General features: G+C 49.5%; 48 protein-coding genes (1 of these 48 running past the window's edge). 23 read left to right on the forward strand and 25 right to left on the reverse strand.

Translation table 11 applies throughout. The features are described from left to right. The 5 genes in view from recG to gmk are tightly spaced (at most 54 nt apart) and all read right to left on the reverse strand, a layout consistent with a single transcriptional unit that may run on beyond the window. Positions 1–869: the beginning of an ATP-dependent DNA helicase RecG gene (gene recG / locus FQ015_RS22685; RefSeq protein WP_039021757.1), read on the reverse strand. Its footprint begins 1,213 nt before the window's first position; the window shows 869 of its 2,082 coding nt (coding positions 1–869); the start codon lies at positions 867–869; its stop codon lies beyond the left edge, outside the window. A 5-nt stretch (positions 870–874) separates the two neighbouring features. After that, positions 875–1,564 (reverse strand): tRNA (guanosine(18)-2'-O)-methyltransferase TrmH, encoded by a 690-nt coding sequence (gene trmH, locus FQ015_RS22690; protein WP_001070187.1) that lies wholly within the window; start codon positions 1,562–1,564, stop codon positions 875–877. A gap of 6 nt (positions 1,565–1,570) precedes the next feature. Next, entirely contained in the window at positions 1,571–3,679 is a 2,109-nt protein-coding gene (gene spoT / locus FQ015_RS22695) for a bifunctional GTP diphosphokinase/guanosine-3',5'-bis pyrophosphate 3'-pyrophosphohydrolase (protein WP_032185484.1), read from the reverse strand. Positions 3,680–3,697: 18 nt separating this feature from the next. Then, a complete protein-coding gene (gene rpoZ / locus FQ015_RS22700; RefSeq protein ID WP_000135058.1) occupies positions 3,698–3,973 on the reverse strand; it encodes a DNA-directed RNA polymerase subunit omega in 276 nt (91 codons plus the stop codon). A gap of 54 nt (positions 3,974–4,027) precedes the next feature. Beyond that, positions 4,028–4,651: a guanylate kinase gene (gene gmk, locus FQ015_RS22705; protein ID WP_001295237.1), complete on the reverse strand. Its 624-nt coding sequence runs from the start codon at positions 4,649–4,651 to the stop codon at positions 4,028–4,030. A 257-nt stretch (positions 4,652–4,908) separates the two neighbouring features. Here gmk and ligB point away from each other — a divergent pair, with 257 nt between their 5' ends. After that, positions 4,909–6,591, forward strand: coding sequence for an NAD-dependent DNA ligase LigB (gene ligB, locus FQ015_RS22710; protein WP_160524550.1), 1,683 nt, complete (start codon positions 4,909–4,911; stop codon positions 6,589–6,591). Here ligB and FQ015_RS22715 read toward each other — a convergent pair. The 3 genes from FQ015_RS22715 to FQ015_RS22725 all read right to left on the reverse strand — a co-directional run bounded on the left by FQ015_RS22715 (position 6,588) and on the right by FQ015_RS22725 (position 9,404). Beyond that, positions 6,588–7,205, reverse strand: a complete 618-nt coding sequence (locus FQ015_RS22715; protein WP_000924289.1) for a trimeric intracellular cation channel family protein — start codon at positions 7,203–7,205, stop codon at positions 6,588–6,590. The two genes, ligB and FQ015_RS22715, sit on opposite strands and share 4 nt — an antisense overlap. 290 nt (positions 7,206–7,495) lie before the next feature. After that, positions 7,496–8,320, reverse strand: coding sequence for a DNA damage-inducible protein D (gene dinD, locus FQ015_RS22720; protein WP_001297973.1), 825 nt, complete (start codon positions 8,318–8,320; stop codon positions 7,496–7,498). 220 nt (positions 8,321–8,540) lie between these two features. Further along, on the reverse strand, positions 8,541–9,404 hold the full coding sequence (locus tag FQ015_RS22725) for a YicC/YloC family endoribonuclease (protein WP_032185479.1): 864 nt from the start codon (positions 9,402–9,404) through the stop codon (positions 8,541–8,543). A 126-nt stretch (positions 9,405–9,530) separates the two neighbouring features. Here FQ015_RS22725 and rph point away from each other — a divergent pair, with 126 nt between their 5' ends. Both rph and pyrE read left to right on the forward strand, forming a co-directional pair. Next, entirely contained in the window at positions 9,531–10,247 is a 717-nt protein-coding gene (gene rph / locus FQ015_RS22730; protein WP_001247087.1) for a ribonuclease PH, read from the forward strand. 65 nt (positions 10,248–10,312) lie between these two features. After that, the gene (gene pyrE, locus FQ015_RS22735) at positions 10,313–10,954 is read left to right on the forward strand and encodes an orotate phosphoribosyltransferase (RefSeq protein WP_000806154.1); all 642 of its coding nucleotides are present in this window, start codon (positions 10,313–10,315) and stop codon (positions 10,952–10,954) included. Between the two features lie 36 nt (positions 10,955–10,990). Here the strand turns inward: pyrE and slmA are convergent, their stop codons facing one another. The 3 genes from slmA to coaBC all read right to left on the reverse strand — a co-directional run bounded on the left by slmA (position 10,991) and on the right by coaBC (position 13,350). Next, positions 10,991–11,587, reverse strand: coding sequence for a nucleoid occlusion factor SlmA (gene slmA / locus FQ015_RS22740; protein ID WP_000818601.1), 597 nt, complete (start codon positions 11,585–11,587; stop codon positions 10,991–10,993). A 106-nt stretch (positions 11,588–11,693) separates the two neighbouring features. Beyond that, entirely contained in the window at positions 11,694–12,152 is a 459-nt protein-coding gene (gene dut / locus FQ015_RS22745; RefSeq protein ID WP_000976070.1) for a dUTP diphosphatase, read from the reverse strand. Next, on the reverse strand, positions 12,130–13,350 hold the full coding sequence (gene coaBC / locus FQ015_RS22750; RefSeq protein WP_160524538.1) for a bifunctional phosphopantothenoylcysteine decarboxylase/phosphopantothenate--cysteine ligase CoaBC: 1,221 nt from the start codon (positions 13,348–13,350) through the stop codon (positions 12,130–12,132). Before coaBC ends, dut begins: the two co-directional genes overlap by 23 nt. Before the next feature lie 171 nt (positions 13,351–13,521). Here coaBC and radC point away from each other — a divergent pair, with 171 nt between their 5' ends. The 4 genes from radC to mutM all read left to right on the forward strand — a co-directional run bounded on the left by radC (position 13,522) and on the right by mutM (position 15,738). After that, positions 13,522–14,190 carry a RadC family protein gene (radC, locus tag FQ015_RS22755; RefSeq protein WP_001297375.1) on the forward strand — a complete coding sequence of 223 codons (669 nt, stop codon included), beginning with the start codon at positions 13,522–13,524 and terminating at the stop codon, positions 14,188–14,190. 216 nt (positions 14,191–14,406) lie between these two features. Then, complete coding sequence (gene rpmB, locus FQ015_RS22760) at positions 14,407–14,643, forward strand: 50S ribosomal protein L28 (protein ID WP_000091955.1); 237 nt, start codon at positions 14,407–14,409, stop codon at positions 14,641–14,643. A 20-nt stretch (positions 14,644–14,663) separates the two neighbouring features. After that, the gene (gene rpmG, locus FQ015_RS22765) at positions 14,664–14,831 is read left to right on the forward strand and encodes a 50S ribosomal protein L33 (RefSeq protein WP_001051798.1); all 168 of its coding nucleotides are present in this window, start codon (positions 14,664–14,666) and stop codon (positions 14,829–14,831) included. 97 nt (positions 14,832–14,928) lie between these two features. Then, entirely contained in the window at positions 14,929–15,738 is an 810-nt protein-coding gene (gene mutM / locus FQ015_RS22770; protein ID WP_160524539.1) for a bifunctional DNA-formamidopyrimidine glycosylase/DNA-(apurinic or apyrimidinic site) lyase, read from the forward strand. 38 nt (positions 15,739–15,776) lie between these two features. Here the strand turns inward: mutM and coaD are convergent, their stop codons facing one another. Both coaD and waaA read right to left on the reverse strand, forming a co-directional pair. Then, a complete protein-coding gene (coaD, locus tag FQ015_RS22775) occupies positions 15,777–16,256 on the reverse strand; it encodes a pantetheine-phosphate adenylyltransferase (RefSeq protein WP_160524540.1) in 480 nt (159 codons plus the stop codon). A gap of 7 nt (positions 16,257–16,263) precedes the next feature. Further along, entirely contained in the window at positions 16,264–17,541 is a 1,278-nt protein-coding gene (gene waaA / locus FQ015_RS22780; RefSeq protein ID WP_000891553.1) for a lipid IV(A) 3-deoxy-D-manno-octulosonic acid transferase, read from the reverse strand. A gap of 412 nt (positions 17,542–17,953) precedes the next feature. Here waaA and rfaQ point away from each other — a divergent pair, with 412 nt between their 5' ends. From rfaQ to FQ015_RS22815, 7 genes are read left to right on the forward strand one after another with little or no spacing between them, the layout of a single operon-like run. Continuing rightward, positions 17,954–19,012: a lipopolysaccharide core heptosyltransferase RfaQ gene (gene rfaQ / locus FQ015_RS22785; RefSeq protein WP_000360404.1), complete on the forward strand. Its 1,059-nt coding sequence runs from the start codon at positions 17,954–17,956 to the stop codon at positions 19,010–19,012. Continuing rightward, positions 19,009–20,133, forward strand: coding sequence for a glycosyltransferase family 4 protein (locus FQ015_RS22790; RefSeq protein WP_160524541.1), 1,125 nt, complete (start codon positions 19,009–19,011; stop codon positions 20,131–20,133). Before rfaQ ends, FQ015_RS22790 begins: the two co-directional genes overlap by 4 nt. After that, positions 20,126–20,923 carry a lipopolysaccharide core heptose(I) kinase RfaP gene (rfaP, locus tag FQ015_RS22795; RefSeq protein WP_160524542.1) on the forward strand — a complete coding sequence of 266 codons (798 nt, stop codon included), beginning with the start codon at positions 20,126–20,128 and terminating at the stop codon, positions 20,921–20,923. Before FQ015_RS22790 ends, rfaP begins: the two co-directional genes overlap by 8 nt. A 53-nt stretch (positions 20,924–20,976) precedes the next feature. Next, the gene (gene waaO, locus FQ015_RS22800; protein WP_115739089.1) at positions 20,977–21,984 is read left to right on the forward strand and encodes a lipopolysaccharide 3-alpha-galactosyltransferase; all 1,008 of its coding nucleotides are present in this window, start codon (positions 20,977–20,979) and stop codon (positions 21,982–21,984) included. Between the two features lie 25 nt (positions 21,985–22,009). Then, positions 22,010–22,717: a lipopolysaccharide core heptose(II) kinase RfaY gene (rfaY, locus tag FQ015_RS22805; protein ID WP_000639950.1), complete on the forward strand. Its 708-nt coding sequence runs from the start codon at positions 22,010–22,012 to the stop codon at positions 22,715–22,717. 24 nt (positions 22,718–22,741) lie between these two features. Further along, positions 22,742–23,755: a glycosyltransferase family 8 protein gene (locus FQ015_RS22810; RefSeq protein ID WP_160524543.1), complete on the forward strand. Its 1,014-nt coding sequence runs from the start codon at positions 22,742–22,744 to the stop codon at positions 23,753–23,755. An 8-nt stretch (positions 23,756–23,763) separates the two neighbouring features. Next, on the forward strand, positions 23,764–24,906 hold the full coding sequence (locus tag FQ015_RS22815) for a lipopolysaccharide N-acetylglucosaminyltransferase (protein WP_160524544.1): 1,143 nt from the start codon (positions 23,764–23,766) through the stop codon (positions 24,904–24,906). Between the two features lie 34 nt (positions 24,907–24,940). On the opposite strand, the gene rfaL is transcribed toward FQ015_RS22815, so the two are convergent. Genes rfaL through rfaD form a run of 4 tightly spaced genes read right to left on the reverse strand, consistent with a single transcriptional unit; the run spans position 24,941 to position 29,130 of the window. After that, entirely contained in the window at positions 24,941–26,149 is a 1,209-nt protein-coding gene (gene rfaL / locus FQ015_RS22820; protein WP_160524545.1) for an O-antigen ligase RfaL, read from the reverse strand. After that, positions 26,146–27,138: a lipopolysaccharide heptosyltransferase RfaC gene (gene rfaC / locus FQ015_RS22825; RefSeq protein ID WP_160524546.1), complete on the reverse strand. Its 993-nt coding sequence runs from the start codon at positions 27,136–27,138 to the stop codon at positions 26,146–26,148. Before rfaC ends, rfaL begins: the two co-directional genes overlap by 4 nt. 3 nt (positions 27,139–27,141) lie before the next feature. Further along, entirely contained in the window at positions 27,142–28,188 is a 1,047-nt protein-coding gene (gene rfaF / locus FQ015_RS22830; protein WP_160524547.1) for an ADP-heptose--LPS heptosyltransferase RfaF, read from the reverse strand. 9 nt (positions 28,189–28,197) lie between these two features. Further along, positions 28,198–29,130, reverse strand: coding sequence for an ADP-glyceromanno-heptose 6-epimerase (rfaD, locus tag FQ015_RS22835; protein WP_000587750.1), 933 nt, complete (start codon positions 29,128–29,130; stop codon positions 28,198–28,200). Between the two features lie 303 nt (positions 29,131–29,433). Here rfaD and yibB point away from each other — a divergent pair, with 303 nt between their 5' ends. The 4 genes from yibB (at position 29,434) to waaH (ending at position 34,068) form a co-directional block, all read left to right on the forward strand. Beyond that, positions 29,434–30,291, forward strand: coding sequence for a protein YibB (gene yibB, locus FQ015_RS22840; RefSeq protein ID WP_000842814.1), 858 nt, complete (start codon positions 29,434–29,436; stop codon positions 30,289–30,291). Between the two features lie 273 nt (positions 30,292–30,564). Then, positions 30,565–31,761 carry a glycine C-acetyltransferase gene (gene kbl, locus FQ015_RS22845; RefSeq protein WP_001213834.1) on the forward strand — a complete coding sequence of 399 codons (1,197 nt, stop codon included), beginning with the start codon at positions 30,565–30,567 and terminating at the stop codon, positions 31,759–31,761. Between the two features lie 9 nt (positions 31,762–31,770). Beyond that, the gene (gene tdh / locus FQ015_RS22850) at positions 31,771–32,796 is read left to right on the forward strand and encodes an L-threonine 3-dehydrogenase (protein WP_000646014.1); all 1,026 of its coding nucleotides are present in this window, start codon (positions 31,771–31,773) and stop codon (positions 32,794–32,796) included. A 237-nt stretch (positions 32,797–33,033) separates the two neighbouring features. After that, complete coding sequence (gene waaH / locus FQ015_RS22855; protein WP_160524548.1) at positions 33,034–34,068, forward strand: UDP-glucuronate:LPS(HepIII) glycosyltransferase; 1,035 nt, start codon at positions 33,034–33,036, stop codon at positions 34,066–34,068. Here waaH and FQ015_RS22860 read toward each other — a convergent pair. From FQ015_RS22860 to gpmM, 3 genes are read right to left on the reverse strand one after another with little or no spacing between them, the layout of a single operon-like run. Next, a complete protein-coding gene (locus tag FQ015_RS22860) occupies positions 34,055–35,014 on the reverse strand; it encodes a divergent polysaccharide deacetylase family protein (RefSeq protein WP_115739095.1) in 960 nt (319 codons plus the stop codon). The two genes, waaH and FQ015_RS22860, sit on opposite strands and share 14 nt — an antisense overlap. Before the next feature lie 3 nt (positions 35,015–35,017). Then, a complete protein-coding gene (gene envC, locus FQ015_RS22865; RefSeq protein WP_230146813.1) occupies positions 35,018–36,277 on the reverse strand; it encodes a murein hydrolase activator EnvC in 1,260 nt (419 codons plus the stop codon). Positions 36,278–36,310: 33 nt separating this feature from the next. Beyond that, positions 36,311–37,855 carry a 2,3-bisphosphoglycerate-independent phosphoglycerate mutase gene (gpmM, locus tag FQ015_RS22870; RefSeq protein ID WP_001353573.1) on the reverse strand — a complete coding sequence of 515 codons (1,545 nt, stop codon included), beginning with the start codon at positions 37,853–37,855 and terminating at the stop codon, positions 36,311–36,313. Positions 37,856–38,099: 244 nt separating this feature from the next. Between gpmM and FQ015_RS22875 the strand changes: the two genes are divergently transcribed. From FQ015_RS22875 to cysE, 5 genes are all read left to right on the forward strand, one after another. Next, positions 38,100–38,531 carry a rhodanese-like domain-containing protein gene (locus FQ015_RS22875; protein WP_001156181.1) on the forward strand — a complete coding sequence of 144 codons (432 nt, stop codon included), beginning with the start codon at positions 38,100–38,102 and terminating at the stop codon, positions 38,529–38,531. A gap of 140 nt (positions 38,532–38,671) precedes the next feature. Further along, positions 38,672–38,923, forward strand: a complete 252-nt coding sequence (gene grxC, locus FQ015_RS22880; RefSeq protein ID WP_000024392.1) for a glutaredoxin 3 — start codon at positions 38,672–38,674, stop codon at positions 38,921–38,923. Positions 38,924–38,985: 62 nt separating this feature from the next. Continuing rightward, complete coding sequence (gene secB / locus FQ015_RS22885; RefSeq protein WP_000003377.1) at positions 38,986–39,453, forward strand: protein-export chaperone SecB; 468 nt, start codon at positions 38,986–38,988, stop codon at positions 39,451–39,453. Further along, on the forward strand, positions 39,453–40,472 hold the full coding sequence (gene gpsA / locus FQ015_RS22890) for an NAD(P)H-dependent glycerol-3-phosphate dehydrogenase (RefSeq protein ID WP_001076194.1): 1,020 nt from the start codon (positions 39,453–39,455) through the stop codon (positions 40,470–40,472). The genes secB and gpsA overlap by 1 nt, the downstream gene beginning before the upstream one ends. A 79-nt stretch (positions 40,473–40,551) precedes the next feature. Next, positions 40,552–41,373 carry a serine O-acetyltransferase gene (gene cysE / locus FQ015_RS22895; RefSeq protein ID WP_001277561.1) on the forward strand — a complete coding sequence of 274 codons (822 nt, stop codon included), beginning with the start codon at positions 40,552–40,554 and terminating at the stop codon, positions 41,371–41,373. Between the two features lie 52 nt (positions 41,374–41,425). Here the strand turns inward: cysE and trmL are convergent, their stop codons facing one another. The 5 genes from trmL to FQ015_RS22920 form a co-directional block, all read right to left on the reverse strand. Then, positions 41,426–41,899, reverse strand: a complete 474-nt coding sequence (trmL, locus tag FQ015_RS22900) for a tRNA (uridine(34)/cytosine(34)/5-carboxymethylaminomethyluridine(34)-2'-O)-methyltransferase TrmL (RefSeq protein ID WP_000932361.1) — start codon at positions 41,897–41,899, stop codon at positions 41,426–41,428. A gap of 102 nt (positions 41,900–42,001) precedes the next feature. After that, the gene (gene lldD / locus FQ015_RS22905; protein WP_032304041.1) at positions 42,002–43,192 is read right to left on the reverse strand and encodes a quinone-dependent L-lactate dehydrogenase; all 1,191 of its coding nucleotides are present in this window, start codon (positions 43,190–43,192) and stop codon (positions 42,002–42,004) included. Further along, positions 43,189–43,965, reverse strand: coding sequence for a transcriptional regulator LldR (lldR, locus tag FQ015_RS22910; RefSeq protein WP_001353574.1), 777 nt, complete (start codon positions 43,963–43,965; stop codon positions 43,189–43,191). The genes lldD and lldR overlap by 4 nt, the downstream gene beginning before the upstream one ends. Further along, a complete protein-coding gene (gene lldP, locus FQ015_RS22915; protein ID WP_001297977.1) occupies positions 43,965–45,620 on the reverse strand; it encodes an L-lactate permease in 1,656 nt (551 codons plus the stop codon). Before lldP ends, lldR begins: the two co-directional genes overlap by 1 nt. A 416-nt stretch (positions 45,621–46,036) precedes the next feature. Beyond that, positions 46,037–49,396 (reverse strand): YadA family autotransporter adhesin (locus FQ015_RS22920; protein ID WP_160524549.1); only part of this gene is annotated, 3,360 nt, incomplete at its 5' end.

Consider the following 49,396-nt stretch of genomic DNA (forward strand, 5'->3'; position numbering starts at 1 on the left):
ATCGGCACATCCAGCGCCATATCGCGCTCGATCTCCGCCACCACGCGTGCCTGTGCGCCCGTTGGCTTGAACGGTAAGGCTGCGAGGAGTTTATTTTTCAGCGCGTCATTGGCGCTCAGCGGCTGGGCATGAAAACGCTGTGCTCCGGCACGTAAGGCTAACATGCTGAGGTTGTGCGCCAGCAACTCTTCCAGAATCAGCCGGCGTTGTGCCGGATGCTGCCCGGTTTCGAGATCGCTAAGCTGTAGCGTCGGCGGCGGGCGGTGCAAAGTGCGCAACGCTTCCGGTAGCGTCATCATTCCTTGTGACAGTTCCGGCGGCAGGAGTTCTTCAATGGCGCAGGTGTCGAGCAGATCCAGCGCCTGGTCGGTTAATTTACGCAGCGTGGCCTGCTTTACGCCTTCCGTAGTTGGGTAAACCGGCGTTAGCGTTTCCTGCAACTCTGGCATACTGAGATCGCCCTGCACGCGGTATTCCGGGTGGATCATCTCCGCACCATATTTACCGCGCTTTGCTTCGCCATAGGCCAGCACGCGGCGGCCAGTCGCCAGGCTATTTTTCATTGCCGCGTTGAAGTTGAAAAAGCGCATGGTGAGAATGCCGGAACCGTCGCTGATCTGGCAGGTCATCATCCGCCGACCGCCGAAGGAGATATTGCAATTCAGCACTTCGCCTTCCACCGTGGCATAAACGCCCGGCAATAGTTCACCGATGGGGTAGAGATGGGTGCGATCTTCGTAGCGCAGAGGAAGGTGTAAGAGTAAATCCTGCACGGTATGCAGGTTGATTTTCGCCAGCTTGTTACTAAGCGCTGCACCAATGCCCGTTAGGGAACTGAGCGGGACAGCATCTAACAGGCGACCTTTCATGGCACTTACCCTGCAGCCTGCATAGTAGCCCACCAGTCAGCATCGGCTTCAATTTCGCCTTGCTGATTAACGTGGGGGTAAGGCAGGCCTTTGCGTTTTGCGACTTTCGCCAGCACCGGATAGCCGCCTTCAAACAACAGCCGTTGTTGCTCCGCTTCCGGCAACATGCTGTTTTCACGCAGGTACATGCCTGCATTTTGCCGCTGGCGCTGGGCTTCGTAAAGAATGAGGGCTGAGGCAACGGAAACATTCAGCGACTGCACCATACCGATCATCGGTATAATGATGTCCCGATCCGCCAGGGCTAACGCTTCCTGAGTGATGCCCGTTTTCTCCTGACCCATCAAAATACAGGTCGGGCGGGTGTAATCAATTTCGCGGAAATCGACAGCGTTATCAGAAAGATGTGTAGCCAGAATCTGCATGCCCTGGCCTTTCAGATGGGCGACGGCATCGCCAATGGTACGGTGCGTTTTTACCTGTACCCAACTGTTGCTGCCAGCCGCAGCCGAAGCCATGGTGCGCATCCGGCTGCCAGGCCAGACGGCATGAACTTCATGTACGCCAACAGCATCTGCGGTACGAATAATCGCAGAAACGTTATGTGGTTTGTGGACCTGCTCCATGCAGACGGTCAGATCAGGCTGCCGCCTGGCGAGCATTTCGCAGATGCGTGCATAACGTGTTGGGTTCATAAAACATTAATTTCGGTTTCGGGTGACTTTAATCACGTCTGGCATCACGCGGATTTTGCGCATGATATTCGCCAGATGCACACGGTCACGGGCGGTCAGACGAATAAAGGCGCTGTAGACGCGACCATCTTTTTCTTCTGTATTCAAACTTTGAATATTCGAGGTCGTGGTGTTAATTGCCGCCGTCAGGTTTGCCAGCGCGCCCTGATGATTGAACATCTCCACCTTGATTTCGGTGATGAACTCCTGTGCCGTCTCTTTATCCCATTCCACAGCCATAAATTTCTCTGGCTCTTTCTGGTAGCCACGGATGTTACGGCAGGATTCATGGTGGATCACCAGACCTTTACCGGGGCTGACGTGGGCGATAATCGGGTCGCCAGGAATGGGGCGGCAGCATTTCGCAAAGGTGATCAACACGCCATCAGCACCTTTAATCGGCAGATGCCCGTGGCTTTGAGTCGCCGGCGGAATGGAGGCGTCCCCATGTTGCAGATTTTTCGCGACCACCACGCTCATTGCGTTACCAAGGCCGATTTCAGCCAGCAGATCGTCAAGCGTTGCCAGCTTCATGCGGTCCAGCTCGCGCTGAATATTTTCCGGCGGGATTTCATTGAGCTTACGGCTGCCACCCAACGCATGATTGAGCAGACGACGGCCCAGGCTTACAGAATCATCACGCTTGAGGTTTTTCAGCAACTGACGAATTTTGGCGCGCGCTTTCGAGCTAACGACAAAGTTCAGCCATGCGGCATTCGGGCGAGCGCCCGGTGCGGTAATAATTTCAACGGTTTGGCCACTGGAGAGCGGCTGCGACAGCGGGTAAGGCTGACGGTCGACGCGAGCGCCCACGCAGGCATGACCGATATCGGTATGCACCGCATAAGCGAAGTCGACGGGCGTTGCACCGGCAGGCAGCTCTACAATGCGCCCTTCCGGTGTGAAAACGTAAATCTCATCCGGGAAGAGATCGGATTTAACGCTCTCGATAAATTCAAACGAACTACCGGCACTCTGTTGCAGCTCCAGCAGGCTTTGCATCCAGCGCTGGGCGCGGATTTGTGCAGTCGTGCTGGTTTCGCCGTGCTCTTTATAAGCCCAGTGCGCGGCAACACCCATCTCCGCCATCTGATCCATATCTTCGGTACGGATCTGGACTTCAACCGGCACGCCGTGCGGGCCAATCATCGAGGTGTGCAAAGACTGATAGCCGTTCGCTTTTGGAATGGCGATGTAGTCTTTCACGCGACCTGGACGCGGCTTATACAGGCTGTGCATCTGGCCGAGCACGCGATAACAGGTGTCGGAATCATTGACGATCACGCGGAAGGCGTAGATGTCCATGATCGAGTGAAAACGCTGCTCTTTGAGCACCATTTTGCAGTAGATCGAATAAAGATGCTTCTCGCGACCACTGACGCGGCACGGTATTCCCGCTTCCTGCAAACGCCCTTCGATTTCCGAGAGGATTTTTTGGATCATCTCTTTACGGTTGCCGCGTGCGGCTTTCACCACTTCTTTGATTACGCGGTAACGGTTGGGATACAGCGCCTCAAAACCCAGCTCTTCGAGTTCGGTTTTAATGTGGTGGATACCTAAACGGTGTGCCAGCGGGCTGTAAATTTCGAGGGTTTCACGGGCGATGCGGCGACGTTTGTCCGGGCGAAGTGAGCCCAGCGTGCGCATGTTGTGGGTACGGTCGGCAAGTTTGATGAGAATGACGCGGATATCCTGCACCATCGCCATAATCATCTTGCGAAAGTTTTCGGCCTGCGCCTCTTTCTTATCGCGGAACTTGAGTTTATCAAGTTTCGACACCCCCTCTACCAGCTCGGCGACGCTTTTACCAAAAAGCTGTTCCATGTCCTGGTAGGTGGCGGGTGTATCTTCAATCACGTCATGCAGCAGCGCCGCCATTAGCGTTTCATAGTCGAGTTTCATCTCGGCCAGAATGCAGGCAACCGCTACCGGGTGCGTGATATAGGGTTCACCGCTTGAACGTGTTTGCCCCTCGTGAGCATCACGTGCAACGAGATACGCCTGCCGCAGACGCTTGATTTGGTCTTCCGGCAGGTAGGTTTGAATCAGTTGATTCAGGCTTTCAAACAGATACAAGGGCGACCCGCTTTGTGATTAACGACGACCTTCAGCAATAGCGGTAACGGCTTGTAATTCAGCGGCTTCCTGCTCTTGCTGTTCCTGGCGTTCGCGAACGTCGAGGATCTGGTTGTTGATCAGACCTTCTTCGATTTCGCGCAGCGCGATTACTGTGGTTTTATCGTTTTCTTCCGGTACCAGCGGATCCTTTCCGCCTACCTGCATCTGACGAGCGCGACGCGCGGCGACCAGTACCAGGTCAAAACGGTTACCAATTTTCTCTACAGCGTCCTGAACAGTTACGCGTGCCATACTTAAAAAGCTCCACAGGTGAAGAAATGACTGGGCATGATACTGAAATCAGGTTCAGTCTGCCAACAATTTGCTGATTAAAGCGTCATGACGCTGCTTTTGGCGGCTCATGCGCAGACGTTCGGCGCGAATAATGGTCTTCAAATCGGTCAACGCGGTATCGAAGTCATCATTCACAATCAGGTAATCATATTCGGCGTAATGGCTCATTTCTGCAACAGCTTGCGCCATACGCTTTGCAATGACCTCTTCGCTGTCCTGACCGCGACCGCGTAGACGGCGGTCCAGTTCAATTTTGGACGGCGGTAAAATAAAGATACTCCGCGCGTGCGGCATCTTCTGGCGAATTTGCTGCGCGCCCTGCCAGTCGATATCGAGAAAAACATCGACACCGGTCGCCAGTACTTGCTCAATGGCCTCACGCGAAGTGCCATAGTAATTACCAAAAACTTCTGCGTGTTCGAGGAACGCATCTCTGCTAATCATTTCTTTAAATTCATCATGATTAACAAAGAAATAATGTTCACCGTGAACTTCACCAGGACGCGGTTGGCGCGTGGTGTGTGAAACAGAAACCTGGGTGTCATACAACGGTTGGGTTTTTAATAAAGCCTGAATCAGGCTGGATTTACCCGCGCCACTGGGGGCAGAAACAATATAAAGCGTGCCTTGAGCCATGAGTATCTTTCGTATGTGATTAGCGAAATAAAGCCTACATACGAGCTTATTATACACGGCGCGGCCATGTGACGTAGCCCTTGCTCACACTTTTTGCGCAAAGTTGTTGCGTTTTGCGTAGCTGCTTCCGCATTTGCCTGTGATTCACTGCAATAAAGACGATTCTCAGGAAGCGTCCTCGCAGACTCCGTTTTTGCCACTCGGCTTTGCTTTCATCACGTTGTATATCTGCCTGACTATCTACAGCGGAGGTGATGATGAAAGTATGGATGGCGATATTAATAAGTATCTTGTGCTGGCAATCATCGGCGTGGGCGGTCTGTCCGGCCTGGTCGCCAGCCAGAGCACAGGAAGAAATTTCCCGCCTGCAACAGCAAATAAAACAGTGGGACGATGACTACTGGAAGGAAGGGGAAAGTGAAATTGAAGACGGTGTTTACGATCAGTTAAGCGCCCGTCTCACGCAGTGGCAACGCTGTTTTGGGAACGAGCCCCGCGACGCGATGATGCCACCTTTGGCAGGCACAGTTATGCATCCAGTTGCGCATACGGGCGTGCGTAAATTAGCGGATAAAAATGCACTACGTCTTTGGATGCGTGAACACAACGATCTTTGGGTACAGCCGAAAGTCGATGGCGTTGCGGTAACCCTGGTTTATCGGGACGGGAAACTGAACAAAGCAATCAGTCGCGGCAATGGCCTGAAAGGGGAGGACTGGACGCAGAAAGTTAGCTTAATTCCCTCTGTGCCGCAAACCGTTAGCGGGCCTTTAGTCAATAGTACACTTCAGGGGGAAATATTTCTCAAGCGCGAGGGGCATATCCAACAACAAATGGGGGGAATAAATGCCCGCTCAAAAGTTGCTGGTCTCCTGATGCGCCAGGGGAATAGCGACACGCTGAATTCACTGGGCGTTTTTGTCTGGGCATGGCCGGATGGAACGCAGTTAATGACCGATCGTTTACAGCAGCTGACTACCGCAGGTTTTACTCTAACGCAGACGTATACCCGTGCGGTTAACAATGCTGATGAGGTTGAGCGCATACGCAATGAGTGGTGGAAAGCGAAATTACCTTTCGTCACCGATGGCGTGGTTGTACGAGCGGCTAAGGAACCCGAATCTCGCCATTGGCTGCCGGGCCAGGCAGAGTGGCTGGTGGCCTGGAAATATCAACCTGTAGCTCAGGTTGCCGAAGTGAAGGCGATTCAGTTTGCGGTGGGCAAGAGCGGTAAAATCTCGGTGGTTGCGTCACTTGTGCCTGTCATGTTGGATGATAAAAAAGTTCAGCGGGTGAATGTTGGTTCCGTCAGACGCTGGCAGGAGTGGGATATTGCGCCTGGTGATCAGTTCCTCGTCAGCCTTGCCGGGCAGGGTATTCCTCGCATTGATAATGTGGTCTGGCGCGGTACAGAACGCACAAAACCGACACCACCAGAAAACCGCTTTAACTCGTTGACCTGCTACTTTGCTTCTGATGTTTGTCGGGAACAGTTCATTTCACGCTTAGTCTGGCTGGGGGCAAAACAGGTTCTGGGGCTGGATGGCATTGGTGAGGCTGGCTGGCGCGCGCTGCATCAGACTCATCGCTTTGAGCATATCTTTTCCTGGCTTTTATTAACGCCAGAGCAATTACAGAACACGCCGGGGATCGCGAAAAGTAAAAGCACACAGTTATGGCATCAGTTTAATCTGGCTCGTAAGCAGCCTTTTACTCGCTGGGTGATGGCAATGGGAATACCACTAACCCGGGAGGCGCTTAACGCCAGTGATGAACGGTCCTGGTCGCAACTTTTATTTAGCACAGAACAGTTCTGGCAGCAGTTGCCGGGGACTGGATCGGGGCGCGCCAGACAGGTTATTGAATGGAAGGAAAATGCGCAAATCAAGAAGCTGGGCAGTTGGCTGGCTGCCCAGCAGATCACAGGTTTTGAACCTTAGTGACCTTCGTGGCTGTAGTAAAAGACCGGTAATCCCAGCTTAAGACGTAGCGCCAGTAAACGGGCAAAAAAACCGAATACCAGGGTGGAGATAATCACCACATCATGGTTAGAAACATAGTGTTGCAGCGCGATGTACAGCACGGCGGAGGCAAATGAGACACCGGCATACAACTCTTTCTGGAATACCAGTGGGATGCGTTTACAGAACATATCGCGCAAAACGCCGCCAAATACGCCGGTCGTCACAGCTGCGACAACGGCAATGATCGGGCCGTGTCCCATATCCAGTGCAACCTGTGCGCCAATGATAGAAAAGACTACCAGTCCGAGCGCATCGAGCACCAGAAACACTTTGCGCAGGTAAGGCATTACAGGAGCAACAATAGTGGTGAGTACTGCGGCGGTAGCGACGATAATCACATATTCCGGGTGTTTGACCCAGCCGAGCGGATAGTGGCCCAGCAGAATATCGCGCACTGACCCTCCGCCAATTGCCGTGGCGGTCGCAATAATAATTACGCCAAATGTATCCATGCGCCGTCGTCCGGCCGCCAGCGCCCCCGTCATGGCTTCGGCAGTAATGCCAACCAAATACAAAATGTGTAACAGCATGGTTCTCTCCCTAAAAATCTGTCTGGCAGGGTAGCGATTTGTGCGCATTGTCACGATTGAGATTTTTTAAGGTGAGAGGGAATTGATAATTTGTAGTTATGTGAAATTGTTATTTTCTGTAGCGTAGATGCATTCTTCTGACTTCTTGTCTGAGAAAATGCATAAGAAAAAGTAGGTTAAAACTGAGGGGTGGAAAAGAAAGGTGCAATGTTAGCCATTGTGTTCACTGCACCTGGACCTTGGCTTACGCATCGGGTGTCTCAATCAACAAAAAGAGTTTTTAGTTTCTGCTATTTTTTCTCTGTAATTTTTACACTGTTTTCCAACTGCTTGATGCTAACCTGCGGGGTCGGCAACTCCTCAGGCATGGTTCCGCCAAGTTCCTGAATGGTTTGCCTCACCTTGCGACCCACGTCAAAGTGTGTGGTGTTAGCTTGCTGTTTTGAATTCACGCCATCCCGCTTGAGTTTTTCTTCTGTTTGGGTAGCTCGAAAGAGATTAGCCGCCAGTTCTGTTGAACCCATATGATCCAGGATCTTCTGACTCTTTTTCAGCCCCTTCCGCTGATGGATGGCTTTCTGATCTAATCCACCATACAGTCCCCGGTAACCATGATTCTGAAATATGGCGAAATCGATAGCTGTCGCTACCCCAGCTTGCTGCGCTGCCTCAACTAATTGTTTGTTATGTTCTTTCAACTCATTTCTCAGAAAAAGACGCTTTTCGTCTTCACGAAGTTGCCTGAAAGCTTCATCGTCAGCCAGCTCCTGCCGTCGGGTCTGGATAGCAAAATAAGTTTGCCCTGCCGCAATAACCGGTTTCGCAGGGTCGCCGTTTTGTACTACCAGGTAACAGGCATAGCGGGAGAGATGAACATCTTCAAGTTCTCGTTGAGCCCCTGAACCTAATACAACCATTTTGGTGGTTTCAACGAAATGGTCAGATGCAGCTTGATTGCTGGCTTCGCACGCTTGAGTCGCGCGGGCCAGTACCTTTTGAAAATTGCGCCAGTCCCGATAATCCAGTAACGGTGCCAATTCTCTCGCTGACCAAAATTCTTGCCCTTCAGTGCCATAATGCCGTATTTCTTCAAAAGGTTGATGATGTTCGTTCATTGCCCACTCCATGTGATATCGATTGCAAAGAAAGTAAATCTGTAACTGTATTTATATACAGTTGTGAGTATCTCACGTTCTCAGTGTGCTGGGCAAAAAAACATCGCAAAATCTGGAGCAGGCACGCAAAACAGAATTGAAGTTGCGGGGAAGAAAAATGCCGCTCTGTTTGAGTGGGCGGCATTTGTGAAGGCTGAAAAGTAAGAATTGGCGTTACGAGTTATTCAATGTTCTGAATCTGCTCGCGCATCTGCTCAATCAACACTTTCAGCTCGATGGCAGAGTTTGTCACTTCGGCATTGATAGACTTCGAGGCCAGGGTGTTTGACTCGCGGTTGAACTCCTGCATCATAAAGTCCAGACGACGACCAACGGCTTCTTTTTTCTTCAGAATGTTGTAGGTCTCTTTAACATGCGCTTCGAGGCGGTCCAACTCTTCGGCAACGTCAATTCGTTGTGCCAGCAGAACCAACTCCTGCTCCAGACGGTTGTTCTCCAACTGAACCTGAGCATCTTCCAGCTTAGCGACCAGACGCTCACGCTGCCATTGCAGGATTTCCGGCATATGGGCGCGGACTTTGATCACTTCGGCGGTAACGCCTTCCAGACGCTGCTCGATCAATGCTTTCAGCGCCTGACCTTCGGTTTCGCGCGCGACGATAAAGTCATCCAGCGTACCATCCAGCGCCGCGAGAATTTCAGCAGCAATCGCGTCGAGATCCTGCTCCTGGGCTGCCATCACGCCTGGCCAACGGAGAATATCAACCGGGTTGATTTCCCCTTCGTCACTCTGCATTTTTACCCAGTTCGCGGCAGTTACCAGCTGTTTAGCCAGTTTTTCGTTGAGGATCAGCTCACCTTGTGCGCTGACATCTGGCTCATAGCGCAGGGTACATTCCACTTTACCACGCGTCAGGCGAGAACGAATACGCTCGCGAACGACAGGTTCAAGGCTACGGAACTGCTCCGGCAGACGAAAGTAAGTTTCCAGATAACGCTGGTTTACCGAGCGCATTTCCCAGGTTGCGCTCCCCCATTCACCCTTGATTTCACGCCGGGCGTAGGCGGTCATACTGCGGATCATAGACGTTCCTGTTTATAAAAGGAGAGGTGGAAGGATTATAGCCATCGATGCCTTGTCAGGATAGGAATAACCGCCGGAAGTCCGTATAATGCGCAGCCACATTTGTTTCAAGCCGGAGATTTCAATATGCGTCCAGCAGGCCGTAGCAATAATCAGGTGCGTCCCGTTACCCTGACTCGTAACTATACAAAACATGCAGAAGGCTCGGTGCTGGTCGAATTTGGCGATACCAAAGTGTTGTGTACCGCCTCTATTGAAGAAGGCGTGCCGCGCTTCCTGAAAGGTCAGGGCCAGGGCTGGATCACCGCAGAATACGGTATGCTGCCGCGCTCTACTCATACCCGTAATGCCCGTGAAGCGGCGAAGGGTAAGCAGGGCGGCCGCACGATGGAAATCCAGCGTCTGATCGCTCGTGCATTGCGCGCCGCAGTAGATTTGAAAGCCCTCGGTGAGTTTACTATTACGCTGGACTGCGACGTACTTCAGGCCGATGGCGGCACCCGCACTGCTTCTATCACCGGTGCTTGTGTTGCACTAGCCGATGCCCTGAATAAACTGGTTGAAAATGGCAAGCTGAAAACCAACCCGATGAAAGGGATGGTAGCCGCGGTTTCTGTCGGGATTGTGAACGGCGAAGCGGTTTGCGATCTGGAATACGTTGAAGACTCTGCCGCTGAAACGGACATGAACGTGGTGATGACCGAAGACGGGCGCATCATTGAAGTTCAGGGAACGGCAGAAGGCGAGCCGTTTACCCATGAAGAGCTACTCACCTTGTTGGCGCTGGCCCGAGGGGGAATCGAATCCATTGTAGCGACGCAGAAGGCGGCGCTGGCAAACTGATTTTTAAGGCGACTGATGAGTCGCCTTTTTTTTGTCTGTAGAAAAGTAAGATGAGGAGCGAAGGCATGAAACCATATCAGCGCCAGTTTATTGAATTTGCGCTTGGCAAGCAGGTATTAAAGTTTGGCGAGTTTACGCTGAAGTCCGGGCGCAAAAGCCCCTATTTCTTCAACGCCGGGCTGTTTAATACCGGGCGCGATCTGGCACTGTTAGGCCGTTTTTACGCTGAAGCGTTAGTGGATTCCGGCATTGAGTTCGATCTGCTGTTTGGCCCTGCTTACAAAGGGATCCCAATTGCCACCACTACCGCTGTGGCGCTGGCGGAGCATCATGACCTGGATCTGCCGTACTGCTTTAACCGCAAAGAAGCAAAAGACCACGGTGAAGGCGGCAATCTGGTCGGTAGCGCGTTACAAGGACGCGTAATGCTGGTGGATGATGTGATCACCGCCGGAACGGCGATTCGCGAGTCGATGGAAATTATTCAGGCCAATGGCGCGACGCTTGCTGGCGTATTGATTTCGCTCGATCGTCAGGAGCGTGGTCGCGGCGAGATTTCGGCAATTCAGGAAGTTGAACGTGATTACAACTGCAAAGTGATCTCTATCATCACCCTGAAAGACTTGATTGCTTATCTGGAAGAGAAGCCAGAAATGGCGGAACATCTGGCGGCGGTTAAGGCCTATCGCGAAGAGTTTGGCGTTTAAAGAAACTCGCCGGATGAAAAGTCATCCGGCGTCATATTACTGCAACTGCGCGGCAATTAGCGGCCAGCGGGCGTCAAAGTCATCCGTCGGGCGGTATTTAAACTCGCTGCGGACAAAGCGTGACAGCATACCTTCACAGAAGGCCAGGATCTGGCTTGCCAGCAGTGTTTCATCGGTGGTGTAACCTTCACCCTCACGCATTCTCTTTTCACGCAATACCTGACGCAACTGCGCTTCAATACGCTCGAATAGCTGGTTGATGCGCCCTTGCAGGCGATCCTGTTCAAACATTAGTGCATGACCAGTGAGGATGCGGGTCAGGCCAGGATTACGCTCACCAAAACCGAGAAGCAGCAACACAATCAGACGCAGGCGCGCTGTGGTGTCTTTCTCATCTTTCAGAATCAGATTGATGCGAGTAATCAGGCTATCTTCGATAAACTCAATCAGGCTATCGAACATGCGGGTCTTACTGGGGAAGTGGCGATACAGTGCCGCTTCGGAAACGCCGACAGAGGCGGCCAGTTTTGCCGTCGTGATACGTTGGCTTCCATCGCTGGATTCCAGCATCAGCGCCAGAGACTGAAGTATTTCCTCGCGACGGTTCCTTTTCGCAGTTTGTTTTTCTGCCATGTTACAAAATACCCCTGAAAATAAGCACTTGCCAGGCGGCACCCACGCTATGACCGCAAACGAAATGTTTGCGGCTATGTTATGACGTTATTCGGATGCGTATGTGTTACTGACGACCAGAGTGACCAAAGCCGCCTTCACCGCGGTCGGTGGCGTCGAAATCTTCCACCAGATTAAATTCAGCCTGTACTACCGGAACAAAAATCATCTGGGCGATGCGTTCGCCAGGTTGAATGGTGAAGCTGTCCTGACCACGGTTCCACACGGAAATCATCAACTGGCCCTGATAGTCAGAATCGATCAATCCTACCAGGTTACCAAGCACGATACCGTGCTTATGTCCCAATCCGGAGCGCGGCAGCATCATTGCCGCCAGTGAAGGATCGGCAATATGAATCGCCAGCCCGGTCGGAACCAGCGTAGTGTCACCCGGAGCCAGTTCTACGGCGTCGTCGAGACAGGCACGCAGGTCAAGTCCGGCAGAGCCAGAGGTGGCATAAGTCGGGAGCGGAAATTCCTTCCCAACGCGCGGGTCCAGAATCTTAACGTCGATTTTTTTCATCATAACGGGTCACGATCTCGTCGAGTAATAATTGGCCAAGGAGCTCTTTTCGCTCAAGCGGTAAGACTTTATCTCCGTCCTGCCAGAAAAGGTGTAATGCGTTGCTGTCGCTGTTAAATCCTTGAGTTGGCTGGGAAACATCGTTCGCACAGATCAGGTCAAGGTTTTTACGGATACGTTTTTGCCGGGCGTATTCTTCCACATTATTTGTTTCGGCGGCAAATCCAACGACGTACGGTCGATGGTCTTTTAGTGCGGCAACACTAGCGACGATATCGGGGTTTTTAACCATTTTTATTGTTAATTCATCACCCTGCGTGGCCTGCTTTTTGATTTTTTCAGGGGCCACTGTAGCAGCACGATAATCCGCCACGGCGGCGCAACCGATAAAAATATTTTGCTGCTGTACAGAAGCATTCACGGCGGCTTCCATTTCCAGCGCAGTCATTACATCAACACGTTTAACAAACGGTGGCGTCGGTAGTGAAACCGGACCTGATACCAGCGTGACGTTCGCGCCACGACGGGCAGCGGCGGCGGCGATAGCAAAACCCATCTTGCCTGAGCTGTGATTAGAGATATAACGCACCGGATCGAGCGGTTCACGCGTCGGGCCGGCGGTAATCATAATGTTCAGATGTTTCAGGTCGTTGACGGGCGAAAAATGCGCTACCGCCATATCAACAATGGTTAACGGATCGAGCATTCGCCCAGGGCCGATATCACCACAAGCCTGACTGCCACTGTCTGGCCCCCAGATGAGCAAACCACGGGAAGCAAGCACCTCTAAATTATGCTGGGTGGCGGCGGCACGGTACATCTGCTGGTTCATGGCGGGGAGCACGGCAACAGGCGCAGGTGTAGCCAGGCAAATTGTTGATACCAGGTCATTCGCCATTCCGGCGGCAACGCGAGCAATCAAATCCGCCGTGGCAGGGGCGAGAATCACTAAATCAGCCCATTTACCCAGCTCAATATGGCCCATAGCGGCTTCGGCTGCCGGGTCAAGCAGACTGTCGGAAACGGGATACCCCGAAACTGCCTGCAAGCTAAGTGGGGTAATAAAGGCTTTTGCCGCTTCGGTCATGGCTACGCGGACGTCGGCCCCGCGATCGCGCAAACGACGCACCAGCTCAGGGGTTTTATAGGCAGCAATGCCGCCGCTGACGCCGAGAACGATTTTTTTACCGGCCAGGCTCATGATGATTTTTCCTGTTGGGTGACACCAGAAGTTGGCGATTTTATCACAATACTTTTGTTGTCGTGCCTTCACCTGAGAATCACTTTGCGAGGCGCTTTCCAGGATTGAAAACTGACCGTCGATTTAACGGAACGGCTATGACAGGATGCGAGCACCACAAAGGAGGTGAAGGTGAAAAACAATGCACAGCTGTTGATGCCGCGCGAAAAAATGCTGAAGTTTGGTATTAGCGCCTTAACGGATGTCGAGCTGCTGGCGCTATTTCTGCGTACCGGAACGCGCGGTAAAGATGTATTAACCCTGGCAAAAGAGATGCTGGAGAATTTCGGCTCTCTTTATGGCTTGTTAACCTCTGAATATGAACAGTTTAGTGGCGTTCATGGAATTGGCGTGGCGAAATTTGCCCAGTTAAAGGGAATTGCTGAACTGGCGCGGCGTTACTACAACGTGCGGATGCGTGAAGAAAGCCCTTTACTCAGCCCGGAGATGACGAGGGAATTTTTACAAAGCCAGCTCACGGGCGAGGAGCGGGAGATCTTTATGGTGATCTTTCTCGACTCACAACACAGGGTTATAACGCATAGCCGTCTTTTTTCCGGCACGCTAAACCATGTTGAAGTCCATCCTCGGGAAATTATCCGCGAAGCGATAAAAATAAACGCCTCGGCGCTGATCCTTGCACATAATCACCCTTCGGGTTGTGCTGAACCCAGTAAAGCGGATAAACTCATTACCGAACGGATAATAAAAAGTTGTCAGTTCATGGATTTACGCGTGCTCGACCATATCGTGATTGGGCGTGGAGAGTATGTTTCTTTTGCCGAACGCGGCTGGATTTAACCCGCTATGCGCGATCCTTCGGGATCTTTGTCTGTTCGGGACTTGAGCACATCGCTGAGTCAGCGTATACTACGCCACCTTTGAGAATCTCGGGTTTGGCATTTGGGCCTGGCAATCGAGAGTTCACATAGAACTGCGATGACCGGGCTGTAAAGCCTGACGAGGCGCCAATACCCCATACGAAGCTCGAGCTAATTTGATTTTTGGAGAATAGACATGTCCCGAGTCTGCCAAGTTACTGGCAAGCGTCCGGTGACCGGTAACAACCGTTCCCACGCACTGAACGCGACTAAACGCCGTTTCCTGCCGAACCTGCACTCTCACCGTTTCTGGGTTGAGAGCGAGAAGCGTTTTGTCACCCTGCGCGTATCTGCTAAAGGTATGCGTGTAATCGATAAAAAAGGCATCGATACAGTTCTGGCTGAACTGCGTGCCCGTGGCGAAAAGTACTAAGTACTTAGAGGAAATAAATCATGGCTAAAGGTATTCGTGAGAAAATCAAGCTGGTTTCTTCTGCTGGTACTGGTCACTTCTATACCACTACGAAGAACAAACGTACTAAGCCGGAAAAACTGGAACTGAAAAAATTCGATCCAGTTGTTCGCCAGCACGTGATCTACAAAGAAGCGAAAATCAAATAATTCTCGCTTTGATGTAACGAAAAACCTCGCTCCGGCGGGGTTTTTTGTTATCTGCTTGCCCCCATATTGACTGCATCTGTTCATTCCCGGAGATGCTATGCCTGAATTACCCGAAGTTGAAACCAGCCGACGCGGCATCGAACCGCATCTCGTTGGTGCAACCATTCTTCATGCGGTGGTGCGCAACGGTCGCCTGCGCTGGCCGGTTTCAGAAGAGATCTACCGTTTAAGCGACCAACCAGTGCTTAGCGTGCAGCGCCGGGCTAAATATCTGCTGCTGGAGCTGCCTGAGGGCTGGATTATCATTCATTTGGGGATGTCTGGCAGCCTGCGCATCCTTTCAGAAGAACTTCCTCCCGAAAAGCATGACCATGTTGATTTGGTGATGAGCAACGGCAAAGTACTGCGCTATACCGATCCGCGCCGTTTTGGTGCCTGGCTGTGGACCAAAGAGCTGGAAGGGCATAATGTGCTGGCCCACCTTGGACCGGAGCCGCTTAGCGACGATTTCAACGGTGAGTACCTGCATCAGAAGTGCGCAAAGAAAAAAACGGCGATTAAACCGTGGCTGATGGATAACAAGCTGGTGGTAGGCGTAGGGAATATCTATGCCAGCGAATCTCTGTTTGCGGCGCGGATCCATCCGGATCGGCTGGCGTCATCACTGTCGCTGGCGGAGTGTGAATTGTTAGCTCGGGTGATTAAAGCGGTGTTGCTGCGTTCGATTGAGCAGGGCGGTACAACGCTGAAAGATTTTCTGCAAAGTGATGGTAAACCGGGCTATTTCGCTCAGGAATTGCAGGTTTACGGGCGAAAAGGTGAGCCGTGTCGGGTGTGCGGTACGCCGATTATGGCGACTAAACATGCGCAGCGGGCAACGTTTTATTGTCGGCAGTGCCAGAAGTAATTGATGCGCGCCGGATGGCATACCATCCGGCATAAACGCTACGCTAACTTCGCCATCAGCGCCTGATGGACATTCTCCGGCAGGAAATGGGTGACATCGCCCTGATGGCGCGCCACCTCTTTCACCAACGATGAAGAGATAAACGACCACTCTTTCGACGGCATAAGAAACACACTTTCCAGTTCCGGCATTAAGTGGCGATTCATATGCGCCAGCTGCATTTCATATTCAAAATCCGCCACCGCACGCAGGCCACGAATCAGCACCGTAGCGTGTTGATTACGGGCGAAGTTCGCCATCAAATCACTAAACCCGACCACTTCCACGTTTTCCAGATGCGCAGTTGCGTGCTGTGCCAGCGCCACACGCTCTTCCAGAGTAAACATCGGTTTTTTACTGGGGCTGGCGGCAATCGCCAGAATAACGTGATCGAACATTTGCGTGGCACGCGTCACGATATCGATATGACCATTGGTAATGGGATCGAAAGTACCCGGATAAATCGCCCGTTTTTGCATAACAACCTCAATGCGTTTTCGGTGGCAGGTAAGGTTCCAGAAGTTGAAGCAGACGCTGTAGCGCGCCCTGGTTTTGATACAGCACTTCAACGGCATGACGGCCATAGAAACTACGGTAATCGGCGTCGGTGAGTAAAGAGGAAACCTCTTTTGCAAGCGTAGTGGCATCGGTAACGGTAATCAGCCCGCTTGCCTGCTCCAGCCGTGCGCAAATATCTTTAAAGTTAAAGGTATGCGGTCCCATCAATACCGGAATAGCGTGTGCGGCGGCTTCCAGTGGATTATGCCCACCACGTTCAACCAGTGAACCACCAACAAAGGCGAGATCGGCAATACCGTACAGCAACATCAACTCGCCCATCGTATCGCCAACCACAACCTGCGTGCTGGTGGAGGGGACTTCCCCTGAAGAGCGTGTGATATAGCTTAGCCCAGCCTGGCGGACAAGGTTAATCGCATCCGGGAAGCGTTCCGGGTGACGTGGTACCAGGATGAGCAATAAGTTCGGGAATTGCTGTAACAATGCCTGATGTGCGGCGATCACCACACTCTCTTCGCCTTCGTGAGTGCTGGTGGCAATCCATACCGGGCGATGAGGTGCCCACTGGCGGCGCAGCGTTACTGCTTTGGCAGCCAACTGCGGCGTGACAGAGATATCGAATTTCAGGCTACCAGTGATGGTCACCTGATTATTTTTTGCACCCAGCGCCACAAAACGTGCACCATCTTCTTCATTTTGGGCGGCAATCAGCGTAATTCGACGTAGCAAGCGACGGACGAATTTGCCCAGTTTGGCATAACCTGCGGCAGAGCGTGCAGAGAGTCGCGCATTAGCGATCACCAACGGAATTTTACGTTTATGTAGCGCCGCAATCAGGTTAGGCCATAGCTCGGTTTCCATAATCAACACCAGTTTGGGGTCGACTTTATTCAGGAAACGATTAAGCGCATCGGGTAGATCGTAAGGCAGATAAACGTGCTGAACATCCTTACCGAACGCAGATTGTACGCGTTCCGAACCGGTTGGCGTCATGGTGGTGACGGTAATCGGTAAATCAGGATAACGATGACGCAGCGCGCGCACCAATGGGATCGCCGCCAGCGTTTCACCAACGGAGACGGAGTGCAGCATAATGCCGCCTGGTTTTAGCGGATGGCGGTAAAAACCGTAACGTTCACCCCAGCGTTTTCGATAGGCCGGAGCCTTACGTCCGCGCACCCAGAGCCGTATCCAGATCAGCGGCTGAATAAGGTAGAGAAGGGCGGTGTAAAGCAATTCGAGCATAGTAAATAGCTGACTTATGGATGTGCTGGGGATTCTATGTATTTAGCTGTGGCTTTACCATTACTTTTCCCGTTTTTGACTTAAATAGCAATTTACCCGCCAATTCTTGCTGAACATCTATACTTTTTTTGTATTTTTATGCGATTCATTGATTTCCGCAGTACGTGCAGTAATGAATCGCGGAGCAACAGTGAAAGAATATTGTTGCTAATGATTTTATTTGATTGATTTCTTTATTGAAAAACAACGATGTGCTTAAAAATCATTCGGATCGGATTGCCGCGAAAGAAGTGATACACTAGCGCGTCAATATCAGTACGGTATCAGTATTCAGGTAGCTGTTGAGCCTGGGGCGGTAGCGTGCTTTTTCTGCTTCACCTTAATCGGATAATCTCAACAAAAAGAGTTACTTGTGGATAAGCCATTTCGAAGAATTTTGCTCATTAAGATGCGTTTTCATGGGGATATGTTATTAACTACTCCTGTCATTAGTTCGCTGAAAAAAAATTACCCTGACGCAAAAATCGATGTGCTGCTTTATCAGGACACCATCCCGATTCTGTCTGAAAATCCAGAGATTAACGCGCTCTACGGCATAAAAAATAAAAAAGCAAAAGCTTCAGAAAAAATTGCCAACTTTTTTCATCTCATCAAGGTATTACGTGCCAATAAGTATGACCTTATCGTTAATCTTACCGATCAATGGATGGTTGCTATACTGGTTCGCTTATTAAATGCCCGTGTGAAAATTTCCCAGGATTATCATCATCGGCAGTCTGCTTTTTGGCGTAAAAGCTTCACCCATCTGGTGCCGTTGCAGGGTGGAAATGTGGTGGAAAGTAACTTATCCGTGCTGACGCCACTGGGTCTCGAATCGTTGGTGAAGCAGACAACGATGAGTTACCCGCCTGCAAGCTGGAAACGAATGCGTCGCGAACTTGATCACGCAGGTGTTGGACAAAATTATGTGGTTATCCAACCTACCGCGCGGCAAATCTTCAAATGCTGGGACAACGCCAAGTTTTCCGCTGTGATTGATGCCTTACATACACGTGGCTATGAAGTCGTTCTGACGTCCGGCCCGGATAAAGACGATCTGGCCTGCGTCAATGAAATTGCGCAGGGATGCCAGACGCCACCAGTAACGGCGTTGGCCGGAAAGGTAACCTTCCCGGAACTTGGTGCGTTAATCGATCATGCGCAGCTGTTTATTGGCGTTGATTCCGCACCGGCGCACATTGCCGCTGCAGTTAATACGCCGCTGATATCGCTGTTTGGTGCAACAGACCATATTTTTTGGCGTCCCTGGTCAAATAACATGATTCAATTCTGGGCGGGAGATTACCGGGAAATGCCAACACGCGATCAGCGTGACCGAAATGAGATGTATCTTTCGGTTATTCCGGCGGCAGATGTCATTGCTGCTGTTGATAAATTATTGCCATCCTCCACGACAGGTACGTCGTTATGATCGTTGCTTTCTGTTTATATAAATATTTTCCCTTTGGCGGTTTGCAACGCGATTTTATGCGTATTGCTCAGACAGTTGCGGCCCGAGGGCATCATGTTCGGGTTTATGCCCAGTCATGGGAAGGCGAATGCCCTGATGTGTTTGAACTGATCAACGTGCCGGTTAAGTCGCATACCAATCACGGGCGTAACGCGGAGTATTTTGCCTGGGTGCAAAAACATTTACACGAGCATCCGGTCGATAAAGTCGTTGGATTCAACAAAATGCCGGGGCTGGACGTTTATTATGCCGCTGATGTTTGTTATGCCGAGAAAGTGGCGCAGGAGAAAGGCTTTTTCTATCGCCTGACGTCACGTTATCGCCATTATGCCGCCTTTGAGCGGGCAACCTTTGAACAGGGCAAGCCGACACAGTTTCTGATGCTGACGGACAAGCAAATCGCCGATTTCCAGAAACATTATCAGACTGAAGCGGAGCGTTTTCATATTTTGCCTCCGGGGATTTATCCTGACCGTAAATATAGCCAGCAGCCAGCCAATAGCCGTGAAAGCTTTCGTAAGAAAAATGGAATAACAGAACAACAATATTTATTGTTGCAGGTCGGTTCAGACTTCACGCGTAAAGGTGTCGATCGTTCCATTGAAGCACTTGCTTCGCTCCCGGATTCACTGCGCCACAACACATTGCTATATGTTGTTGGGCAGGATAAACCGCGAAAATTTGAGGCGCTGGCAGAAAAACGCGGCGTGCGCAGTAATGTTCACTTCTTCTCGGGGCGCAACGATGTCTCGGAATTAATGGCGGCGGCGGATTTATTACTGCATCCTGCCTACCAGGAAGCGGCGGGAATTGTGCTGCTGGAAGCGATTACTGCAGGATTACCGGTACTAACAACAGCCGTTTGTGGCTATGCGCATTATATTGTTGACGCCAATTGCGGCGAGGCTATTGTTGAGCCATTCCGCCAGGAAACATTGAATGAGATTTTACGCAAAGCGTTAACGCAATCTTCATTGCGCCAGGCCTGGGCGGAAAATGCGCGACATTATGCTGATACACAAGATTTATACAGTCTGCCAGAAAAAGCGGCGGATATCATAACGGGTGGTCTGGATGGTTGAACTTAAAGAGCCGTTTGCCACGTTATGGCGCGGTAAAGATCCTTTTGAGGAAGTTAAAACCTTGCAGGGTGAGGTTTTTCGTGAACTGGAAACTCGCCGCACTCTGCGCTTTGAAATGGCGGGCAAAAGCTATTTTCTCAAATGGCATCGCGGCACGACCCTGAAAGAGATAATCAAAAATTTACTCTCATTGCGGATGCCAGTATTAGGCGCAGACCGCGAATGGAATGCGATTCATCGACTGCGGGATGTCGGCGTTGATACTATGTATGGGGTGGCATTCGGCGAAAAAGGCATTAATCCGCTGACCAGAACCTCGTTTATTATAACCGAAGATCTGACACCAACCATCAGTCTGGAAGATTACTGTGCTGACTGGGCGACTAACCCACCAGATGTCCGCGTAAGGCGTATGCTTATTAAACGTGTCGCGATGATGGTGCGCGATATGCATGCTGCGGGCATTAACCACCGTGACTGTTATATCTGTCATTTCCTGCTGCACTTGCCTTTTTCCGGTAAGGAAGAGGAGTTAAAAATTTCAGTAATTGACCTGCACCGGGCGCAGCTTCGCACGCGCGTTCCACGTCGTTGGCGCGATAAAGATCTTATTGGGCTTTATTTTTCTTCGATGAATATTGGCCTGACTCAGCGGGATATCTGGCGGTTCATGAAGGTGTATTTTGCTGCCCCGCTTAAAGACATTCTCAAGCAGGAACAAGGGCTGCTGTCGCAAGCAGAAGCAAAAGCCACAAAAATCAGGGAAAGAACGATTAGAAAATCGTTGTAACCCTTTAGAAATGAATAACTTATTTTAGCCAAAATTTTGGATACAGAATCAATATGTCTCAACTCAATGATAGTGACATCATCCTTTTTGAGTATAATTTCCATTATAAGAATATAAGATCTAAAAATACTCTTGATATAGCATTTGGAATTGATAGAAATTTTCTTTTTGGATGTGGTGTAGCCATTGCATCTATTCTATTAAACAATAGAGAAATATCTTGTGAGTTTCATGTTTTCACAGATTATATCAGTGATAAAGATAAGTTATATTTTTCTGATTTAGCAAAACAATATGATTCAAGAATTAATGTTTATGTTATCAATTGTGATAAGCTGAAGTCATTACCAAGCACGAAAAACTGGACTTATGCCACATATTTCAGATTTATAATTGCAGATTACTTCTCTAATAAACATGAAAAAATTCTATATCTTGATGCAGATATTGCTTGTAAAGGTAGCATTAAAGAACTCTTAGATTATCAATTTTCTACTAATGAAATTGCTGCAGTTGTAGCTGAAAGAGATGTTGAATGGTGGCAGAATCGATCCTCGATACTAACTACACCGCAATTAGCTTCTGGATATTTTAATGCTGGTTTTTTGCTGATAAATATTGTTGAGTGGAATCGAAATAACATTTCGACAAAAGCTATTGAAATGTTGCGAGACCCAGATTGGGTAAGTAAAATCACCCACCTTGATCAAGATGTCCTGAATGTATTATTGAATGGTAAAGTCAAATTTATATCAGAAAAATATAATACCCGATATAGTATTAACTATGAATTAAAAGACAAGGTTGATAATCCAGTCAATGATGACACTGTGTTCATACACTATGTAGGGCCTACAAAACCCTGGCATGAGTGGGCTGATTATCCTGTGTCACGTAGTTTTTTGATCGCCAAAGCTGCTTCTCCGTGGTGTAAAGAAGATTTACTTAAACCTGTAAATAGCAATCAGTATCGGTATTGCGCAAAACATAAATTTAAACAAAAGCATTATATAGCAGGCATTCTTAATTATTTAAAATATTATAAAGAAAAATGCTTCTAAATATTTAAGGTTAAAATACTTCATCATGATATATAATAAAACGATAAATGGGTTGAAAGTTCTCATAAAAGATAATGATCCCTTTTACGAGCAAGTTCTGAATGACTTTTTAACTTGTAGGATTAAAACATTAAAAGTTTTTCGTTCTATTGATGATACAAAAGTCATTCTTATTGACACTGCTCGCGGACCTCTTGTGCTTAAAGTTTATGCGCCAAAGCATAAAATGGCCGAACGTTTCTTAAAATCTTGTGTCAAAAAAGATTATTATGAGAACTTAATTTATCAAACTGATCGGGTACGTGGTGAGGGCATCCAATCAATTAATGACTATTTTTTACTTGCTGAACGTAAAACATTAAATTTCTCACATTATTATATTATGCTCATTGAGTATATTGAAGGTGTGGGGTTAAATGAGTATTCGGAAATTTCAGAAGATCTGAAGCATCAATTATCAGAATCGATTAAAGAGTTGCATCAGCATGGAATGGTGTCTGGCGATCCTCATAAAGGAAATTTTATAGTATCCGAAAAAGGATTAAGACTAATAGACCTTTCAGGTAAAAAAACAACCGCAGTTTTAAAAGCGAAAGATCGTATTGATCTCGAACGGCACTATAATATAAAAAATGAATTGAAAGACTTTGGCTATACATACCTTGTATTCAAAAAGAAAATTAAAAAAGCAATCAGGGATGTAAAAATCAAGCTGGGATTGAAAAACAAATAATATTTATGATGAAGGGTAATTAAATTGGATTTTAAACATCTTACTCGATTTAAAGATATAATTGAACTGGACAAGCGCCCTGTTAAAATTGATGAACGGGAAACGTTCAATGTCTCATGGGGTATTGATGAGAACTACCAGATTGGGGCTGCGATTTCAATTGCTTCAATTCTTGAAAATAATAAAAAAAACAACTTTACCTTTCACATAATCGCTGATTACTTAGACAAAGAGTATATTGAATTATTATCACAATTAGCAACGAAATATCGAACGGTTATTAAATTATATCATATTGATTCTGAGCCACTGAAAGCGTTACCTCAATCAAATATCTGGCCAGTATCTATTTATTATCGTTTGCTTTCATTTGATTATTTTTCTTCGCGATTAGATTCATTATTATATCTTGATGCTGATATTGTCTGTAAGGGTTCATTAAATGAGTTACTGGAATTAGAATTTAAAGATGAATATGGTGCTGTAGTAATTGATGTTGATGCTATGCAAAGTAAAAGTGCTGAGCGTTTGTGTAATGAGGATTTTAACGGTAGCTATTTTAACTCTGGTGTAATGTATATTAATTTACGGGAATGGTTACAACAAAGACTAACGGAGAAATTCTTTGATCTATTATCAGATGAGTCAATTATCAAAAAATTAAAGTATCCGGATCAAGATATTTTAAACTTAATGTTTTTACATCATGCTAAAATATTACCGAGAAAATATAATTGTATTTATACTATAAAGTCAGAATTTGAAGAAAAAAATAGTGAATATTACACCCAGTTTATTAATGATGAAACTGTCTTCATACATTATACTGGTGTAACTAAGCCATGGCATGATTGGGCGGACTACGCATCTGCAGATTATTTTCGTAATATTTATAATATATCTCCATGGAGAAATATACCTTATAAAAAAGCTGTTAAAAAACATGAGTACAAAGAAAAATATAAACACTTGCTTTACCAGAAAAAATTTCTCGATGGTATTTTTACAGCAATTAAATATAATGTTATGAAAGGTTAATATTCGAGATGGTTGATAAAATAATATTTACAGTTACTCCTATTTTTTCAATTCCTCCTCGCGGAGCGGCCGCTGTTGAAACGTGGATGTATCAGGTTGCTCAGCGTACCAATTTCCCAAATCGTATTGTTTGTATCAAGAATCCAGGATACTCAAATTACACCTTTGTTAATGATAATTGTAGTATTCATAGGGTTGGATTCAGCCGCATATATAAGCGGTTATTTCAAAAATGGACAAGACTTGATCCTCTTCCATATTCACAGAGAATATTGAATATTGCACATGATTTTCCTATAACGAAAGAAAGTGTTATTGTAGTTAATAATAGCATGAAGCTATATGCTCAAATTCGTAAGCGAGCACCTCAGGCAAGAGTGGTTATACATATGCATAATGCATTTGAACCAAAATTGCTTGAGCAAAATGTTAAAATGATAGTGCCTAGCTTATACTTGAAAAAGTATTACCAATCTTATTTAGCAAATGCAGATATTGAGATTGTACCAAATGGAATTGATTTAGAAACCTATCAATCTACTTTTCAGCCGATCACTAGAAGCGAACTTAATATCTCCCCTGAAGAGAAAATTATTTTTTATGCTGGGCGTATCGTCCCTGACAAAGGCATATTACTGTTGATGCAATCATTCGAAAAATTGGCCGCTGCTCACAAAAATTTAAAATTAGTTGTGATTGGTGATTATACAGAAATGAGTAAAAGTGACAAAGGTGCATATCAACACAATGTCAGGGAAATTGCAAAACGTTTGAAGGATCGTTGCATTATGTTAGGAAGCATACCGCCTGAAAAGATGCATTGTTATTACCCACTGGCAGATTTAGTTGTCATTCCTTCCCAGTTCCAAGAACCATTTTGCATGGTGGCAATTGAAGCTATGGGGGCTGGTAAGCCTGTTTTAGTGAGTACGCGTGGGGGGATGACGGAATTTGTCAAAGAAAATACTACGGGATTCCATTTAAAAGAACCTATGACTGCAGACTCCATAAGCAGCGATATTTTAAAAACGTTAGCGAATCCTGAATTAACAGCAGTTGCAAAGCAAGGTCAGGATTTTGTGTTTGATCACTACAGTTGGGATGGCGTAACTCAAAGATTTGAAGAGGTTATTCATAATTGGTTTGAATAAATAAAAAGGCCGCATTATGCAGCCTTTTTATTTTTTACTTGTTTTTCATCGCTAATAATAAGCCGGCGTAAACGCCTAATAAATTTGGTTCAATTTGTTCTACGTTTCCACGGATAACAAAATAACCTATAAAAGATAGTAAGATTATATAATATGCATTATATGGTGAGCGGTTTTTATTCTGGACGCCATTTTTTATACACTCTTTCAATATTGCGCAGTATAGCATCATAAGACTTATCAGCCCTAATAAACCAGTGCCAAACCAGATGAATAGCGCAAAATTATGTGGCCCTATCGATTGTCTAAAGGTCCATTGTGGATAATCAACGACACGTTTATTATAGACATCTTTATATGCAACGTTACCGTAACCGTAACCAATAACAGGATTTTCTAATATTAGATCGAGTGCGCTGCCTTGAGTACCATTTGCATAACGATAAGAACTATTAGTTTGTTGAAGTTTATACGTTAGCTTTGCGGTCATCTCCTTATGTGTGAAAATAACCGACAATGCAATGATGGAAACTATTACTCCTACTAATAGTAACTTCCATTGTTTAAACATCAGAATCCATATTAATCCAATGACCAACACGGAAAGCCAAGCTCCTCTGGATAAAGTTCCTAATATCAGAAAAATAAAAATAACGCTTAGAACCGCAAAAGAAATGCGGTATTTTGCTGATTTGATAAGCCAGAGATTTAACAATGCAGGAAATAAAAAGACCATCGAGTCAGAAATGCTACGGTGTCTATAATCTGCAAATGGCATTACCCCTTGTTGATAGTCCTTATAATAGGCAATCAATTCAGAAAAACAACGTAAGCCCAACGCACTTATAAATGAGAAGAAAACGATTTTTTCGACATTTTCTCTTTTCTCGTCTCTCAATATGACCGGTATTGCTATTGTGCACAGTAAAGTATTCTCAATGATAGCTTTGAAAATTTCCTTCATGCTAGCACCTGCATCTGGGGATTGAAGAAGTGATAGCAATGCAGCAATAGTTAATATGGCAACACTACCAAAAAGACATGTTTTAAATAGTGAAAGATAGTGTTTTGGCCGTTTGCAGAGATAGACGATTGTCGTTATTGTCATAAGAATAACAATAAGATGTTTATACCTTGTAATCCCACCCAAAAAATAGGTGGTAATGAATAAGAATACGAGAGCTCTGTTCCAGTACGCTATCCAGTTTTTTTTCTCGAGAGAGAAAAATAATGTTGAGGTCATCTTATCTCCGATGTCAACTTATTGGTTATTATTTCAAGATTTAAATTTTGAAAAACGGTTTGAGCTGGCAAATCTGCAAGAGACATACTTGTAGAACGACACTCTACTTGATTCTTCCCATACCCACCAATTAATCCCGGATCGGTAGGTCCATAAACCGTGATATTGGGTCTATCCAGTGCCGCCGTTAAATGGCTTAACCCCGTATCCACCGACACCACAAATTTAGCCCCGGCCAGCACGCGGGCAACGCCTTCCAGACTCATCTTCGGCAATACGTCGACATAATCAAATCCTTCCGCCAGTCTTTTTGCCCGCTCTTCTTCATGCGGCGCGCCCCACGGAAGTTTAATGCGAATCCCTGAATCTGCCAGTAAACCAATCAACTCTCGCCAGTGTGCTTCCGGCCAGTGTTTATCATCACGGGTTGTTGCATGAAGAAATACGGCATATTCGCCAGCATCTGTTGGCAGGTTCGTCAGGAAATGCTGCGCAATAGCATAATCGCCCTGAGTCTGCGGTTTGCTATAGCCCAGACTTTTGGCAAACAGTTCGCGGGTGCGTTCTACGGCGTGCTGCTGTTTTGCAATATGATGTTTACGATTGTAAAACAGGCTGGCTAACGGTTCGCGAGAGGTTTGCCAGTCCATTCCATGCTTTACGCCATGCGCCAGACGCGTCACCAGCGCCGCGCTTTTTACCAGCCCCTGAGCGTCGATAATTGCGTCATAGTTCTCTGCTTGTAGCGCTTCACGAAACGCTTTCCGTTCAGCTTTTATGGGGGCCGAGAACCAGGCTTTACGCCAGCGACGTATTGCCACAGGAATAACTCGCTCAACGGCGGCGTGCCAGGAAGGAATCTGTGCGAACCCTTCTTCCACCACCCAGTCAAACTTAATCCCCGGGATTGCCTGCTGGGCATCAGTGAGTGCGGGCAACGTATGGAGAACATCGCCCATCGACGATGTTTTAACGATCAAAACCCGCATCCGTCAGGCTTCCTCTTGTAACAATAGCGCGTTGAGTTCTTCCAGTACGCGCTGGGGAGTAATGTCGATCAAGCTCTGGTGATAACCCTCCGCAGCATCACCTTTACGCACTTTGTGATAGCCGGTAATCAGGCGGATCACGCGCGCTTTATGGGATAGTGGCGGTGTGAAGTCCGGGCTACTCGGACCATACAGGGCAACCAAAGGACGATTGAGCGCCGCCGCAACGTGCATCAGGCCAGAATCGTTAGTGACAATGGCTTTACAGGCTGCAATCAGGATAACCGCTTGATCAAGCTGTGTTTCCCCCGCCAGGTTCCGGCACCATGCCTGCTGCTCGGTATTCAAAGCGGCAAGAATCTCATTGCCCGCTTCATGATCTTTCGCCGAGCCAAACAGAGCCACCTGATAACCTTCATCAATCAGCTGCTTTGCCAGCTCCGCATAGTGGTAGTGTGGCCAGCGTTTTGCCGGACCAAACTCCGCTCCGGGGCAAAAGCCAATCATCGGACGTTCTGATGAGAGCGAAAATTGATTACAGGTATATGATTTTTCACCTTCGCTCACCTGCAACTGCGGCCATAACAATGGCTGCGGCAGATCTTGTGCGGTACGCATAATGCCTTTGTCATAGGCTAGCGCGACATAGCGTTCCACCATTAGCGGCCAGGCTTCTTTATCGAGCACGCGTACATCGTTAAGTAAACCGTAGCGCATCTCGCCGCGCCAGCCGGTGCGATGAGGAATACCCGCGAAGAAAGGCACTAATGCGGACTTGAAGGAGTTGGGTAAGACGTAGGCGCGGTCGTAGCGCTTTTCACGCAGACTATGACCCAGTTTGCGGCGTTCGCCGATTTCCAGCGCTCCGTGACCGAGAGGCATAGGAATAGCTTCGTTAACTTCCGGCATCCGCGATAACAATGGACGGCACCATGCCGGTGCCATCACGTCGATTATCGCCTGGGGATAGCGCGCCTGGAGCGTGCGATAGAGACTTTGCGACATCATCATGTCGCCAACCCAAGACGGGCCGATCACCAGTATTTTCATGCAGAGCTCTTATGCGTCGCGATTCAGCCAGGCCATGTATTCCGTTACACCTTCAGCAACGGTTTTGAACGGTTTGTCGTAACCCGCCGCGCGCAGATTCGTCAGATCTGCCTGAGTGAACGCCTGATAGCGGCCTTTCAGTTTATCCGGGAACGGAATGTATTCGATCTGGCCTTTCTTGTGATAAGCAAGCGTAGCATCTGCTACTGCCTGGAAGGATTCTGCACGACCGGTGCCGAGGTTGAAGATGCCGGAAACGCCATTTTCCAGGAACCACAGATTCACATCTGCCACATCACCCACGTAGACGAAGTCGCGTTTAAAGTTCTCGCTACCTTCGAACAGTTTCGGCGATTCACCATTGTTGAGCTGGGTGTTGAGATGGAAAGCGACGCTCGCCATGCTACCTTTATGGCCTTCACGCGGCCCATAAACGTTGAAATAGCGGAAGCCAACAATCTGTGAGTTTGCTTCCGGCAGGATTTGGCGAACATATTCATCAAACAGGAACTTCGAATAACCGTAGACGTTCAGCGGTTTTTCGTATTCACGGGATTCAATAAAGTCGGAGGTGCGTCCACCGTAAGTGGCTGCGGAAGATGCATACAGGAACGGGATTTCGCGCTCCAGACAGTAGTGCAGCAGCTCTTTGGAGTATTGATAGTTGTTATCCATCATATACTTGCCATCCCACTCGGTGGTGGAAGAGCACGCGCCTTCGTGGAAAATCGCTTCGACATCGCCGAACTCTTCGCCAGCCATAATCTGGATCAGGAAGTCTTCCTTATCCATATAGTCCGCGATATCCAGATCGACCAGGTTCACAAACTTGGTGCCGTCTTTCAGGTTGTCCACCACCAGAATATCGGTGATGCCTTTATCATTCAGGGCCTTAACGATGTTGCTGCCGATAAAGCCCGCGCCGCCGGTAACGATGATCATAACTGTAACCTTCGAATTATGGAGTCAGAGACAATCTCAGACACGAATGTCTGTAATCATACCATCACATCCGAATCCCTTCAGCCCTTTACATAAAGATGCAAGGATGCTAATTGCAACAAACTAGTTTTAGTTTTAGCGAGTCCTTCATGGCGGATGTTGGTTTTGCACGTGAATAGTGCTTTAGTATCAATATTCCGATGTTTGATAAATAACTGAAGCATTTGAATGGATAATATACAGTATACATTCTGTTAATATTTATGATATAATTCCATTTTTATATTAATGGTCTTATTAGTAATGAAATCATCCACCACAATTATCACTGCTTATTTTGACATTGGTAGAGGGGATTGGACTGCTAATAAAGGGTTCCGTGAAAAACTGGCACGCTCAGTAGACGTTTATTTCAGTTACTTTGAGCGTCTGGCCGCACTTGAAAATGAGATGATTATTTTCACTTCTGCCGATTTGAAACCAAAGGTAGAAGCTATTCGCAACGGAAAACCAACAACGGTTATCGTTATCGATATAAAAAAGAAATTTAGACATATCAGAAGTCGTATCGAAAAAATTCAAAAAGATAAGTCATTTACAAATAGACTTGAGCCTCGACAATTAAAAAATCCAGAGTACTGGTCGCCAGAATATGTATTGGTATGTAACCTTAAAGCCTATTTTGTAAATAAAGCTATCAACATGGGGTTAGTGAAAACACCTCTTGTAGCGTGGATAGATTTTGGTTATTGCCGCAAGCCAAATGTAACACGAGGCTTGAAAGTTTGGGATTTCCCATTTGATGAAAATAAGATGCATTTTTTTACTATAAAAAAAGGGCTTACTGTCACATCTCAACAGCAGGCTTTTGATTTCATGATTGGTAACCATGTATATATTATTGGCGGCGCAATTGTTGGTTCCCAGCATAAATGGAAAGAATTCTATAAACTGGTTCTGGAAAGCCAAAAAATAACACTAAACAATAACATTGTGGATGATGACCAGGGCATTTTTGTCATGTGCTATTACAAACGCCCCAATCTCTTCAACCTAAACTATCTGGGGAGAGGAAAATGGTTCGATTTGTTTCGCTGCTTCAGGAGTAACACTTTAGGGGCAAAAATGCAGGCGCTGAGAATTTTTCTTTCAAGAAAATAGCCTTTCTTCCCTTAGTGAGTAGCGCTTGATAGCAGATGATAAAGAAAAAATGGTGCCAGGCATCATTTTTTCTTTTTATATCAATGGAATAAATCATCCATCGTAATGCCCTTCAAAAAACATGTACGCTTTTTGTACGGTCCGTAGATATTAACAGACATCAACATTCACGTTATTTATCCTGAATTTTGCAGAAGTGTTAACGCGTCATCTCGTCGCAACCTATAAGTTTGGGTAATATGTGCTGGAATTTGCCCTGTCTGGAGAATCGCAATGCGTGGAGAATTTTATCAGCAGTTAACCAACGATCTGGAAACCGCAAGGGCGGAAGGGTTGTTTAAAGAAGAGCGCATTATTACGTCTGCGCAACAAGCAGACATCACTGTGGCTGATGGAAGCCACGTCATTAACTTTTGTGCCAATAACTATCTCGGACTGGCGAATCATCCGGATCTGATTGCGGCGGCAAAGGCGGGAATGGATTCTCACGGTTTCGGCATGGCTTCGGTGCGTTTTATTTGCGGCACTCAGGACAGCCATAAAGAGCTTGAACAAAAACTGGCGGCCTTCCTGGGGATGGAAGATGCGATTCTCTACTCTTCCTGCTTTGATGCTAACGGTGGCCTGTTCGAAACGCTGTTGGGCGCGGAAGACGCCATTATCTCCGACGCACTGAACCACGCGTCTATTATTGATGGTGTGCGTCTGTGCAAAGCTAAACGCTATCGTTATGCCAACAACGATATGCAGGAGCTGGAAGCACGTCTGAAAGAAGCGCGTGAAGCCGGTGCGCGTCATGTGCTGATTGCCACCGATGGTGTGTTCTCGATGGACGGCGTGATTGCCAACCTGAAAGGTGTTTGCGATCTCGCAGATAAATACGATGCCCTGGTGATGGTAGATGACTCCCACGCGGTAGGTTTTGTCGGTGAAAACGGTCGTGGTTCCCATGAATACTGCGATGTGATGGGCCGGGTCGATATTATCACCGGCACGCTCGGTAAAGCGCTGGGCGGGGCTTCTGGTGGTTATACCGCGGCGCGCAAAGAAGTGGTTGAGTGGCTGCGCCAGCGTTCTCGTCCGTACCTGTTCTCCAACTCGCTGGCACCGGCCATTGTTGCCGCGTCTATCAAAGTGCTGGAGATGGTTGAAGCGGGTAGCGAGCTGCGTGACCGTCTGTGGGCGAACGCGCGTCAGTTCCGTGAGCAAATGTCGGCGGCGGGCTTTACCCTGGCGGGTGCCGATCACGCCATTATTCCGGTCATGCTTGGCGATGCTGTAGTGGCGCAAAAATTTGCACGTGAACTGCAAAAAGAGGGCATTTACGTCACCGGTTTCTTCTATCCGGTCGTTCCGAAAGGTCAGGCGCGTATTCGTACCCAGATGTCTGCGGCGCATACCCCTGAGCAAATTACGCGTGCAGTAGAAGCATTCACGCGTATTGGTAAACAACTGGGCGTTATCGCCTGAGGATGTGAGATGAAAGCGTTATCCAAACTGAAAGCGGAAGAGGGCATCTGGATGACCGACGTTCCTGTACCGGAACTCGGGCATAACGATCTGCTGATTAAAATCCGTAAAACAGCCATCTGCGGGACTGACGTTCACATCTATAACTGGGATGAGTGGTCGCAAAAAACCATCCCAGTACCGATGGTTGTAGGCCATGAATATGTCGGTGAGGTGGTTGGCATCGGTCAGGAAGTGAAAGGCTTCAAGATCGGCGATCGCGTTTCTGGCGAAGGCCATATCACTTGTGGTCACTGTCGCAACTGTCGTGGTGGCCGTACCCATTTGTGCCGCAACACGATAGGCGTTGGTGTTAATCGCCCGGGCTGCTTCGCAGAATATCTGGTGATTCCGGCGTTCAACGCTTTCAAAATCCCCGACAATATCTCCGATGATCTGGCTTCCATTTTTGATCCCTTCGGTAACGCCGTGCATACCGCGCTGTCGTTTGATCTGGTGGGCGAGGATGTGCTGGTCTCTGGTGCAGGCCCGATTGGTATTATGGCGGCGGCGGTGGCGAAACACGTTGGTGCACGTAACGTGGTGATTACTGATGTTAACGAATACCGCCTTGAGCTGGCGCGTAAAATGGGTATCACCCGTGCGGTTAACGTCGCTAAAGAGAACCTCAATGATGTGATGGCAGAACTGGGCATGACCGAAGGCTTTGATGTCGGTCTGGAAATGTCCGGTGCGCCGCCAGCGTTTCGTACCATGCTCGACACCATGAACCACGGCGGTCGCATTGCGATGCTGGGTATTCCGCCGTCTGATATGTCTATCGACTGGACCAAAGTGATCTTTAAAGGCTTGTTCATTAAAGGTATTTACGGTCGTGAGATGTTTGAAACCTGGTACAAGATGGCGGCGCTGATTCAGTCTGGCCTCGATCTCTCGCCGATCATTACCCATCGTTTCTCTATCGATGATTTCCAGAAGGGCTTTGACGCTATGCGTTCGGGCCAGTCCGGGAAAGTTATTCTGAGCTGGGATTAACACGAACAAGGGCTGGTATTCCAGCCCTTTTTCCTGAGGATAATCCGTTAAATATGTAAAATCCTGTCAGTGTAATAAAGATATCGTAATTGCGCTGATCTCTTATATAGCTGCTCTCATTATCTCTCTACCCTGAAGTGACTCTCTCACCTGTAAAAATAATATCTCACAGGCTTAATGGTTTCTTAATACAAAGCCTGTAAAACATCAGGATAACTTCAGAGGTCGTCGGTATTTATGATGAACAGCACCAATAAACTCAGTGTTATTATCCCGTTATATAATGCGGGAGATGATTTCCGTACTTGCATGGAATCTTTAATCGCGCAAACCTGGACTGCTCTGGAAATCATTATTATTAACGATGGTTCAACGGATAATTCTGTTGAAATAGCAAAGCATTACGCGGAAAACTATCCGCACGTTCGTTTGCTGCATCAGGCGAATGCCGGCGCATCGGTGGCGCGTAATCGTGGGATCGAGGCGGCGACGGGTAAATATGTCGCTTTTGTCGATGCTGACGATGAGGTCTATCCCACTATGTACGAAACGCTGATGACCATGGCGTTAGAGGACGACCTCGACGTGGCGCAGTGCAACGCTGACTGGTGTTTTCGTGAAACGGGAGAAACCTGGCAATCCATCCCCAGCGATCGCCTTCGCTCAACCGGCGTATTAACCGGCCCTGATTGGTTGCGGATGGGGCTTTCTTCCCGCCGTTGGACTCACGTTGTCTGGATGGGGGTTTATCGTCGTGATGTCATTGTTAAAAATAACATTAAATTTATTGCCGGATTACATCATCAGGATATTGTCTGGACAACAGAATTTATGTTTAACGCGCAACGCGTGCTATATACCGAGCAATCGTTATATAAATATTATTTGCATAATACGTCAGTGAGCCGATTGAATAGACAGGGAAATAAAAACCTTAATTATCAACGCCACTATATTAAGATTACCCGACTGTTGGAAAAGTTAAATCGCGATTACGCAGACAGAATAGTGATTTACCCGGAATTTCATCAACAAATAACTTACGAAGCATTACGTGTTTGCCATGCGGTACGTAAAGAGCCAGATATTATTACCCGCCAACGGATGATTGCTGAGATATTTACTTCCGGTATGTATAAACGCCTGATTTCCAATGTACGCAGCATAAAGGTGGGTTATCAGGCGTTACTGTGGTCTTTCCGCTTATGGCAATGGCGCGACAAAACGCGGTCGCACCATCGCATTACGCGTAGCGCCTTTAATTTGCGCTAGCGTTAAGTTTTGCCGCTTCGGGCTGCTTGCCCCAGCCTTGCCACTGATGCTGGAAGTAAACGATCAGCGTGCTCTGGCTGATGCTTTCGCTTAATACTTCAAAGAAGCGATTAGCATAAACCGGTTCCAGCGGTTTCTTCGGTTTACACAGTTTCACGCCACGGAACGGATTATGCGGTGCATCAGGCACAGCGTTTTTCGGCGGTGTAGAAGTATCAACCTGCGGTTCATTCAGCAAGCTGCTGGCTTTCACCAGTGTAATGTCTGGCGGCAGGTTATAAACCATCTGTTGCAACACGCGTACCGTTGAAGGGTGAGGATGCCCAATGGCAATGGTCGAACCGTTGCGACGCGCCAGGTCAATTGCACGATTAAACTGCACACGGATGTCTGCTTCGTTCTGTGAATCGTCGAGGAACACCTTCCGTTTAATAACCTTCACGCCAGTGCCTTGCGCGGCGCGCATCGCCTGGGTATTACCGATGGTTACGCTGTCGAGGAAGTAAAGATTGTAACGCGCCAGTGCCTGCATCACTTTCTGCATACCAAACAGGTTAGAGGTCATCTTGCTACCCATGTGGTTGTTGATCCCCACGGCATAGGGCACGTTATTGACCGCACTACGAATAATGCGCTCAATTTCGTCGCTGCTCATCTCCGGGCGCAGCGTATTTTTCTCCAGCGGCTGTTTACTCAACGGTGCCATCGGCAGATGAATCAACACTTCGTGACCGCTGTTATGCGCTTTGGTCGCCATCTCTCTGGCGTGCGGTGAATCGGGTAATACAGCGACGGAGATAGCGGAAGGCATCGCCAGCACCTGGTTTTCGTTGTGCGGGCGATACCCAAAATCATCAATGACGATGGCAAGTTTGCCAGCAATTACGGGGGAGGAGAGCGCCAACAGAGCGGCAAATGCAAGAACGTTACGACGAAATGGAAACAAAACTTATCTTCCCAACCACGGCTGTGGATTGACCGCCTGACCCTGGCGGCGAATTTCGAAATAGAGTGAAGGCCGACCCTGACCGCCACTGCTGCCCACCAGTGCAATTGGCTGGCCCGCGCGAACCTGCGAACCAACGCTCACCAGTGCGCTCTGATTATAGCCGTAAAGACTCATGTCGCCTTTACCATGCTCAACCACCACCACCAGACCGTAGCCTTGCAGCCAGTCAGCCAGAATCACCCGACCGTCGGCAATCGCTTTAACTTCAGTACCTTCAGAAGCACCAATCACCATCCCTTTCCAGCGCAGCTCACCCTGTAGCTGCTCGCCATAACGATGCAGCGTCGGCCCGCGAACCGGCCAGAATGCCTGACCACGCGGCGCGCCCAGGCCACCAGTTCGGGACATCAGCGATTTTTCGCTTTCGGTCGGTTTGTAGGTGGTGCCTTTGCGCGTCGCTTCTTTCTGACGGTCGCGAACCGCCTGGGCTTCGCGCGCCTCACGTTCAGCACGCGCTTTCGCCGCCGCTTCCGCACGGGCAATGCTGTTACGCAGACGAGATTCGTTGGCGCGCAGCTCGCTCAACTGTTGTTGACCTTGCTGGATGGAAGACTCTAGCCCAGCCAGCGTCTTTTTACGCTCGTTCAGCGCCTGGGTCAGCTTCGCCTGTTGGGCGCGCTGCTCATATAACAGCGTTTGCTGCTCGCTCTGTTTCTCTTCCAGCTCGGCGCGTTGCATAGCGACTTCTTCACGCGTTTGTTTCAACTGAGCAATGGTTTCTTGTCGCGCCTGGTTGAGATAACCGAAATAAGCCTGTAAACGCTGACCACGCTGGCTTTCTTCACCGCTGAGAATGAGCTGAATACCGGTATGCTCGCCCTGACGAAACGCGGCATCCAGTTGCGCGGCGAGGCTGCGTTCCTGAGCGGCTTTTTGCTGCTCCAGTTTGGCAATCGACGCGTTCATCTCATCAATCTGTTTATTCAGTTGATTGAGTGTGTTTTGCGTTTCGCGCAGCTTGCGAGTGGCTTCAGAGATCGCTTCTTCCTGCTTTTTCAATTGTGCGAGCAGGCTTGCGCGTTGTTGTTGCTTTTGGCGTACCGCGCGCTCTTTCGCGGCGATATCGGCCTGAATAGATTTGAGTTGGTCGCGATCATCCGCGTGGGCGGAAAAGGCGCACAACAATACGCCAGCGCTAAGAACGCTGGCGTAGATGATGGGCCTGATTGCAAACCTGCGCGGTTTCACGGCCCGTGTCATGGTATTAATCGCCTTTCCCCTCATGGGGAGGGATTATTCCACGATGAACAGCGGCTTACCAGTCATCTCTTGCGGGATTTCCATACCCATCAGCGACAACATGGTCGGCGCGATGTCAGAAAGTTTGCCGCCTTCAACCGCTTTCACGTTCTTATCGCCAACGTAAATCAGCGGAACAGGCAGATTGGTGTGCGCTGTGTGCGCCTGACCCGTTGCCGGATCGCGCATCTGTTCAGCGTTACCGTGGTCAGCGGTGATCAGCAGTTGTCCACCCACGGACTCAACCGCTTTCGCAACTTCATCCACGCAGTGATCCAGCGCTTCAACGGCTTTAACCGCTGCTTCCATCACCCCGGTGTGACCTACCATGTCGCCGTTAGGATAGTTACAGATGATAGTGTCGTATTTGCCGCTCTTGATGGCCGCAACCAGTTTTTCGGTCAGCTCTGCGGAGCTCATTTCTGGCTGCAGGTCGTAAGTTGCCACTTTCGGCGAGTTGATCAGAATGCGGTCTTCGCCTTTGAACGACTCTTCTACACCACCGTTAAAGAAGAAAGTGACGTGAGCATATTTTTCGGTTTCGGAAATACGCAGTTGAGTTTTGTCGTTTTTCGCCATCCACTCGCCGAAGGTGTTAACCAGAGAAGCTGGCGGGTAAGCAACCGCAGTTTTGATATCAGCGGCGTATTCGGTCAGCATCACGAAATCGATGTTAACCACTTTCTTACGCGCGAAGCCGTCGAAATCAGCGTTCACGAAAGCACGAGTGATTTCACGCGCGCGGTCAGCACGGAAGTTCATGAAAATCAGCGCATCGCCGTCTTCCATTGCCGCGTCTGGCTGGCCTTCAGCACGGATAACGGTCGCTTTCACGAATTCGTCGTTTTCGTCGCGAGCATAAGCAGCCTGCAAACCGGCAACAGCGGTGTCGGCCTGGAATTCGCCCTGCGCCAGCGTCAGCAGGTCATACGCTTTTTCAACGCGATCCCAACGATTGTCGCGGTCCATTGCGTAGTAACGACCAATGATGGACGCTACGCGGCCTTTGCCCAGCGCGGCAAATTTCTCTTCGAATTTTTTCAGCGAGGATTCAGCACTGCGCGGCGGGGTGTCGCGACCGTCAAGGAATGCGTGCAGGTAGATTTTTTCTGCGCCGCGTTCCGCTGCCAGTTCTACCATCGCCATGATGTGATCTTCGTGGCTGTGTACACCACCTGCGGACAGCAGACCCATAATGTGTACTGCTTTGCCTGCGTTTTTCGCTTTATCTACCGCACCAGTCAGCACCGGATTAGCGAAGAAAGCGCGATCTTTGATTTCAACGTCCAGACGAGTCAGGTCCTGATACACGATGCGGCCGGCACCCAGGTTAACGTGGCCTACTTCGGAGTTACCCATCTGACGGTCAGGCAGACCGACTTCCAGACCGGAAGCGTCGATCAGGGTATGCGGACGATTGGCCCACAGTGCATCCATTACCGGGGTTTTAGCACTAAAAATGGCGTTATCCTGCTGTTCTTCGCGATAGCCATAGCCATCCAGAATCACCAGTACCATAGGTTTTTTAGAAACCGACATTGCGACAACCTCATACTCAAGAGTCAAAATTTGCGTAATTTTACTACAGCTGAATCGATAAAATAGCCTCTGAAGATCAAAATATACGACCGCTCGCGGCAAGCCGATGCCAGATTTACGCTTTTTTTTCGTAGCGCCCCGCAAAATTGCATTCCAGTTAACGCGCTGGCTGTATTTGCCGCACCGCGCAGGTATACTCCTTTCCTGGTTTTTTTAATCACTACGTCGGGAGTTGTTACCCCCCATGCAAGAAATTATGCAATTTGTTGGCCGTCATCCCATACTGAGTATCGCCTGGATCGCGTTACTGGTGGCGGTTCTTGTGACTACGTTTAAGAGCCTGACCTCGAAAGTGAAGGTGATTACTCGTGGTGAAGCTACACGTCTGATCAACAAAGAAGACGCTGTGGTTGTGGATTTACGTCAGCGTGATGACTTCCGTAAAGGCCATATCGCAGGTTCTATCAATCTGTTGCCGAGCGAAATCAAAGCCAATAATGTTGGTGAGCTTGAGAAGCACAAAGACAAGCCGGTTATCGTGGTAGACGGTTCTGGCATGCAGTGCCAGGAGCCTGCAAACGCGCTGACGAAAGCAGGTTTTGCGCAAGTATTCGTGCTGAAAGAGGGCGTCGCTGGCTGGGCTGGCGAGAACTTGCCTCTGGTGCGCGGCAAATAATTTACCTGCCGTTTTTCATGCCGCAGGCGGTGAGCTGCAATTATGCCCCCAGTGACTTATTGTTATAAGCTTCTGGGGACACTCCATTTTGCTGCCGCCCTGCAACATGAAATTTCAGGGTAAAAAACAGGAGCTAATTTATGGCCAATGTTGAAATCTATACCAAAGAAACCTGCCCGTATTGCCATCGTGCGAAAGCACTGCTGAGCAGCAAGGGTGTGAGTTTTCAGGAGTTGCCGATCGATGGCAACGCCGCTAAGCGTGAAGAGATGATCAAACGCAGCGGTCGCACCACGGTTCCGCAGATTTTTATTGACGCACAGCACATTGGCGGCTGTGATGACTTGTATGCATTGGATGCACGTGGTGGACTGGATCCCCTGCTGAAATAACGTGTGAACGTTGGCATTACATTGCGCAGTATTTAAGGACAACACTTAAGGGTTTTCGACACATGTCAGAACAAAACAACACTGAAATGACTTTCCAGATCCAACGTATTTATACCAAGGATATCTCTTTCGAAGCGCCGAATGCGCCGCACGTTTTCCAGAAAGATTGGCAGCCAGAAGTTAAACTTGATCTGGATACGGCATCTTCTCAACTGGCAGATGACGTTTACGAAGTGGTACTGCGTGTTACCGTAACGGCATCCCTGGGCGAAGAAACTGCGTTCCTGTGCGAAGTTCAGCAGGGCGGTATTTTCTCCATCGCGGGTATCGAAGGCACCCAGATGGCACATTGCCTGGGCGCGTACTGCCCGAACATTCTGTTCCCGTATGCTCGTGAGTGCATCACCAGCATGGTATCCCGCGGTACATTCCCGCAACTGAACCTTGCGCCGGTTAACTTCGATGCGCTGTTCATGAACTATTTGCAGCAGCAGGCTGGCGAAGGTACTGAAGAACATCAGGATGCCTGATGAACCAACGTAATGCTTCAATGACTGTGATCGGTGCCGGCTCGTACGGCACTGCTCTTGCCATCACCCTGGCAAGAAATGGCCACGAGGTTGTTCTCTGGGGCCATGACCCTGAACATATCGCGACGCTTGAACGCGACCGCTGTAACGCCGCGTTTCTCCCCGATGTGCCTTTTCCCGATACGCTCCATCTTGAAAGCGATCTCGCTACCGCACTGGCAGCCAGCCGTAATATTCTCGTCGTCGTACCCAGCCATGTCTTTGGGGAAGTGCTGCGCCAGATTAAACCGCTGATGCGTCCTGATGCGCGGCTGGTGTGGGCGACCAAAGGGCTGGAAGCGGAAACCGGACGTCTGTTACAGGACGTGGCGCGTGAGGCGTTAGGCGATCAAATTCCGCTGGCGGTTATCTCTGGCCCAACGTTTGCGAAAGAACTGGCGGCAGGTTTACCGACGGCCATTTCGCTGGCCTCTACCGACCAAACCTTTGCTGATGATCTTCAGCAGTTGCTGCACTGTGGTAAAAGTTTCCGCGTTTACAGCAACCCGGATTTCATTGGCGTGCAACTTGGCGGCGCGGTGAAAAACGTTATTGCCATTGGCGCGGGGATGTCCGACGGTATCGGTTTTGGTGCGAATGCGCGTACGGCGCTGATCACTCGAGGTCTGGCTGAAATGTCGCGTCTTGGCGCGGCGCTGGGGGCCGATCCTGCCACCTTTATGGGCATGGCGGGGCTGGGTGATCTGGTACTTACCTGTACCGACAACCAGTCGCGTAACCGCCGTTTTGGCATGATGCTCGGTCAGGGCATGGATGTACAAAGCGCGCAGGAGAAAATTGGTCAGGTGGTGGAAGGCTACCGCAATACGAAAGAAGTCCGCGAACTGGCGCATCGCTTCGGCGTTGAAATGCCAATAACCGAGGAAATTTATCAAGTATTATATTGCGGAAAAAACGCGCGCGAGGCAGCATTGACTTTACTAGGTCGTGCACGCAAGGACGAGCGCAGCAGCCACTAAACCCAGGGAACCTTTGTTACCGCTATGACCCGGCCCGCGCAGAACGGGCCGGTCATTATCTTATCGTGTGGAGTAAGCAATGTCGTGTGAAGAACTGGAAATTGTCTGGAACAATATTAAAGCTGAAGCCAGAACGCTGGCGGACTGTGAGCCAATGCTGGCCAGTTTTTACCACGCAACGCTACTCAAGCACGAAAACCTGGGGAGTGCACTGAGTTACATGCTGGCGAACAAGCTGTCATCGCCAATTATGCCTGCCATTGCTATCCGTGAAGTGGTGGAAGAAGCCTACGCCGCCGACCCGGAAATGATCGCTTCTGCGGCCTGTGATATTCAGGCAGTGCGTACCCGCGACCCGGCAGTCGATAAATACTCAACCCCATTGTTATATCTGAAAGGTTTTCACGCCTTGCAGGCGTATCGCATCGGTCACTGGCTGTGGAATCAGGGCCGTCGCGCGCTGGCTATTTTTCTGCAAAACCAGGTATCTGTGACGTTCCAGGTGGATATTCATCCGGCGGCAAAAATTGGTCGCGGTATCATGCTCGACCACGCGACGGGCATCGTTGTGGGTGAAACTGCGGTGATTGAAAATGACGTGTCGATTCTGCAATCCGTTACCCTTGGCGGTACGGGAAAATCTGGCGGCGACCGTCACCCGAAAATTCGTGAAGGCGTGATGATTGGCGCAGGCGCGAAAATTCTCGGCAATATTGAAGTTGGGCGCGGTGCGAAGATTGGCGCAGGTTCCGTGGTGCTGCAACCGGTGCCGCCACATACCACCGCCGCTGGCGTTCCGGCACGCATTGTCGGTAAACCAGACAGCGATAAACCATCAATGGATATGGATCAACATTTCAACGGTATTAACCATACCTTTGAGTATGGGGATGGGATCTGACGTCCTGTGATTGTGCCGGATGCGATGTAATCATCTATCCGGCATACAGTAACTAATCTCTCAACACCGCTCCCGGATACCCCAACTGCCGCCAGGCTTCATACACCACGACCGACACCGCATTGGACAGGTTCATGCTGCGGCTGTCCGGCACCATTGGAATGCGAATTTTTTGTTCAGCGGGCAGGGCATCGAGAATGCTCGCGGGCAGGCCGCGTGTTTCCGGGCCAAACATCAGATAGTCACCATCCTGATAACTTACGGCGCTGTGTGCGGGTGTGCCTTTCGTGGTGAGGGCAAACAGACGCTGGGGATTTTCTGCTTCCAGGAACGCAGCATAGTTATGATGACGCGTAACGGCGGTAAATTCGTGGTAGTCCAGTCCTGCGCGGCGCAGGCGCTTGTCGTCCCAGGCAAATCCCATCGGTTCGATGATATGCAGACGAAAGCCGGTATTAGCGCAAAGACGGATGATGTTGCCAGTATTTGGCGGAATTTCTGGTTCGTAAAGTACGATGTTTAGCATACTGCCCCCTTAGTGCGGGGGCAGGATAGCAGAAAATTGAGAAGTGGTGCGGCCTTTTCCCCTCACCCCGGCCCTCTCCCCGGAGGGGCGAGGGGGAAACGACTATGCGGCATTCCCTTTCGCCATCGGAGCCAGCGCCGCAGGCAACTCTTTACCCAGCCCCTGCACCAGCGAATCTTGCGTAATTTCACTGATCGATTTTGCGCCAGTCAGTGTCATTGCCACTTTCATCTCTTTTTCGATCAGATTCAGCAGATTTGCCACGCCCGCCTGGCCCGCCGTTGCCAGCGCATACAGGAAAGCACGACCCAGCAGTACAGTATCGGCACCGAGTGCAATCATACGCACGACATCAAGCCCGTTACGAATGCCGCTATCTGCCAGAATGGCGATATCACCTTTCACCGCATCTGCAATAGCAGGCAACGCACGGGCAGAAGAGAGTACACCGTCCAGCTGGCGGCCACCGTGGTTAGAAACCACAATGCCATCTGCGCCAAAACGTACCGCATCACGCGCATCTTCTGGGTCGAGGATCCCTTTGATCACCATCGGGCCATCCCAGAAATCGCGGATCCACTCAAGGTCTTTCCATGAGATAGAAGGATCGAAGTTATTCCCTAGCCAGCCGATGTAATCTTCCAGTCCGGTCGGTTTGCCGAGATAAGTCGAGATATTACCGAGATCATGCGGACGACCATTCAGGCCCACATCCCACGCCCATTGCGGATGCGTTACCGCCTGCAAGTAGCGGCGCATTGCCGCGTTCGGGCCGCTCATTCCAGAGTGCGCATCACGGTAACGCGCACCAGGCGTTGGCATATCCACAGTGAAGACCAGAGTTGAACAGCCTGCCGCTTTTGCACGCTCCAGCGCGTTACGCATAAAGCCGCGATCGCGCAGCACATATAACTGGAACCACATCGGACGCTTGATGGCGGGGGCGACTTCTTCAATTGGGCAAACAGAAACGGTCGAGAGAGTAAACGGAATGCCATGTGCATCCGCCGCTTTTGCGGCCTGAACTTCGCCGCGTCGCGCATACATGCCACACAAACCTACCGGACCTAGCGCCACCGGCATCGACAATTTCTCATTAAACAGCGTCGTTTCCAGGCTTAAGTCGGACATGTTTTTCAGAATTCGCTGGCGCAGCGCCACCTCTGACAAATCTTCCACGTTGCGGCGCAGGGTGTATTCAGAATATGCCCCCCCATCCATATAGTGGAACAGGAATGGCGGCAGAATGCGTTGTGCTGCGGCGCGATAATCGCTGGCTGCGGAAATAATCATGCGTTTTTCTCCCTCGAATTCTCATTATGGTCACCAGGCAGGCGGGTAATGCGTGCATGGCGAGCTTGATCTTCATCGAATCGTTTCATGGTGGTGTGAACAAAGCTAAGGTGCGCCATCATTGCTTTACGCGCCCCGTCAGCATCACCGGCAAAAATGGCGTCAATGACAGCCTGATGTTGTTCGGTCAGTTGTGAAAAAACCGGGGGCACCAGATACATCCGCTGACGGCTATGCTTCACTGAGGATTGCAGGACATCGAAGAAACCGCGCATGGTTTGCAGCAGCACAATGTTATGTGAGGCTTCGGCAATCGCCAGATGAAAACGAACGTCCGCTTGTGAGGCGAGATCCGGGTCTTCGCTGAGTGTTGCTTCAAAGCAAAGCTGAATTTTCTCTTTTTCGCCAGGCGTGGCGCGCATTGCTGCATGCCACGCGGTGCTGGCTTCTATGGCGTAGCGGGCTTCCAGAATATCGAAACTGTAATCCGGATCATCGGCCATCAGCGTTTTCAACGGCTGGACGATGTTTTGCTCCGACCATGTGTCATGACGCCAGCGAATAAACGTCCCGCCGCCGCGTCGACTGAGCAATACACCTTCGCTCACCAGTTTCGCCAGCGCCTCGCGCAGTGAATTTCGCGACACACCGAGTTGCATTGCCAGTTGACGTTCAGCGGGCAATTTCATGCCCGCCTCCAGGTTTTTTTCATCAATCAGCGCCCGCACACGATCGGCAACCTCGTCTGACAGGCGTCTGGGTAAAACAATCATTAAGGAATCATCCACGTTAAGACATAAGCCTGAAGCGTGGTGATCACGCCCACCATACAGGTGAAGATCAGGCTGTGTTTGACAGTAAAGCGGAACAAATCAGACTCTTTGCCCACCAGGCCAACCGCCGCACAGGCGATAGCGATAGATTGCGGCGAGATCATTTTGCCGGTGACACCACCGGTGGTGTTGGCAGCAACCAGCAACAGGTCAGAAACGCCAATTTGTTGTGCTGCAGTGGCTTGCAGCGCGGCGAACAGGGCGTTAGATGAGGTATCCGATCCGGTCAGGAAGACACCAAGCCAGCCGAGGAACGGCGAGAAGAAGGTGAATGCATGACCGGTGTGCGCCAGTGCCAGCGCCAGTGTTGATGACAGTCCGGAATAGTTCGAAATAAAGGCGAATGCCAGCACCATACCGATGGAGTAGATAGGCAGAGCCAGTTCTTTTAGGGTGCTGCCGAAGGTGCTGATAGCGTCAGATGGTTTCATCTTCAGCCAGACAATCGAGAGCAGGGCAGCAAACAGAATGGCGGTACCGGTAGCAGAGAACCAGTCGAACTTAAACACGGCGGCGTAAGCTGTCGCTTCGCTGACCACTGGCGGCATACGGGCAACCAGTTTATCGAGGTACGGCACCGGAATATTGATCACCCACTCATACAGCGCGCCACCCGATGCGAACAGGGCTTTAAACGGCGGGATACTCCACAGTGTTACGGTAGCGGTCAGGAACAGGAACGGTGTCCAGGCACGTAATACCTGACCCGCGGTGTAACCGGTGTGGGCCAGCGTCATATCAACCTGTGACGCCCCCAAATCACCAAAACGGAATACGCGCACCGGCTGCCAGCGTTTGAGGAACAGTGTCAGGCAGAGCAGCGATACCAGCGAAGAGATAATGTCTGGCAGTTCTGGCCCAATAAAGTTAGAGCTGAGGTATTGAGCGATGGCAAACGAGCCGCCCGCAACCACGACCGCAGGCCAGGTTTCTTTGATACCGCGCCAACCGTCCATAATCGCCATAATCCAGAACAGCACGATAATGGTCATAAACGGTAGCTGACGCCCCACCATCTGGCCAATCTCAAAGCTGTCGATGCCTGTTACCTGCCCGGCGACCAGAATCGGAATACCCATCGCACCAAATGCTACTGGCGCGGTGTTAACAATCAGGCACAGCCCGGCGGCGTACAGCGGTTTAAAGCCCAGGCCGACCAGCAATGCGGCGGTAATTGCTACCGGTGCGCCAAAGCCTGCGGCTCCTTCAAGGAAAGCGCCGAAACAGAAACCGACGATCAGCATTTGCAGACGCTGGTCAGGGGTTATCGAAAGAATAGACGAGCGGATGATGTCAAACTGCCCGGTTTTCACCGAGATCTTATAGACGAACACCGCTGCAATAATGATCCACGCGATGGGCCACAAACCGTAGAAGAAGCCATAAACCACCGAGGCCAGCGCGTTAGCGACCGGCATTTTATAGAACAGCAAAGCCACGGCAAGGGCGATTGCCACCGTCCACGAGGCGGCGACGTATCCTTTCAGTTTGAGCTTAATCAGCGCAAAGAAGAAAAACAGAATGGGAAGCGATGCTATCAGGCTGGAAAGCCAGATATTCCCGGCGGGATCATAGTTTTGTTGCCAGAGATTCATTGCAGGTCTCCTGCAGTCCACACACGCCGCGTGATGAGTCTGTTGCTCATCTCCGTGTCACACGTTGTGTAAAAGTGGCACTGCCAATTGTGTTGTGTAGGGATAATGACAATGAATAGTTAACCAAATGTTATATATTAGCAACATTGATGTGAGCTTTAATTGGGGAACTGTGAACCAGAGGTCAGATAAGCGAAGAATTGGTAGGGCCAATTTGGAGTGAGGGAGATGTCTGTAAAGAAAAGGGCAATTCCCATCAGGGAATTGCCCTCAGATTATTGATCTGGTGCGCCTTATCTTGCCGGATGCGGCGTGAACGCCTTATCCGGCCTACAGGAATGTGCTGAATCATCCCGTAGGTCTGATAAGCGTAGCGCATCACGCAATTTGGCGTTTACCCATTCATTAATGAATCATTACCACTGAATACCGGCACCGAGTGCGGCGGAGTATTCACCCTGGCTATTGGTACTACCTTGTAATTTGTAGACCCAACGACCATTGGCGCTCACCATCGACACACCTAAAGCAACAGCCGATTCACCGTTGTAAGTACCACCACCAATAGAGGCCATGCTGGCTCCCGGCGTGTAAGCCTGCGGCAGACCGGTCATTGCCATTGCGGAAGCGATACCACCGCTCAACTTGCTTTCGGTTTTGGACAGTTTGTTATCCATCTCAACCATCCGCTGATCGGTGTATTGCTTCGTTTCCTGCACGCTTTGCTTCAACTGCGCATAGTTCACTGCGTCGTTGTTGTTGACGCCAGCGGAGACGTTGCTGATGCGAGTCGTACCGCCATTACCACCACCGAGAGTGATGTTGCTGTAGTCTATAGAACCATCAGCTTTGGTGTCGTAACGAACGCCGCCTGCCTCAGAAGACTTCAGCTGCGAAACGTTAACCGCATCGGTGGCATTAACACCGGCAGCAACGTTGGTGATACGGCGCTGGTTGGTAGAAGAACCCACAGAGATTGTGTTTTCTTCGTTGGCCACGGAGCCTGTACCCAGAGCGACGCTGTTGTCAGCGGCAGCAATGGATCCAGAACCAATCGCCACACTGTCTTTACCCTGGGCGTTAGCATCTACGCCATCGGTGTTGGTCTTGAAGTACTTGGTGCTACCTGTGGTTACGATATCGCCAATACCGTTTTCGATATTGGTAACGCGAGTATCCAGATTCGTCACCTGATTGTTCAGGTTAGTAATGCTCTGGGTATTCTGGGAAACCTGCGCATCCGTTACTTTCAATTGACCCACGTTGACCGCATCGGTATCAGCCGAACCAGCCGCGACGTTGGTGATCTGACGTTGACCGTCTTCGCTACCTACGGAGAATTCACCCACAGAGTTCTGCGGTGCATCCATATTGTAGGCGGTGTAATTGGTTTGAGCGCCACGAGTGGTCGTAGAACCATTACCTATCGCAATACTGTTGACATGAATGACTTGCGCATTGCTACCGATGGCAATGCCGTTAAGTGCATTGGCCTCCACATAGGCACCATAACCGATACCAATACCTTTATCGCCATTCACAATGGTTTTCGCACCCATTGCCAGCGAGTCAGTACCTACTGCCAGTGAATCTTCTTCCGTTGAATTAGCGTGGAAGTATTTAGTCGGCGTGGTTGCGACCGCACCAATGGCATTCTGCAACTGGCGAACCGTAACGGCGTCATGGGCTTCAGAACCATCGGCAACATTGATGATTTGACGATATTTACCATCGTCACCAATTGATAATGCGCCAAGCAGTTCACCGTCAGTTGTGTCATAACCAATCACAACACCTTCTTCCGACACGCTGGTGTCACGAGAACCTTTAACTATTACACGGCTGGAAACGGAACTGCTACCAAGAGCGATACCTGTATCAACGTCACTGTAGCTGTCCTGACCGATGGCTACGCTGCTGGCTTTGGAAGCAACAGAGTTATAACCCATGGCCACGCTGCTATCGCCTTTGGCAACAGAGTTATAACCCACAGCGGTAGAGCCAATACCTGCTGCGCTGGCATCGGTGAAGGTTAAACCGGTGTCATTGGTACGCACATAGTTAATACCTGCACCATTTTCTTCGATGTAGGTTTCACTGGTGTTACCGGCAAGCTGATTGATGACTTCGCTGTTCTGCTGGATCAGCATATTGGTGTTAAACAGCTGAGAACCGTTGATAGCATCGGTGCTACCTTCACCAATGTTACCATCAGCAACGTTTGTGATAATGCTGGCCTTGCCGTCATGACTGGCGTTGTAAGCCCCTTCGCCGTTATTGGCGGTCGCATCCCACAGCAGCGCGTTCTCATCAAGCGCATCCAGAGCGTCACCGACATTGTTGTACTCGGCATTTGCAATGGTGTAAGTCGGCGCAGTGATAGTACCGTCAGCGTTAACTTCTGCATCACCGCCCAGAGCATCAGCGATATATTTGTTAGTGGTATAGAGTTGTGAGCCGTTAATCGCGTCGCTGCTGGTGGCAGAGATTGCACCATTTGCGACGTTAGTAATCTTACTGGCAGTGTTATCTACCCCACGACCGGCGCTGAATGCACCAGCACCGTCATTGGCTGTTGCATCCCAGAGCAGGGCGTCATCCAGCGTGGTATCGATCGCTTCCAGTGCGTCACCAACGTTGCTGTAACTGCCGCCAGCGATGGCATAAGTCGGTGCGGTGATACTGCCATCCGCATTCACCACAGCGTTCCCGCCCAGAGCATCGGCAATGTAGTCACTAACGCCATAAAGCTGTGAACCGTTAATAGCGTCGCTACTGGTGGACGAGACTGCACCGTTTGCAATATCAGTGATTACACTGGGATCATTATTAATGCCGTGTTTGGCGCTGAATTTGCCTGCGGTTGTATCCCAGAGCAGAGCATCACCGAGAGAATCACTAAATGAAGTGTTAATCGCAGCCAGAGCATCCCCGACGTTAGTGTAGTCAGTGCCGCCAATACTATAGGTTGGCCCGGTTAATACACCTGTATCGCTAATATCAGCACCACCACCCAGATAGGACGTGAATGAATCAGCCAAACCGTAAAGTTGTGAGCCATTTATGGCGTCAGTGCTGTCAGAGGAGACTATGCCAGCTTGTACGTTGCTGATTTTGTTGGTGGCGTTAGTGCCGTGTGCAGCGGTAAATGCGCCTGCGGCATCGTCCCATTTCAGGGCGTCTTCACCGAGGTTAGTCACCGTATCAGTCAGATTAGTGATATTGGTGGTGTTAGTCGCCACGTTATCGTTAGTGGTTTTCAGCTGAGAACCGTTAACGGCGTCGGTGCTGGTGTCAGATAGCTCACCAGCGGTGACGTTAGTGATTTTGTTGGTGGCGTTAGTGCCGTGTGCAGCGGTGAATGCGCCTGTGGCGTCGTCCCATTTCAGGGCGTCTTCACCGAGGTTAGTCACCGTATCAGTCAGGTTAGTGATACTGGTGGTGTTGCCAGCCACTTCGCTCGTCAGGTTAGTGATGTTGGTGGTGTTTGCCGCCACATCGTCCTTGGTCGCTTTCAGCTGAGAACCGTTGACGGCGTCGGTGCTGGTATCAGAGAGCTCACCAGCGGTGACGTTAGTGATTTTGTTGGTGGCGTTAGTGCCGTGTGCAGCGGTGAATGCGCCTGTGGCGTCGTCCCATTTCAGGGCGTCTTCACCGAGGTTAGTCACCGTATCAGTCAGGTTAGTGATACTGGTGGTGTTGCCAGCCACTTCGCTCGTCAGGTTAGTGATGTTGGTGGTGTTTGCCGCCACATCGTCCTTGGTCGCTTTCAGCTG

It is taken from the genome of Escherichia sp. HH26CH (assembly GCF_009820205.1).
GTDB classification, from domain to species: Bacteria; Pseudomonadota; Gammaproteobacteria; order Enterobacterales; family Enterobacteriaceae; genus Escherichia; species Escherichia coli_F.

Bases quoted from the DNA above. Each gene is read 5' to 3' on its own strand.
- lldD (WP_032304041.1), bottom strand. From the start codon at position 43,192: ATGATTATTTCCGCAGCCAGCGATTATCGCGCCGCAGCACAACGCATT.
- mutM (WP_160524539.1), top strand. From the start codon at position 14,929: ATGCCTGAATTACCCGAAGTTGAAACCAGCCGACGCGGCATCGAACCG.
- rph (WP_001247087.1), top strand. From the start codon at position 9,531: ATGCGTCCAGCAGGCCGTAGCAATAATCAGGTGCGTCCCGTTACCCTG.
- rfaP (WP_160524542.1), top strand. From the start codon at position 20,126: ATGGTTGAACTTAAAGAGCCGTTTGCCACGTTATGGCGCGGTAAAGAT.
- coaD (WP_160524540.1), bottom strand. From the start codon at position 16,256: ATGCAAAAACGGGCGATTTATCCGGGTACTTTCGATCCCATTACCAAT.
- rpoZ (WP_000135058.1), bottom strand. From the start codon at position 3,973: ATGGCACGCGTAACTGTTCAGGACGCTGTAGAGAAAATTGGTAACCGT.
- FQ015_RS22790 (WP_160524541.1), top strand. From the start codon at position 19,009: ATGATCGTTGCTTTCTGTTTATATAAATATTTTCCCTTTGGCGGTTTG.
- pyrE (WP_000806154.1), top strand. From the start codon at position 10,313: ATGAAACCATATCAGCGCCAGTTTATTGAATTTGCGCTTGGCAAGCAG.
- rpmB (WP_000091955.1), top strand. From the start codon at position 14,407: ATGTCCCGAGTCTGCCAAGTTACTGGCAAGCGTCCGGTGACCGGTAAC.
- lldP (WP_001297977.1), bottom strand. From the start codon at position 45,620: ATGAATCTCTGGCAACAAAACTATGATCCCGCCGGGAATATCTGGCTT.
- lldR (WP_001353574.1), bottom strand. From the start codon at position 43,965: ATGATTGTTTTACCCAGACGCCTGTCAGACGAGGTTGCCGATCGTGTG.
- gpsA (WP_001076194.1), top strand. From the start codon at position 39,453: ATGAACCAACGTAATGCTTCAATGACTGTGATCGGTGCCGGCTCGTAC.
- ligB (WP_160524550.1), top strand. From the start codon at position 4,909: ATGAAAGTATGGATGGCGATATTAATAAGTATCTTGTGCTGGCAATCA.
- slmA (WP_000818601.1), bottom strand. From the start codon at position 11,587: ATGGCAGAAAAACAAACTGCGAAAAGGAACCGTCGCGAGGAAATACTT.
- cysE (WP_001277561.1), top strand. From the start codon at position 40,552: ATGTCGTGTGAAGAACTGGAAATTGTCTGGAACAATATTAAAGCTGAA.
- FQ015_RS22815 (WP_160524544.1), top strand. From the start codon at position 23,764: ATGGTTGATAAAATAATATTTACAGTTACTCCTATTTTTTCAATTCCT.
- rfaC (WP_160524546.1), bottom strand. From the start codon at position 27,138: ATGCGGGTTTTGATCGTTAAAACATCGTCGATGGGCGATGTTCTCCAT.
- rpmG (WP_001051798.1), top strand. From the start codon at position 14,664: ATGGCTAAAGGTATTCGTGAGAAAATCAAGCTGGTTTCTTCTGCTGGT.
- FQ015_RS22715 (WP_000924289.1), bottom strand. From the start codon at position 7,205: ATGCTGTTACACATTTTGTATTTGGTTGGCATTACTGCCGAAGCCATG.
- dinD (WP_001297973.1), bottom strand. From the start codon at position 8,320: ATGAACGAACATCATCAACCTTTTGAAGAAATACGGCATTATGGCACT.
- gmk (WP_001295237.1), bottom strand. From the start codon at position 4,651: ATGGCTCAAGGCACGCTTTATATTGTTTCTGCCCCCAGTGGCGCGGGT.
- FQ015_RS22725 (WP_032185479.1), bottom strand. From the start codon at position 9,404: ATGATCCGCAGTATGACCGCCTACGCCCGGCGTGAAATCAAGGGTGAA.
- rfaL (WP_160524545.1), bottom strand. From the start codon at position 26,149: ATGACCTCAACATTATTTTTCTCTCTCGAGAAAAAAAACTGGATAGCG.
- grxC (WP_000024392.1), top strand. From the start codon at position 38,672: ATGGCCAATGTTGAAATCTATACCAAAGAAACCTGCCCGTATTGCCAT.
- waaA (WP_000891553.1), bottom strand. From the start codon at position 17,541: ATGCTCGAATTGCTTTACACCGCCCTTCTCTACCTTATTCAGCCGCTG.
- rfaY (WP_000639950.1), top strand. From the start codon at position 22,010: ATGATATATAATAAAACGATAAATGGGTTGAAAGTTCTCATAAAAGAT.
- tdh (WP_000646014.1), top strand. From the start codon at position 31,771: ATGAAAGCGTTATCCAAACTGAAAGCGGAAGAGGGCATCTGGATGACC.
- dut (WP_000976070.1), bottom strand. From the start codon at position 12,152: ATGATGAAAAAAATCGACGTTAAGATTCTGGACCCGCGCGTTGGGAAG.
- coaBC (WP_160524538.1), bottom strand. From the start codon at position 13,350: ATGAGCCTGGCCGGTAAAAAAATCGTTCTCGGCGTCAGCGGCGGCATT.
- yibB (WP_000842814.1), top strand. From the start codon at position 29,434: ATGAAATCATCCACCACAATTATCACTGCTTATTTTGACATTGGTAGA.
- rfaF (WP_160524547.1), bottom strand. From the start codon at position 28,188: ATGAAAATACTGGTGATCGGCCCGTCTTGGGTTGGCGACATGATGATG.
- trmL (WP_000932361.1), bottom strand. From the start codon at position 41,899: ATGCTAAACATCGTACTTTACGAACCAGAAATTCCGCCAAATACTGGC.
- waaO (WP_115739089.1), top strand. From the start codon at position 20,977: ATGTCTCAACTCAATGATAGTGACATCATCCTTTTTGAGTATAATTTC.
- trmH (WP_001070187.1), bottom strand. From the start codon at position 1,564: ATGAACCCAACACGTTATGCACGCATCTGCGAAATGCTCGCCAGGCGG.
- secB (WP_000003377.1), top strand. From the start codon at position 38,986: ATGTCAGAACAAAACAACACTGAAATGACTTTCCAGATCCAACGTATT.
- rfaD (WP_000587750.1), bottom strand. From the start codon at position 29,130: ATGATCATCGTTACCGGCGGCGCGGGCTTTATCGGCAGCAACATCGTT.
- kbl (WP_001213834.1), top strand. From the start codon at position 30,565: ATGCGTGGAGAATTTTATCAGCAGTTAACCAACGATCTGGAAACCGCA.
- waaH (WP_160524548.1), top strand. From the start codon at position 33,034: ATGATGAACAGCACCAATAAACTCAGTGTTATTATCCCGTTATATAAT.
- gpmM (WP_001353573.1), bottom strand. From the start codon at position 37,855: ATGTCGGTTTCTAAAAAACCTATGGTACTGGTGATTCTGGATGGCTAT.
- FQ015_RS22875 (WP_001156181.1), top strand. From the start codon at position 38,100: ATGCAAGAAATTATGCAATTTGTTGGCCGTCATCCCATACTGAGTATC.
- envC (WP_230146813.1), bottom strand. From the start codon at position 36,277: ATGACACGGGCCGTGAAACCGCGCAGGTTTGCAATCAGGCCCATCATC.